Source organism: Streptomyces sp. NPDC003027, assembly GCF_053591435.1.
The window spans coordinates 1-56,571 of the sequence record NZ_JBSFTU010000032.1; the positions used below are offsets into that span (position 1 = coordinate 1).

General features: G+C 72.9%; 47 protein-coding genes and 3 pseudogenes (1 of these 50 only partly in view). 26 read left to right on the plus strand and 24 right to left on the minus strand.

Translation table 11 applies throughout. The features are described 5' to 3' along the window. Positions 1 to 79 precede the first annotated feature (79 nt). Both ACWDX6_RS21810 and ACWDX6_RS21815 read right to left on the minus strand, forming a co-directional pair. Positions 80 to 634 carry a hypothetical protein gene (locus ACWDX6_RS21810; protein WP_451486549.1) on the minus strand — a complete coding sequence of 185 codons (555 nt, stop codon included), beginning with the start codon at positions 632 to 634 and terminating at the stop codon, positions 80 to 82. 94 nt (positions 635 to 728) lie between these two features. After that, on the minus strand, positions 729 to 1,286 hold the full coding sequence (locus ACWDX6_RS21815) for a hypothetical protein (RefSeq protein WP_451486550.1): 558 nt from the start codon (positions 1,284 to 1,286) through the stop codon (positions 729 to 731). Between the two features lie 247 nt (positions 1,287 to 1,533). Here ACWDX6_RS21815 and ACWDX6_RS21820 point away from each other — a divergent pair, with 247 nt between their 5' ends. The 3 genes from ACWDX6_RS21820 (at position 1,534) to ACWDX6_RS21830 (ending at position 3,954) form a co-directional block, all read left to right on the plus strand. After that, the gene (locus ACWDX6_RS21820; RefSeq protein ID WP_451486610.1) at positions 1,534 to 1,989 is read left to right on the plus strand and encodes a DUF6098 family protein; all 456 of its coding nucleotides are present in this window, start codon (positions 1,534 to 1,536) and stop codon (positions 1,987 to 1,989) included. A 116-nt stretch (positions 1,990 to 2,105) separates the two neighbouring features. Next, positions 2,106 to 3,434: a UDP-glucose dehydrogenase family protein gene (locus tag ACWDX6_RS21825; protein ID WP_451486551.1), complete on the plus strand. Its 1,329-nt coding sequence runs from the start codon at positions 2,106 to 2,108 to the stop codon at positions 3,432 to 3,434. A 106-nt stretch (positions 3,435 to 3,540) separates the two neighbouring features. Further along, positions 3,541 to 3,954, plus strand: a complete 414-nt coding sequence (locus tag ACWDX6_RS21830) for an STAS domain-containing protein (RefSeq protein WP_451486552.1) — start codon at positions 3,541 to 3,543, stop codon at positions 3,952 to 3,954. A 36-nt stretch (positions 3,955 to 3,990) separates the two neighbouring features. On the opposite strand, the gene ACWDX6_RS21835 is transcribed toward ACWDX6_RS21830, so the two are convergent. From ACWDX6_RS21835 to ACWDX6_RS21855, 5 genes are all read right to left on the minus strand, one after another. Further along, on the minus strand, positions 3,991 to 4,191 hold the full coding sequence (locus ACWDX6_RS21835) for a DUF5988 family protein (protein ID WP_451486553.1): 201 nt from the start codon (positions 4,189 to 4,191) through the stop codon (positions 3,991 to 3,993). A gap of 65 nt (positions 4,192 to 4,256) precedes the next feature. After that, positions 4,257 to 5,003 carry a VOC family protein gene (locus tag ACWDX6_RS21840; RefSeq protein WP_451486611.1) on the minus strand — a complete coding sequence of 249 codons (747 nt, stop codon included), beginning with the start codon at positions 5,001 to 5,003 and terminating at the stop codon, positions 4,257 to 4,259. Positions 5,004 to 5,157: 154 nt separating this feature from the next. Next, positions 5,158 to 5,442 carry an isoamylase early set domain-containing protein gene (locus tag ACWDX6_RS21845; RefSeq protein ID WP_403294196.1) on the minus strand — a complete coding sequence of 95 codons (285 nt, stop codon included), beginning with the start codon at positions 5,440 to 5,442 and terminating at the stop codon, positions 5,158 to 5,160. A gap of 132 nt (positions 5,443 to 5,574) precedes the next feature. Next, complete coding sequence (locus ACWDX6_RS21850; protein ID WP_403294197.1) at positions 5,575 to 5,814, minus strand: DUF6213 family protein; 240 nt, start codon at positions 5,812 to 5,814, stop codon at positions 5,575 to 5,577. A 94-nt stretch (positions 5,815 to 5,908) separates the two neighbouring features. Beyond that, the gene (locus ACWDX6_RS21855; RefSeq protein ID WP_451486554.1) at positions 5,909 to 6,436 is read right to left on the minus strand and encodes a hypothetical protein; all 528 of its coding nucleotides are present in this window, start codon (positions 6,434 to 6,436) and stop codon (positions 5,909 to 5,911) included. A 243-nt stretch (positions 6,437 to 6,679) separates the two neighbouring features. On the opposite strand from ACWDX6_RS21855, the gene ACWDX6_RS21860 reads away from it, so the two are divergent. After that, entirely contained in the window at positions 6,680 to 7,240 is a 561-nt protein-coding gene (locus ACWDX6_RS21860; protein ID WP_451486555.1) for a hemerythrin domain-containing protein, read from the plus strand. Positions 7,241 to 7,312: 72 nt separating this feature from the next. Here ACWDX6_RS21860 and ACWDX6_RS21865 read toward each other — a convergent pair whose 3' ends face one another. Beyond that, positions 7,313 to 8,944, minus strand: a complete 1,632-nt coding sequence (locus ACWDX6_RS21865) for an amidohydrolase (protein WP_451486556.1) — start codon at positions 8,942 to 8,944, stop codon at positions 7,313 to 7,315. Positions 8,945 to 9,091: 147 nt separating this feature from the next. On the opposite strand from ACWDX6_RS21865, the gene ACWDX6_RS21870 reads away from it, so the two are divergent. Further along, entirely contained in the window at positions 9,092 to 9,856 is a 765-nt protein-coding gene (locus ACWDX6_RS21870) for a TetR/AcrR family transcriptional regulator (protein WP_451486557.1), read from the plus strand. Between the two features lie 675 nt (positions 9,857 to 10,531). Further along, positions 10,532 to 10,735: a cold-shock protein gene (locus ACWDX6_RS21875; protein ID WP_356889295.1), complete on the plus strand. Its 204-nt coding sequence runs from the start codon at positions 10,532 to 10,534 to the stop codon at positions 10,733 to 10,735. Positions 10,736 to 10,818: 83 nt separating this feature from the next. Here ACWDX6_RS21875 and ACWDX6_RS21880 read toward each other — a convergent pair. From ACWDX6_RS21880 to ACWDX6_RS21890, 3 genes and pseudogenes are all read right to left on the minus strand, one after another. Then, positions 10,819 to 11,220, minus strand: a pseudogene (locus ACWDX6_RS21880) (catalase-related domain-containing protein); the annotation flags it as partial. A 57-nt stretch (positions 11,221 to 11,277) separates the two neighbouring features. Further along, positions 11,278 to 11,466 (minus strand): annotated as a pseudogene (locus ACWDX6_RS21885) (hypothetical protein); the annotation flags it as partial. A gap of 182 nt (positions 11,467 to 11,648) precedes the next feature. Beyond that, complete coding sequence (locus ACWDX6_RS21890; RefSeq protein WP_451486558.1) at positions 11,649 to 12,065, minus strand: CBS domain-containing protein; 417 nt, start codon at positions 12,063 to 12,065, stop codon at positions 11,649 to 11,651. A 234-nt stretch (positions 12,066 to 12,299) separates the two neighbouring features. Between ACWDX6_RS21890 and ACWDX6_RS21895 the strand changes: the two genes are divergently transcribed. From ACWDX6_RS21895 to ACWDX6_RS21905, 3 genes are all read left to right on the plus strand, one after another. After that, positions 12,300 to 15,854: a LamG-like jellyroll fold domain-containing protein gene (locus ACWDX6_RS21895; RefSeq protein ID WP_451486559.1), complete on the plus strand. Its 3,555-nt coding sequence runs from the start codon at positions 12,300 to 12,302 to the stop codon at positions 15,852 to 15,854. A gap of 129 nt (positions 15,855 to 15,983) precedes the next feature. Further along, positions 15,984 to 19,634, plus strand: a complete 3,651-nt coding sequence (locus ACWDX6_RS21900; protein ID WP_451486560.1) for a right-handed parallel beta-helix repeat-containing protein — start codon at positions 15,984 to 15,986, stop codon at positions 19,632 to 19,634. A gap of 55 nt (positions 19,635 to 19,689) precedes the next feature. After that, positions 19,690 to 24,648, plus strand: coding sequence for a CHAT domain-containing protein (locus ACWDX6_RS21905; protein WP_451486561.1), 4,959 nt, complete (start codon positions 19,690 to 19,692; stop codon positions 24,646 to 24,648). Between the two features lie 12 nt (positions 24,649 to 24,660). On the opposite strand, the gene ACWDX6_RS21910 is transcribed toward ACWDX6_RS21905, so the two are convergent. The 3 genes from ACWDX6_RS21910 to ACWDX6_RS21920 all read right to left on the minus strand — a co-directional run bounded on the left by ACWDX6_RS21910 (position 24,661) and on the right by ACWDX6_RS21920 (position 25,911). Continuing rightward, positions 24,661 to 24,831: a hypothetical protein gene (locus ACWDX6_RS21910; protein WP_451486562.1), complete on the minus strand. Its 171-nt coding sequence runs from the start codon at positions 24,829 to 24,831 to the stop codon at positions 24,661 to 24,663. Continuing rightward, on the minus strand, positions 24,828 to 25,544 hold the full coding sequence (locus ACWDX6_RS21915; protein ID WP_451486563.1) for a DUF6338 family protein: 717 nt from the start codon (positions 25,542 to 25,544) through the stop codon (positions 24,828 to 24,830). Before ACWDX6_RS21915 ends, ACWDX6_RS21910 begins: the two co-directional genes overlap by 4 nt. Positions 25,545 to 25,635: 91 nt before the next feature. Beyond that, on the minus strand, positions 25,636 to 25,911 hold the full coding sequence (locus ACWDX6_RS21920) for a hypothetical protein (protein WP_451486564.1): 276 nt from the start codon (positions 25,909 to 25,911) through the stop codon (positions 25,636 to 25,638). Positions 25,912 to 26,123: 212 nt separating this feature from the next. Here ACWDX6_RS21920 and ACWDX6_RS21925 point away from each other — a divergent pair, with 212 nt between their 5' ends. Continuing rightward, positions 26,124 to 27,203 carry a YihY/virulence factor BrkB family protein gene (locus tag ACWDX6_RS21925; RefSeq protein ID WP_451486565.1) on the plus strand — a complete coding sequence of 360 codons (1,080 nt, stop codon included), beginning with the start codon at positions 26,124 to 26,126 and terminating at the stop codon, positions 27,201 to 27,203. Between the two features lie 9 nt (positions 27,204 to 27,212). Here ACWDX6_RS21925 and ACWDX6_RS21930 read toward each other — a convergent pair whose 3' ends face one another. Further along, positions 27,213 to 28,274 carry a saccharopine dehydrogenase family protein gene (locus ACWDX6_RS21930; RefSeq protein WP_451486566.1) on the minus strand — a complete coding sequence of 354 codons (1,062 nt, stop codon included), beginning with the start codon at positions 28,272 to 28,274 and terminating at the stop codon, positions 27,213 to 27,215. A gap of 97 nt (positions 28,275 to 28,371) precedes the next feature. Here ACWDX6_RS21930 and ACWDX6_RS21935 point away from each other — a divergent pair, with 97 nt between their 5' ends. After that, on the plus strand, positions 28,372 to 29,469 hold the full coding sequence (locus tag ACWDX6_RS21935; RefSeq protein WP_451486567.1) for a GlxA family transcriptional regulator: 1,098 nt from the start codon (positions 28,372 to 28,374) through the stop codon (positions 29,467 to 29,469). On the opposite strand, the gene ACWDX6_RS21940 is transcribed toward ACWDX6_RS21935, so the two are convergent. The 3 genes from ACWDX6_RS21940 to ACWDX6_RS21950 all read right to left on the minus strand — a co-directional run bounded on the left by ACWDX6_RS21940 (position 29,350) and on the right by ACWDX6_RS21950 (position 32,624). Next, on the minus strand, positions 29,350 to 29,952 hold the full coding sequence (locus ACWDX6_RS21940) for an isochorismatase family protein (RefSeq protein WP_451486568.1): 603 nt from the start codon (positions 29,950 to 29,952) through the stop codon (positions 29,350 to 29,352). The genes ACWDX6_RS21935 and ACWDX6_RS21940 overlap by 120 nt on opposite strands. Before the next feature lie 116 nt (positions 29,953 to 30,068). Further along, positions 30,069 to 31,052: a GlxA family transcriptional regulator gene (locus tag ACWDX6_RS21945; RefSeq protein ID WP_451486569.1), complete on the minus strand. Its 984-nt coding sequence runs from the start codon at positions 31,050 to 31,052 to the stop codon at positions 30,069 to 30,071. 48 nt (positions 31,053 to 31,100) lie between these two features. Continuing rightward, the gene (locus ACWDX6_RS21950) at positions 31,101 to 32,624 is read right to left on the minus strand and encodes an MFS transporter (RefSeq protein ID WP_451486570.1); all 1,524 of its coding nucleotides are present in this window, start codon (positions 32,622 to 32,624) and stop codon (positions 31,101 to 31,103) included. Positions 32,625 to 32,795: 171 nt separating this feature from the next. On the opposite strand from ACWDX6_RS21950, the gene ACWDX6_RS21955 reads away from it, so the two are divergent. Then, a complete protein-coding gene (locus tag ACWDX6_RS21955; RefSeq protein ID WP_403294219.1) occupies positions 32,796 to 33,149 on the plus strand; it encodes a PRC-barrel domain-containing protein in 354 nt (117 codons plus the stop codon). 50 nt (positions 33,150 to 33,199) lie between these two features. Here the strand turns inward: ACWDX6_RS21955 and ACWDX6_RS21960 are convergent, their stop codons facing one another. Continuing rightward, positions 33,200 to 33,904, minus strand: a complete 705-nt coding sequence (locus ACWDX6_RS21960) for a formylglycine-generating enzyme family protein (protein WP_451486571.1) — start codon at positions 33,902 to 33,904, stop codon at positions 33,200 to 33,202. Between the two features lie 121 nt (positions 33,905 to 34,025). On the opposite strand from ACWDX6_RS21960, the gene ACWDX6_RS21965 reads away from it, so the two are divergent. From ACWDX6_RS21965 to ACWDX6_RS21985, 5 genes are all read left to right on the plus strand, one after another. Further along, a complete protein-coding gene (locus ACWDX6_RS21965) occupies positions 34,026 to 35,135 on the plus strand; it encodes an AI-2E family transporter (protein ID WP_451486572.1) in 1,110 nt (369 codons plus the stop codon). Positions 35,136 to 35,300: 165 nt separating this feature from the next. After that, positions 35,301 to 35,720, plus strand: coding sequence for an ATP-binding protein (locus tag ACWDX6_RS21970; protein ID WP_451486573.1), 420 nt, complete (start codon positions 35,301 to 35,303; stop codon positions 35,718 to 35,720). 198 nt (positions 35,721 to 35,918) lie between these two features. Further along, entirely contained in the window at positions 35,919 to 36,365 is a 447-nt protein-coding gene (locus tag ACWDX6_RS21975; RefSeq protein ID WP_451486574.1) for a hypothetical protein, read from the plus strand. Positions 36,366 to 36,662: 297 nt separating this feature from the next. Continuing rightward, positions 36,663 to 37,235 carry a GNAT family N-acetyltransferase gene (locus tag ACWDX6_RS21980; RefSeq protein ID WP_451486575.1) on the plus strand — a complete coding sequence of 191 codons (573 nt, stop codon included), beginning with the start codon at positions 36,663 to 36,665 and terminating at the stop codon, positions 37,233 to 37,235. Positions 37,236 to 37,334: 99 nt separating this feature from the next. Next, positions 37,335 to 37,829, plus strand: coding sequence for a hypothetical protein (locus ACWDX6_RS21985; RefSeq protein WP_451486576.1), 495 nt, complete (start codon positions 37,335 to 37,337; stop codon positions 37,827 to 37,829). 141 nt (positions 37,830 to 37,970) lie between these two features. Here ACWDX6_RS21985 and ACWDX6_RS21990 read toward each other — a convergent pair whose 3' ends face one another. Further along, positions 37,971 to 39,764: a hypothetical protein gene (locus ACWDX6_RS21990; RefSeq protein WP_451486577.1), complete on the minus strand. Its 1,794-nt coding sequence runs from the start codon at positions 39,762 to 39,764 to the stop codon at positions 37,971 to 37,973. Between the two features lie 341 nt (positions 39,765 to 40,105). Here ACWDX6_RS21990 and ACWDX6_RS21995 point away from each other — a divergent pair, with 341 nt between their 5' ends. From ACWDX6_RS21995 to ACWDX6_RS22005, 3 genes are all read left to right on the plus strand, one after another. Further along, positions 40,106 to 40,873, plus strand: coding sequence for a restriction endonuclease (locus tag ACWDX6_RS21995; protein ID WP_451486578.1), 768 nt, complete (start codon positions 40,106 to 40,108; stop codon positions 40,871 to 40,873). 506 nt (positions 40,874 to 41,379) lie between these two features. After that, positions 41,380 to 42,597 carry an FAD-dependent monooxygenase gene (locus ACWDX6_RS22000; protein WP_451486579.1) on the plus strand — a complete coding sequence of 406 codons (1,218 nt, stop codon included), beginning with the start codon at positions 41,380 to 41,382 and terminating at the stop codon, positions 42,595 to 42,597. Further along, positions 42,597 to 44,156, plus strand: coding sequence for a hypothetical protein (locus tag ACWDX6_RS22005; RefSeq protein WP_451486580.1), 1,560 nt, complete (start codon positions 42,597 to 42,599; stop codon positions 44,154 to 44,156). The genes ACWDX6_RS22000 and ACWDX6_RS22005 overlap by 1 nt, the downstream gene beginning before the upstream one ends. Before the next feature lie 21 nt (positions 44,157 to 44,177). Here ACWDX6_RS22005 and ACWDX6_RS22010 read toward each other — a convergent pair. Next, a pseudogene (locus tag ACWDX6_RS22010) lies at positions 44,178 to 44,711 on the minus strand (LLM class F420-dependent oxidoreductase); the annotation flags it as partial. 243 nt (positions 44,712 to 44,954) lie between these two features. Between ACWDX6_RS22010 and ACWDX6_RS22015 the strand changes: the two are divergent. The 6 genes from ACWDX6_RS22015 to ACWDX6_RS22040 all read left to right on the plus strand — a co-directional run bounded on the left by ACWDX6_RS22015 (position 44,955) and on the right by ACWDX6_RS22040 (position 54,168). Beyond that, positions 44,955 to 47,486, plus strand: a complete 2,532-nt coding sequence (locus tag ACWDX6_RS22015; RefSeq protein WP_451486581.1) for a SpoIIE family protein phosphatase — start codon at positions 44,955 to 44,957, stop codon at positions 47,484 to 47,486. Between the two features lie 470 nt (positions 47,487 to 47,956). After that, complete coding sequence (locus ACWDX6_RS22020; protein ID WP_451486582.1) at positions 47,957 to 49,696, plus strand: SpoIIE family protein phosphatase; 1,740 nt, start codon at positions 47,957 to 47,959, stop codon at positions 49,694 to 49,696. Positions 49,697 to 49,789: 93 nt separating this feature from the next. Beyond that, on the plus strand, positions 49,790 to 50,323 hold the full coding sequence (locus ACWDX6_RS22025; protein ID WP_451486583.1) for a cytochrome b: 534 nt from the start codon (positions 49,790 to 49,792) through the stop codon (positions 50,321 to 50,323). Positions 50,324 to 50,398: 75 nt separating this feature from the next. Further along, the gene (gene ligA / locus ACWDX6_RS22030; protein WP_451486584.1) at positions 50,399 to 52,492 is read left to right on the plus strand and encodes an NAD-dependent DNA ligase LigA; all 2,094 of its coding nucleotides are present in this window, start codon (positions 50,399 to 50,401) and stop codon (positions 52,490 to 52,492) included. A 270-nt stretch (positions 52,493 to 52,762) separates the two neighbouring features. Then, the gene (locus ACWDX6_RS22035) at positions 52,763 to 53,389 is read left to right on the plus strand and encodes a hypothetical protein (protein ID WP_451486585.1); all 627 of its coding nucleotides are present in this window, start codon (positions 52,763 to 52,765) and stop codon (positions 53,387 to 53,389) included. Then, positions 53,389 to 54,168 carry a hypothetical protein gene (locus tag ACWDX6_RS22040; RefSeq protein ID WP_451486586.1) on the plus strand — a complete coding sequence of 260 codons (780 nt, stop codon included), beginning with the start codon at positions 53,389 to 53,391 and terminating at the stop codon, positions 54,166 to 54,168. Before ACWDX6_RS22035 ends, ACWDX6_RS22040 begins: the two co-directional genes overlap by 1 nt. A gap of 132 nt (positions 54,169 to 54,300) precedes the next feature. Here ACWDX6_RS22040 and thpR read toward each other — a convergent pair whose 3' ends face one another. The 3 genes from thpR to ctaD form a co-directional block, all read right to left on the minus strand. Next, the gene (gene thpR, locus ACWDX6_RS22045; RefSeq protein WP_451486587.1) at positions 54,301 to 54,945 is read right to left on the minus strand and encodes an RNA 2',3'-cyclic phosphodiesterase; all 645 of its coding nucleotides are present in this window, start codon (positions 54,943 to 54,945) and stop codon (positions 54,301 to 54,303) included. A gap of 124 nt (positions 54,946 to 55,069) precedes the next feature. Further along, entirely contained in the window at positions 55,070 to 55,354 is a 285-nt protein-coding gene (locus ACWDX6_RS22050) for a hypothetical protein (RefSeq protein ID WP_451486588.1), read from the minus strand. 65 nt (positions 55,355 to 55,419) lie between these two features. After that, a protein-coding gene (gene ctaD, locus ACWDX6_RS22055) for an aa3-type cytochrome oxidase subunit I (protein ID WP_451486589.1) crosses the window boundary here: on the minus strand, positions 55,420 to 56,571 show its 3' portion. 588 nt of this gene lie beyond the right edge of the window; only the last 1,152 of its 1,740 coding nucleotides appear in the window; the start codon falls outside the window, past its right edge; the stop codon is at positions 55,420 to 55,422.

Genomic DNA, 56,571 nt, shown 5'->3' on the forward strand with positions numbered 1-56,571 from the left:
CTTCCGTCTCCGTGCCGGTATCCGCGCCGGCAGCCCCCGTACCGATGGCGGTGCCCCGGCCCCTTCTCCTGTCCTTCGCCTATTTCGTCAGGAGCCGGTTGAAGAACGACCGGTACTGCCGCAGGGCCATCCGCAACCTCTCCGTGTCGACCTGCTCGCCCTGGTTCCACTGGCCTTCCAGGCCCTTCTTGTGGTCGGCGAAGGTCTCGGCCAGCGTCCGCATGACGTCCGCGACGAGGCCGTCGGCCGAATGGACGGCCTCGCGCGGGTCGTCCACGAACTCGTTCTGGATCTCCTGCCAGCGGGAGCGGAACGCGTCCACGTCCTGCGCCGGCAGCAGTTCCGGAACGTCTTCGTCGGATGTTCCCCCAGCGGTCTCGGCAGTGGTCACGTCGGCGGTGTCGGTGGTCTCGCCGGAGGGCACGTCCGGGCTCTCGCCCACCGTCTCGCCAGAGGGCCCGCCCAGGGTCTCGTCCGCCGTCGTCTCGTCGGTGGTTCGTGCCGCCTCGCCCGGGTACGCGGGCGCTTCGGGTCCCTGCCCGGCGCCTGCCGCCTCCGGGTCACCGAAGCCGGCGATGTCCTCGGTCGTCAGGCCGCTCTCGTCGGCCCGGTCCGGCATGTCGTTGTGCTGCATGACGTCTCCTCGTCATGACGTCGCTTCGTGATGGCGCCGCCTCGTAGGTCCGTCCTCCGTCGTCCGCCCCCGGCCGTCCGCTTCCGCGGACGGATCAGGCGCCGGCGGAGTCGGACCGGTGGCCCTCGGCGAGCAACTCGTCGAACAGCGCCCGGTAGTGCACCATCGCCCCGCGCAGCTGCTCGGTGGTGGCCTGCTGACGGGTGCTGAGCGCGTTGATCTCGTGGGCCGCCCGGTAGTGCTCCAGCGTGCGGCCGTGTTCGACGGAGAGGTCCCGCACCTGCTGGTCGAAGTCCTCGGTGGGGTACCCGCGCGCCTTCATGAGCGCGGTCACGAGCCGGTCGGCGTCGTGCACCGCTTCCTGCGGGCGGTCGACGAACTCCTCCTGCACGCCGTTCCACTCCCGCGCGTACCTGTCCCGTTCGCTGCCCGACAGGGGCCGCAGCTCGAGCGAGTCGTGGCGCTTCTCGCGCTCGGCGAGATCGCGCTCGGCGTCCCTGCGGCTGCCGGCGTCCTCGACGGTCCGTTCGTACTCCGGCCCGAAGCGGTCCTGGAGGCGGCGGCGTCGCCGTGCGGCCACCAGCGCCACGGCGATCAGAGCGATCACCACCACGGCGGGAATGATGATGGCGAGTAGCGTCCCTGTTGACATCGGGGCCGCCCCCTCGGTCGATTCCGGGTGCGTCTGTCAGCGGCGCTGCTGCCCGTTCGGGACCGGACGAAACGGGATATCGTACGCCAACCTCGGGCGCGGGCCGGAACGGGGACGGGACGCCCGTCAGCTCCCGGGACGGCGGCCGCGACAGCCCCGCGCCGGACCGCCCGACGGCGGACCTCCCGACGCCACGCGTACGCCGGGCGGGCACGGGTAGCCGCCGTCCATGAACGACCCCGACGACCTGACCGCCGCGCCCGACCTGCCCGTCATCGGATCGCTGGACGAGCTCGCCGGTTTCCTCTCCGCCCGCAGCGGGCTGTACATCAGGTGGTCCCGAGGCCCGGCCGTCGACCTCGTGCAGAAGGGCAGCCGCGACGGGCTCACGGGCCTCGAACTCCCCGGGCTCTCCGCCAACCCGCTCGACGCCGAGCCGTGGTGGGAGGACAGACCGCTCCGCCTGTGGGCGGCGCGCCGCCTCCACGACTACTCCCACCTGCCCCGCGAACGCGGCCCCGGCGTCCGCCCCTGGCTGCTGCGGGGCACCGAGGCGGGGCGGGGACCGGACAACGAGCCGCTGGTGCGTGACGTGGCACCGATCGGCTGGGTGGCCGACGCCGTCATCAAGGAGGCCGAGGCCGTCGTGAACGGCCAGAACGGCGCGTGGGGCCCGATGCGCCGCCATCCCGGGGCGCACTGAGACGAGGCCCGCCCGCACCGCTCCCGTACCACGGAGGGCCATCAAAACAGGCCGCTCCGTCACCGTTCGTGCTCTCGTGGGAGGAGAACGATTGGGCGAGCCCCGAGGGAGCGACGATGCGGGCAGCGGTGGTGGGTCAGGGCTACGTAGGGGTGACGGGTGCCGTCGCCTTGGCACAGCAGGGGCACCGGGTCTTCGGAGTGGAACAGGACGCGGAGCGGCTCGCGTGCCTGCGCTCCGGTGAGCCCCCGGTCGTCGAGCCCGGGCTCGTCGAGCAGATGACGGCGGTGCTGCGCACCGGCCGGCTCGACTTCGTCGAGGACCTCCCCGACGCGGTCGTCGCCGACCCGCTCGACGCGGTGCTGATCTGCGTCGGTACCCCGCCCGCCGCCGACGGCACGGCGAACCTCTCCCAGGTCCTGACAGCGGTCGGCGAGGCCGCCGAACTGGCGGGGGCGCCGCTGGTGGTGCTCAAGTCGACCGTGCCGCCCGGCACCAGCGACATGCTGCTCGGCGAGTACCCGGAGCTGCGCCAACGGTTCGTCTGCAACCCCGAGTTCCTCAATCAGGGCAGCGCCCTCGACGACTGGCAGTCCCCGGCGCGGATCGTCGCCGGGGCGCACCACCCGGCCGCTCTCGACCGGCTGCGCGAGCTCTACCGGTCGGTGACCTGCCCCTGGGTGACCTCCACGCCCGCCGGCGCCGAAATGATCAAGTACGCGAGCAACGCCTTCCTCGCCACCAAGATCAGTTTCGCCAACGAGCTGGCCCGGCTGTGCACCGGACCCGACATCAACATCGACCACGTCATCCAGGGCGTCGGCCTCGACCCGCGCATCGGCCACGCCCTGCTCCAGCCCGGAACCGGCTACGGCGACTCCTGCCTGCCCAAGGACACCACCGCGCTCTCCCGCTGGGCAGCGGAGCGCGGCATCCCGACGCCCCTCCTGGACGCCACCGTCCAGACCAACGTCCAGCAGCCGGGTGCCATCCTGCGGCTGCTCAAGGAGAGCGTCGGCGGGGATCTGAGCGGGGTGGAGGTCGCGGTCCTGGGCGTCCGGTACGAGCCCTGGAGCGACGACCTCAGGGCCGCTCCCAGCCGTACCCTCCTGCCCCTGCTCCAGGAGCACGGCGCCGCCGTCCGGCTCTGGGACCCCGGACTCACCCCGGACGAACTGCGGCACCTCTCGCCCCGGGCGGAACCGCACACCGCCCTGCGCGCGGCCGTCGCCGGCGCCCACGCCGCCCTCGTGCTCACCGAGTGGCCCCAGGTCGTCGAAGCCGACTGGGACGACCTCGCCTCGCGGATGGCGGAGCCCCGGGTCGTGGTCGACGCCAAGAACTGCCTGCCGCCCGTCCTGATGCACCGCGTCCCGGTCGTCTACCGGGGGATCGGGAACCGCCGCCCCACGACGGAGCACGCCCCCACGGAGACCGTCGGCTGACGCCGACGACCCGGTGGGGGAGAGGCGACGAGGGGACGACGGCCCCGCGGAGTGGCAGAATCGAGGCGTAGCCGTCGAGTGGCTCCCCTCCTCCGGCGAGGCCGCCATGAGCACACCGCACAAGCCACCTCAGCACGCCGACCGGCGCCTGGTCACCCTGACCGGCCGCCGCACGTACACCGAGCCCAGCGGCAGGGCCCGGGTCATCCGCTCGGCCGGAGTGGTCCCCGGCGTCTGTGTACTGCGGGCGTCGGGTGAGTTCGACATCGACACCGTGAGCTGTCTGCGGCAGGCGCTCGCGGACTGCCGCGCCGCCGGAGACGCCCGCACGGTCCTCGACCTGTCGCGGGTCGACTTCGGGGACTCCACGTTCCTGCATCTGCTGGTCGCCGCCCACTACCAGCAGAAGCGCCTCGTCCTGGCCGGCCCCCTGCCGCACCCCCTGCGCAGGCTCTTCCGGCTCACGGGGGTCGAACAGGTCCTCGACCTCGCGCCCGACCTCGGCACGGCATGCCGGTAGCCGCGGCGTCCCATCGGATCCCGCACCGCTCAGCCGTCACTCCGCGATCTCGGTGCGTTCCCACCACTCGTAGACCGGTAGCTGCCCCTCGGGGCTGTCCTGGCGCCGCGCCGTCGCCCTGAAGTGCTCGTAGCCGCCGCGGTGGGGGATCTTGAGGTCCTCTGCCGGGGCGGTGAGGGTGACGATGCGCTCCGGCAGATCGTCCGGGCCGCCCTCCAGCGCTGCCTTGTTCGCCATGTCCTCAGTCTTCCCACCCACCGCGCGCCCCGCATGTCGGGCGCGGCGTGCGGGGGCCCGTCAGCTCAGGCGGGCACCGGCCCCGCGGCGGTGGCGAGACCGAACAGCGCGCCGTCGGGGTCGCGCAGCGTGACGCCGCGGGTCAGCGGATCGACCGGGCTGTCGGAGAGGGTCCGGCCGCCGAGGCCCTGGGCCGTCTTGACGGCGGTCTCGATGTCGGGAACCCGGAAGTGGACGTGCCAGCGGGGACGGACGCGCGGATCGGGGGCCTCCGCCAGGGCCCCGCTGTGCAGCCGGGCCACCGTCTGCCGTCCGTGGCGCAGCAGGATGTGGTTGTCCTTCTCCACGTACGTGACCTCGCAGCAGCCGGGCTGGTCACAGGCCCATTCAAGGACCTCGCCGTAGAAGATGGCGGCGTCGAAGGCGTCCCTGGTACGGAGTTCGAGCCAGGCCGGAGCGGCTTCGTCACCCATGCCCCAGTCGGGGATGGCGCTGCCCTGCCAGATCCCGAAGGTGGCCCCCTCGCGGTCGGCGGCGAGCGCCGCGCGGCCGGTGCCGAAGGAGAGGGGGCCGACGGCCACGGTCCCGCTGCGTTCGAGGATGCGCGCGGCCGTGGCGTCGGCGTCCTCGACGGCGAAGTAGGGGGTCCAGGCCACGGGGATCGAGAGCGTCGGCGCCAGCGCGCCGATGCCGGCGACCGGGACGCCGTCGCTGAAGCCGATGGAGAACCCGTCCCCGAGGTGGGCGGCGCGGAACTCCCACCCCAGAACGGCGCGGTAGAAGTCCTGGGTGGCTCCGAGGTCGGGGGTCATGAGGCTGACCCAGCACGGTGCCCCGAACGTCTCGTGACTCGAAGTCGACACGACAGCCACCTCATCCGCCTCACAGGACCCGTGAACCCCTCCCACGGTACTCGCGGCAGCGCGCCGACAGGGCGCGCGCGGCTCGGGAGGGGTCCCGAGCGGCTCAGGTACGTACGAGGCTGTTCGGCCCTTCCAGCGCGTCGGCCCCCTCGTCGTTGAACCAGTAGTCGCCCGCGGCCAGGTAACGGAAGGCGTGCGTGCTCTCCCCCGGCAGGGTGACCGTGACGGCCCGGGTGCCGTCCTTGCGCGGTTGGAGCAGGTGCGTGCCGGGCCTCCAGCCGTTGAAGTCACCGACGACGCTGACCGGCCCGGGCGGCGTGTCCGCCGGCAGGACGAAGGTGACCTCGGTGTGCGGCTTGCCGCCCTTGCGGCGCTTGCGTTCGAGCATGGGATGGGCTCCTGCCAGTCGGAAGGCGTGGGGCACATCCTCGTACCGGGGTGGGCCGCCCGCGTGCCGACACGGCGGAGAGGCCACTCGGGCGGGGGAGCGACGGACGGCGCGGCCGCCCGGCGGGGCCGCTCAGGCCCCGTCGTCCTTCTCCGACGCGAACCCGATGCATTCCACGTCGACCTGATCGGCGAGCTCGGTCAGCACGGCCGCCAGGTCGCGGATGGTCTGTTCGTCACCGCGCATCTCTCCGGAGCTGCCCGACCGCACCCAGTCGGCGGCGAGGCCGCGCAACAGGGCGGTGACGTGACCGGCCGGAATGAGCAGACCCCCGTCGGCGGTGGGAACCAGCGGTATGGACATCTGGATCATGAAACCGCCTCCCGTGGTGCGCTGGTGTCTCAGGGGAGCGTTGCCGACAGATCGCGTACCAAACCCGATGCACCGGCAAATCTCGAACACCGGCTCAGGCCGGGAGGGTGCTCCCGGCCGCCTGGAGGCGGTTGAGCAGCTGCCCGCGGTGCAGGTCGGCTATCGGCGCGAGGAAGTCGGGATGGCGCAGCAGACCGGCCGCCCGGCGGTCCCGCTCGCCCGGCTCGGTCAGGCGGCGGAAGGCGATGGGCGCTGCCTCCCCGCGCTCCGTGCGGACGGCTTCCGCCGCCGCACAGGCCAGGGCGGGCGAGCCCAGCAAGCACGCCGCCCAGCTGGCCACCACCTCGTCGACCCACGTGCGCCAGGCGTCCGTCTCCTCCGGCCGGGTGCCGTCCGCCCCGGTGATCCAGTCCAGGCGGGAGGTGCCCCCGGGGCCGGACAGGGCGACCAGCTCCATGTCCAGGTCCGTCGGGTAGCGAAGCCAGGCCGCCACGGTCACCGCCTGCCGGGCCTGCGCCTCGGCCAGCCCGCGCTGCAACGCCCCCGGGCCGGACGGATAGGCGCGGTTGAGCCACTGCGTCGTCGCCGCTATGAGCGGCGACAGAAGGGAATCTGCGGGCACGGGCTGACCATCCGGACGGATCGGGGAGCGGAAACGCCTGCACCATAACCGGCCCGACTCCCGTCCTGAAATGGCGCAGGTCACGCGAGAAACGGCGCGACTGTGCCACCCGTGATCGTCCTGCGGCGGTGACACGCTGAATGAGCGACGGGCGACACGCTGAATGAGGCGTAATACGCGCCCCCACTTGCCGACCGCGTTTCATTGGGAATCCCACGGACAGAACGCGAAAAGGAGAAACGCATGGGACACGGCGGCGACGTCATCGCAGAGCTGACCACCGACCACGAAGAGGTCGAGGAGCTGTTCACCAATATCGAGGAACTTCCCTCGGGCGACCCGCGCAGAAAGCACTACGCCGACCAGGCCACCATGGAATTGGTCCGGCATTCCGTCGCGGAGGAGTCCTACCTCTACCCGGCCGTCCGCGAGCACCTTCCCCAAGGCTCCGACATCGCCGACAAGGAACTCCAGGACCACGCCGCCGCCGAGCGGACGATGAAGGATCTGGAGGGCTGCGACGCCGACGATCCGCGGTTCGACGAGCTGATCATCAAGCTCATGAACGAGATCCGGGCACACGTGGCGGACGAGGAGAACAACCTCTTCCCCCAGCTGCGGCAGGCGTGCTCCCCCGAGATGCTGAACGAACTCGGCGACAAGGTCCGTCAGGCCAAGAAGATGGCGCCGACCCGCCCCCACCCCTCCGCCCCCGACACCCCGCCGGCCAACAAGCTGCTCGCCCCCGGCGTCGGCATGGTCGACCGTCTGCGCGACGCGATCAGCGGCCGCGGCAAGGGCTGAGACAGCGAGAGGAGGGGCCCGGCGGACACCGTCCGCCGGGCCCCTCCTCTCGCTCCCGTCGCCGGGTTCCTCTCACGCGCCGAAGACGAGCTCCCCGCCGACGTACGTCGCCTCCACGCGCAGGGAGGCGAGGGCCGACGGTTCCACCGTGTACGGATCGCGGTCGAGGACGACCAGGTCCGCGAGGTTGCCGGGCCGCAGCACGCCGGTGTCGTCGAGCCGGTTCAGGTACGCGGAGCCCGCCGTGTAGGCGGTGAGGGCGGTGGTCAGGCCGAGCCGCTGCCGGGGCAGGAAGGGCGGCATGTCGGAGTCGGGCAGGATCCGGTTGACCGCGACGTGGATGCCTTCCAGGGGGTCGGCGGAGCTGACGGGCCAGTCGCTCCCGGCCGCCAGCGCGGCGCCCGCGCGGTGCAGGTCGCCGAAGGGGTACTGCCAGCCGGCGAGTTCGCCGCCCAGGAAGGGCGTGGTCAGCTCGTCCAGCTGCGGCTCGTGGGCCGCCCACAGCGGCTGCAGGTTGGCGACCGCCCCGAGCTCCGCGAAGCGCGGCACGTCGGCCGGGTGCACGACCTGGAGATGGGCGAGATGATGCCGGTTTCCGCGAGGCCCGTTGGCACTCCGGGCGGCCTCGACCGCGTCCAGGGCCTCGCGCACGGCCCGGTCGCCCAGTGCGTGGAAGTGGACCTGGAAGTCCAGCGCGTCGAGCTCGGTCACGTAGCCGCGCAGCGCCACGGGGTCGACGAAACTGAGGCCGGCGTTGGAGGTCGCGCAGCCGCAGGAGTCCTTGTAGGGCGCGGACATGGCGGCCGTGTGGTTCTCCGCGATGCCGTCCTGCATGATCTTGACGGTGTCCGCCCTGAACCGGCCGGACCGCAGCGTCTCGCGGCGCTCGACGAGCTGGGGGATCTGCGCGGCGCCCGCGTCCCGGTCCCACCACAGGGAGCCGTTCACCCGGGCGGTGAGCAGTCCGCGCCGGGCCGCCGCGTGATAGGCGGGGGAGACGTCCGGGTGGCCTCCGTACGCGCCGAGCAGGGCGTCCTGCCAGGCCGTGATCCCGTACGAGTGCAGCAACCGCTGGGCGCGCAGCAGCCCGTCCACCAGGTCCTCCTCCGTGGGCCGCGGAGCTGCCCGGCCGACGAGTTCGACGGCGCCCTCCTGGAGCATCCCCGAAGGGGTCCCGTCGGCCTCGCGCTCGATGCGCCCGTCGGCGGGGTCGGGGGTCGAGGCGGTCACCCCGGCCAGTTCCAGCGCGCGGGTGTTCGCCCAGGCGCCGTGGTGGTCCCGGTTGGCCAGCAGGACGGGCCGGTCGGGCACCAGGTCGTCGAGCAGGTGCCGGGTCGGCATGCCGCCGGGGAAGCTCTCCATCGACCAGCCGCCTCCGGTGATCCACGGACGCTCGGGGTGGGCGGCGGCGTAGGCCGCGATCCGGCGCCGGTACTCGGCCACGTCCGTCGTTCCCGTCAGGTCGCAGGCTCCCAGTTCGAGCCCGCCGAACACGGCGTGCACATGCGCGTCCTGGAAGCCGGGCAGCAACGCGCGCCCCGCCAGATCGACCACCCGCGTGTCCGGCCCGATCAGCTCGCGCACCTCCTCGCCGCCGACCGCCGTGATCCGTTCCCCGGTCACGGCCAGGGCCGTCGCGCCGGTGTGCGCGGGGTCCATGGTGATCACGGAGCCTGAGGTGAGGACGAGATCCGCGTGGCTCATCAGGGGGTCCTCCTGGAAAGGACGTGGCGACGGGGCGGCGTGGCGGCAGCGTGGCAGCCGGGCGCCAGTGAAGTCAACAGCGTTGACAACATCGTTCACTCCGGGCGGGCGGCACAATGGAGCCCTCCGGAGCGAGGGGAGCGCGCAGTGGCGTCACGTACGGGGAAGCAGACCGCGACCACCAAGGGCGAAGCCGCCTCCTCGCGCCGTCCGAGGCCCTCTCTCAGCCCCCGTCTGATCGTCGAGGCCTGCCTCCGGCTCCTGGACGCCGAAGGCGCCGACGCCCTGACGTTCCGGCGGATCGGCGCCCGCCTCGGCGCCGACCCGACCGCCCTCTACCGTCACTTCCGCAACAAGGACGATCTGCTGCTCGCGGTGGCGGACCATCTGCTCGAAGAGAGCATCGAGGGCTTCGAGCCCTCCGAAGACTGGCGGCAGACCCTGCGGACGCTGTTCCTCCGCACCCGCGAGGTCTATCTCGCCCACCCCCGCGCCGCCGTACTGGCCACCGTCCGCATCACCCGACGGCCCGCCGAGATGCGGGTGATCGAGACGATCCTCGCCGCGCTCGCCGACGCCGGCTTCCCGCCCGACCAGGCGGTACGCCACTACCGCGCCCTGGTCGACTTCGTGCTCGGCTGGTCGTGCATGGACGCCACCTACGCCACGCTCGACCCCCGCGCGCGGAACGCCGACGAGTCCGCCTGGACCGGCGCGTACGCCGCCGTGCCCGCCGCCACCCACCCCCACATCGCGGCGGCCGCCCCCTACCTGGCCTCGGTCGAGGACGACGCCAACTTCGGCTTCGCCCTCGACCTGATCCTCGACGCCATCGCGGCCCGCGCGCCCGCACCGGACCCGGCCGGCACGGACGGGTCCCCGGCGGGCCGGAGCGGCGACCAACGCCTGTGACGATCACGGCATGACCGGCATACCCGTACGGCGCACGCTCCTCCTGGCGGCGCTCGCCGCCCTCACCTCGGGCTGCGGCCTCGCCGCCGAGATCGACCGCGAGGTGGACCCCGGCTCCCCCGACGTACGGGTACGGGACGTCGAGGGCCGGCCCATGGACGTGACCGTCCTGAAGGGACCGGAACCGATCACGAGCCTCGACGACCCGGGACCGCACCCCGTGACGCTGCCACCCGGGGGAATCGGCGCGCAGCGTCCTCGTCTGGCGGTACTCCGCCGTCGACGATGCCACCCTGCGCGGGAGCGGCGTCCACGTCGACATCGCCCCCGCCGCGGGGGCGCCGCGCCAGACCGTTCAGCCGGACGGCGGACTGGACATCGGTGAGACGGGACCGCTCGGCACAACGGCCTGGAGAAGGTCCTGGACCAGCCTTCGACGTGGGCGAACGGCGCCGCCGACACGCCCAGGGCGAAGGAAACGACGTCCACGACGAAACCGTTGCTCTCTGGCAACAAGCGGTTCCGCGGTGTAGCGTCGTCCTCAGATGTCGTGGTTCGCAAACCCGGCGCCCGTGCTTCGGTGCGGGCGCTTTGCCGTGCAGTGCCTGAGGACCAGGGCGATCACCTCCGGGTCCGCGCGGTGCGGTCCCGACATCGAATGGAGAGGCAACACCCATGGCCAGCGGAACCGTGAAGTGGTTCAACTCGGAGAAGGGCTTCGGCTTCATCGCCCAGGACGGCGGCGGCCCGGACGTCTTCGCACACTACTCCAACATCAACTCCACGGGCTTCCGTGAGCTTCAGGAAGGCCAGGCCGTCACCTTCGACGTGACCCAGGGCCAGAAGGGCCCGCAGGCCGAGAACATCACGGTCGCCTGATTCCTCGTCCGTCCCGCCGCGACGCGGCAGGGTCCCCGAAGCCGACGCTCTGGGGACCCGGACGGACCTCAGATCGACGCGGCCGTGACGATGCCGATGACGCGCCCGCTCAGTGGCCACGTCCGTCCCACCTGGGAGAACGCGGGGCTGGGCTCCGCCGCCGCGAGCGGCACCGTGGCGGGCGGCACGGGAAGCCCGAGCCCGGTCGCGACCCCTTCGCACAGCACCGGGTCGATAGGGGCCAGCACCGTCAGCGCCCGTTCCTTGATGGCCTGTTCGTAGCACTTGTTCAACTCGAAGGTGTACGCCGCGATGATGTGCTCGCGCTCCGTCGGCGTCATGCTCAGCCAGAAGAGCCCGGGCCGGCTGAAATGGTCCGAGAACGACTCCGGCGCCTCGCGCCGCTTGCCCGAGGACGGCACGGGGACCGGCGTCTCGATGTACGCGCCGCTGTCCGCCCCCGCCAGGAACGGGCAGCCTCCGTCGCACCCGCGCCCCGCGCGCACCACCCGTTCCGGGATCGGCTCATCATGGTCGAAGTGGGTGATCTTCTCCCGCGGGTGAGGGTCCTGGAGGAGCACCGGACCGCGCGCGCCTGCTTGAGGGAGTGGTCCGAGTCGTACAGCCTCGCCTCCTGGGCGGTGGTCAGGTACGAGCCGCTCTGCGCGCGGAGCGGGCGGGGTCCTCGCCCCTCGCCTGGCCGGGTTGGGCCGTACGAGGGTGAAAACCACGGGAGAGGCGCGGGAAGACCGCGGAGGCGGCGCGCCCGAAACGGGGGAGACGCGCGCGAAAAGGGCGAGGCGCGCGTGCGCCGGGCCCGGGCTGTTCGCGGCCGAGGGCGGGGGCGACCCCTGGAGGGGGGTCGCCCCCGGGAACGGGCCGGGCCCGGATCGCCCGCCCGTGGCGCCGGCGATCAGTCCGTGGACAGCGCCTGGAGAAGGTCTCCGACCTGCGGGTCGGGAAGGGCGCGGGCGACGTCGGCCTGCGCGACGATGCCGACGAGGTCGTGCCCGTCGATCACCGGAAGCCGGCGTACCTTGTGCTCGGCCATGGTGCGGAAGATCTCGGCGCTGTCGTCGTCCGCGCCGATGGTGACCGCCTCGCCCTGGGCGAGCTCGCCCGCCGTACAGGTGGCGGGGTCCTTGCCCGCACCGAGCACCTTCACCACGATGTCGCGGTCGGTGAGCATCCCCTTGAGCCGCTTGTCCTCGCCGCAGATCGGCAGAGCGCCGACCCCCAGCTCGGTCATCTTGCGGGCGGCGTCGAGGACCGTCTCCCGCTCGTTCACGCACTCGGCGCCCTCGGTCATGATCTCGCGTGCCGTAGTCATACCTGCCTCACTCTGAGTGGGTCGATCAGGTTCTGTTTGCGCGCCTTCCCGGTCGCGCCCGACCTGAACGCGACCGCAGCGCCCAATTTCAGGCGATTCCGGTACGACGGTACGTCCCCTGGCCCCTCACGGCAGGGCGACGCTCGCCCGGACTCCACCACGCGGCCCAAGCACCCAACCGTGCCCCAGGTCCTGTCCGCCTGAGAATCCTGACGGTGGGTTAGCGTCACGATCATGAACCGGACAAGACTTCTGGCGGCGCTGCTCTCCCTCGCCTCCCTTGCCGGCCTGGCCGCCGCGTCCCCCGCGGCGGCCAGCGGCACGGAGCTCTCCAGCAGCGCCGCCCTCGGCACCCAGCAGGTCCTCTTCCGCTCCGGCACCGCCGGCTACGGCTGCTTCCGCATCCCCACCCTGGTCACGACCGGGACCGGTGCGCTCCTGGCCTTCGCCGAGGGACGGACCTCTCCCTCGTGCGCGGACCGCGGACCCATCGACATCGTCATGCGCCGCTCCACGAACGACGGGCGCACCTGGAGCCCGATCCGGGTGGTGTCCTCCGGCAGCGAGACCGACCCCGAGGCCCCTTACGTACGCGGCAACCCCTCACCCGTCGCCGACCGGGACGGCGACGTCTTCCTCTTCTCCAACTCCGAGAAGGCGACGCCCGGAGACGTGCGCAAGTCGTGGTTCCAGCGGAGCACCGACGACGGCATCACGTTCGGGCCGCCACAGCCCGCGCCCCGACTGACGGAGTCGGGCAAGGGCTGGTTCGGCACCGGGCCCTCGCACGGCATCCAGCTCCACGACGGCCCGCACGCCGGACGACTGATCGTCGGCGCGTACGAGACGGTCAGCGGCACGCCGGGCGCGGAGGACCAGCGGGCCGGCGTCCTCTACAGCGACGACCACGGCGACACCTGGACGGCGAGCAGGACGGTCAACTCCTTCCTCAGGGCCAAGGACCTGGCGGACCCGCCGCCGGGCACCCGGCCCGAGGACCCGATGTTCAAACCCGGCGAGCCGGTCGTCGCCGAACTCCCCGGCGGTGACGTCCACCTCAGCGCGCGCAGCCCGTACGACGTCGCGGGTCACCGGATGCACACCGTCAGCACCGACGACGGCGCCACCGTCCCGGTCTTCGCACCGACCGAGAACTGGAAGGGCCCGGACGTCCAGGTGTCCCTCCTGGCCCCGCGCCGGACCTACCGGCAGACGCCCGGTGACCTCCTGCTCATGTCCACTCCGTCGCACGAGACCCTGCGCCAGGGCATGAGGATCCGCTACTCCCTCGACAAGGGCGCGACCTGGATCGACGCTCCTGGCGGCCAGGTGAGCAAGGTCCTCGCCGACCGGGCCGGATACTCCGACATGGCCGAACTGGCCAAGGGCGAGTTCGGCCTCGTCTACGAGGGCGGCACCGTCTTCTCCGCCCAGCACATCTACTTCAACCGCTTCACCGCCGGGGAGCTCGGCCTCCCGGCGAGCGTCACATCGAAGGGCTCCGCCCTTCCGCAGCCGTCACCCGCCCCCGGGCGCACGACACCCGACGTGACGCCCGAGGCCAACGACGCCTACCTCGGTACCGGCGCCACCCTCGGTGCCGGAGCCGTCCTGCCCGCCACCCCCGCGCCGGTGCATTTCGGCCAGGGGCTTCAGCTCGACGGAGTCACCGGCCACGCCGACCTCCCCGCCACCCCGTCCCTGGATCCGGGCACGGGAGACGTCACCTACTCCCTCTTCTTCCGGTACGAGGCGACCTCCGCCACGCCGCAGCAGGCACTGTTCTGGGCGTACGGGGAGGGCTCCGGGGCACCCCAGGTCTGGGTCAGGGCGCAGCCCGGACAGAACCGGATCCTGGCCTGGGTCCAGGGCGCGAACGGGACGGCGCGGGCCGCGCTCACCGGCCCGGACCCCGCCAAGCCCGCGTACGGTGACGGCCGGTGGCACCACCTGACACTGGTGCGCACCGCAGAGACCGTCACCCTCCAGGTGGACGGCGGAGCCGCGGCGCCTCAGGAGGGCAAGGTCGCCGGCGCACTCGCCGGCCCCCGCGAGAACAACGTCACGGGGCTCGGCATCCGGATCGGGGACAAGCCGGTCGAGGACGAACCCGGAAAGCCCTATGACGGCTTCACGGGCACCATCGACGAGTTCCGGCTCCACCGCACCGCCCTCAGCGAGGAACAGCGGGAGCTGCTGCGCGGCCCGCGCGCGAGCGAGGTCGCCGCGGACAGGCTGGCCGCGCACCTTCCCTTCCAGGTCGTCGACACCGCCGACACCGCGCCCCTGACCACCACACGCATCCAGGACGACGTGTCCGGCCACTGCGCCGACGGAACCGTGCTGGGGACAGCCGGCACGGAGGCGGGCACCGTGCTGGTCCCCGGGCGCGTGGGCAAGGGCGCGCTCGGCGTGTCCCCCACCCTGCCGGGCGTGGAAGTGCCCTACGTACCCGCCGTGGACAACGGCGCCGGCGACTTCACCTTCTCCCTCTGGTTCCGCTACGCCGCCACCACGGACACCAAGGACGCCGCACTGATGTGGGCGTACGGATCCACCTCCGGCGCTCCGTCCCTGTGGGTCCGGGCCAGGCCCTCCGGAGACCGGCTGGTGGCACGGGCGGAGACCACCGAGGGCTCGATCGCGGTGGACCTCCCGGACCCCCGGGAGGACCGCGTCGCGTTCGGCGACGACGCCTGGCATCTGCTCACCGTGACCCGCGGCGGCGACCGTTTCACGGTGGGCGTGGACGGCATCGTCCCCGGCGCGCCCGGCGCCCATGTGGTGACGGCGACCGGCTCCACCGGCTCCTTCACGGACGGGATCGCCGCGCCCCAGGGGCTCAGGGTCGGCTCGAAGCCCGACGGGTCGGACGTCCTCACCGGCAGGCTGGACGACGTCCGTTACTACAAGCGGGCGCTGAGCGAGGCCGAGGTGGCCGACATCCTCGACACCGCCCCGCAGGGCTGGAGCCCGCCGAAGAACCCCTCCCTGTGGTGGTCCATGGAGGGCGGCAACACCGAGGAGCACCTCGTCATGAGGCCCGCCGTCGACGCGACCACCCGGGCCACCCCCGACGCCTCGCGCCACTGCGGCCACGCCTACGTACACGGCGGCGCGGCCCTCAGCCCGACCGGCGTGTCCGGCCGCGGCATGGCCTTCGACGGCACCGACGACGCCGTGGAACTCCCGTACGGCGACGCCAAGGCCCTCGGCGGGAGCGACTTCACGCTCGCCACCTGGGTGCGCTACACCGCCGCGGACAACGACACTCCCGTGCTGGCCTGGGCGTACGGAGTGGGTTCCGCGGAACGGCAGCTGTGGATCCGCGCCGTGCCCGCGCAGAACAAGGTCATCGCCCTGCTCCAGACGGACACCGCGACGACCACGGTGGAGGTGAAAGCCCCCCTCGGGACGGTGTTCGCCGACGACACCTGGCGGCACGTCGTCCTGCGCCGCCAGGCCGGCACGCTGACCCTGTCGGTCGACGGCCCGGTGGCCGACGGCGGCACGAGCGCCGGAGCCACCGCCACCGCTCCGGCCGGCTCGGTGACCTACGGCGACAGCTTCTCGGTCCGGGGCTTCCAACTGGGCGCCCGCCCCGGCGGAACCGCCACCGACCGGCTCCAGGGCGCGATGGACGACTTCTTCCTGGCCCGCCGTGCCCTGTCGGACACGGAGCTGACGACGCTGCGATCGGCGGCCGACTCCTTCCCCGCGGACACGGCCGTCGTCGTACGACTGCCCTTCGACACCCTGACACCGAAGGGAGGTTACGCCCGCATGTGAACACGGCTCGCCCGCCCGCGAGACGGCGAGACCGACACCGAGCCGGCGCGTCGGGCGAACCGCTCGCGGGCGGCGGCGACGCCGGGTTACGTTGAGCGGACATGCAGGGGGCATGCCGACGGGGGTGTGATGGCGCAGGCACTTGATTCCGACGTCCGTGACGGAGCGTCACCGGAGGTCGTCCGTGTCCGTACGACGGGGGAGGCGCGCGGAGAACCGCTCCTCCTCGCGGTGCCGGCCGCCGTCGGGCTGGCGCTGTGCGCCTTCGGGGCGGCCGCCTCCGACGCCACACTCGTGCAGAGGACCGTCCTCGGCCTCGGCGCGGCGGTGTGGGCGGTGGCGCTGGTACGGCTCCTGACCCGGGCCGTGGTGACGGTGGGGCTCGCCGTGGCTCCCGACGGCCTCGAACTCCGCAAGGGGCGGCGGCGCGTCCGGCTCGCCTGGGACGAGGTGGACGGAGTCTTCCTGGTGCCCGATCCGCGCACCGGGCCGCCGCCCGAGGGGACGCCCGCCGTGGGCGGCCCCGCCGCGTTCCGGGGGAGGCTCATGGTCCGGCCGCGTGCCGGTTCCCCGGCGGGCCTGGCGCCACGGGGGACACCGAAGTGGTCGGCGCCCTGGCAGGCCGTCGAGTTCGACCCGCGGGCGTTGTCGCTGACCCCCGCGCGCCTCGGTGAGCTGTTCGCGCCGCACGCTGGCGGCCGTTGGCACGGAAACGCCGCGCTGCCCCTCGACCGGTCGGGCGGGGTCACCGTCCCCGGACAGCTGCTGCCCTGGTACGCCTCCCTGGTGCTGCGGACACGGCCGCTCGTGGCCCTCGCCGTGCTGTGCGCCACGGGCGCGGCGGCCGGCGGGCAGGGCATCGCCTTCCCGCAGACGATCGCCGCCGCCACGGCTGGACTGGCCGTCGCGGTGACGGGTCTGGGCCGGCTCACCCGCCGCCTCACCGACCCGTGCCTGCTGCGGGTGGACCGGGAGGGGATACGCATCGGGGTCGGCCCGACCGAACGCGCTCTGACCTGGGGCGAGGTGAGCGAGGTGACCACCGGCCCTGGTCTCGCCCGGCGCGGCTCCACCGCGAGCCCGACCCCCGCCGTCCTCGCGCGGCTCGCTCCGGGCGCTTCCCCACCCTCTCCTCTCCCGCACCGCTCCTTCCCCGTCCAGGCCGACCGGCGGCTCGTCGAGATCATGCCGCTGCGCTCCCAGGCGTACGGGAGCGGACTCGACGTCCACCCCGCCCAGTTGACCGCCGTACTGCGCCGAGTCGGACCCGACGCCGGTTCCGGCGGGCGGACAGCGACCGGGGCGGCCGCCGGCACCGACGGCGCCGCGACCGCGGACTCGGCCGGCGGCCGCGTGCCTCCCCCGCCCGCCACCGGCGAACCCCTCACCCTCCACGTCTCGCCCACCACGCCCGGCGCCCACCGCACCATCGCCTCGGCCCTCCGTGTCGACGCCGGAGCCCGCCCCTTACGGGTGCTGATCGCACCCGGCCGCTATCCCCAGCCCCTCACGCTGCCCGGCACCGTCGAACTCCGCGCGGCGGAGGGGCAGGGCACCGTGGTGATCGAGGCGACCGAGGAGGTGACCGTCGACTGCGCCGGACACGTCACCCTCACCGGCCTGACGATCGTCAACCGCTCCTCCGCCGCCGTGCGCGCCGGCGGCCGGCTCCGTCTGACCGGCTGCCGCGTCGAAGGGCTGGGGGAGTACGCCGTACAGGCGCTGCCCCAGGCCGAGTTGACGATCGAGGAGTGCGAGATCCGGGTCGGCCGCACCGCGCTCCCGGGAGCACGCGCCACGGTACGCCGCACGAAGTTCCTGGCCGCCAAGGGCGACGCGGTCGTCCTCACCCAGGGCGCCCACGCCGACTTCGCCGACTGCGAGGTGGCCGACGCCCGCGGCTGCGGCATCAGCGTCACCGGTTCCACCGCCACCATCGAGGACTGCCGGCTGAACGGCACCGGCAGCCACGCCGTCTTCGCGTCCCAGCACGCCGAGGTCCGCATGGCGCGCTGCGTCGCCCGCGACATCCACTCGACCGCCCTCTCCTTCGTCGACCAGGCGCGCGGCACCATCGAGGACACCACCGTCTCCGGCGCCAAACACGGCATGTACATCGCCCGCGGCGCCGATCCGACCGTACGCGGCAGCCGGTTCGACCACTGCCGTGTCACCGGCGTCAGCGTGGGGGAACAGGGCCTCGGGCGGCTCACGGACTGCACCTGGGAGGCGATCGGCGACACCGGCATCAGCGTCACGGACGGCGGCGCGCCGGTCGTGGACGACTGCCGGCTCCTGGACGGGCGCCTGGGGGTCGTCGTCCACAAGGCGCAAGGCCGGTTCACCGGCCTGCGGATCAGCGACCACACGTCGAGCGCGGTGCTGATCCGTGACGAGTCCGCCGTCGAACTGAGCGACGTACACCTGCGGGGCTGCGCCACCGGGCTGCTCGCCCGTGGCGCGTCGGTCAACGTCACGCTCACCGACGCGACGCTCACCGACGTCACCCACGCGGGCGTCGCCATGGAGGGCACGGCGCGGCTCACGGTCGAGCGGTGCACCATCGAGCGGACGTCGCTGTTCGGCTTCAACTGCCGCGACGACACGTACCTCTCGGCGCGGGAGTGCGTGGTGACGGCCCCCGGCGAGGCCGGTCTGCTCGCCGTGTCGACCGCGCACGTGGACGTCGACCGGCTCACCGTCACCGACTCCGGCGGCTGCGGCGTCATCGTGAGCGACAACAGCCGGGTGTCGGTGGCGCACGCCGTGCTGCGTGGCGGCCAGGGCGACGGCATCCGCCTCGGCGCCTCGGTCCTCGGCCGTTTCGAGGACTGCGAGGTGACCGGGTTCCGGGGCGAGGCGATCGCCGGGACGAGCGACCGCGTCCGCTTCGACGACGTCCGCACCGGCGGCGCGGACACCACCGGCGCCGATGCCACGGGCGCCGACACCGCCGGCCCGGCCCCGCGCCCGCCCGAGGCCGCTCCTCTCACCGCGCTGCACCGCATGGTCGGCCTCGACGCGGCCAAACGCCAGGTCGACGTGCAGGTCGACCTGATCCGGCTCGCGAAGTGGCGGAAGGCGGCCGGACTCCCCGTCCCGCCCGTCGCCCACCACCTGGTCTTCTCCGGCCCACCCGGGACGGGCAAGACGACCGTGGCCCGGCTGTACGGACAGATCCTCGCCGCTCTCGGCACGCTGAAGAAGGGACACCTCGTCGAAGTGGCCCGCGGCGACCTCGTCGGCGAGTACCTCGGACACACCGCCCAGAAGACCCAGCGCGTCTTCGAACGGGCCCGCGGTGGAGTCCTCTTCATCGACGAGGCCTACAGCCTGGCCCGTACCTTCGGCTCCGGAGCCGACTTCGGACAGGAGGCCATCGACGTCCTCACCAAACTGATGGAGGACCACCGCGACGACGTCGTGGTCATCGCGGCGGGATACACCGAGGAGATGCGTACCTTCCTCAACTCCACCCCCGGCCTGCGCTCGCGCTTCTCCCGCACCATCGAATTCGTCGCGTACGAGCCCGAGGAGCTGACACGCATCGCCGAACTCCAGGCGGAGGCCCTGGAATACCGCCTCGCTCCCGAGGTCGGGGCGCTGCTCACGGAACGCTTCGAACGGCGCGCCCGACGCGGCGACACCGCCAACGGGCGGGACGCGCGCACTCTGTTCGAGGCGATGATCGAGAGCCAGGCCGGACGGCTCGCCGGACACGAACAGCCGACACGCGAGGAACTCGTCCTGCTGCTCGCCGACGACATCCCCGGCGCATAGGCCGAGTTCGCGGCAGCACGAGGCAGCGGTGGGGAACGGGAAAGGACTCAGGGACGTGACGGTCGAGGACACGGCGCACATCATTCTGGACCGCGTCAGGCGGGTGGACGACGATCCCGAGGCGCTGCGCTGGTTCCTGACCGGCGAGGCCGCGGCGGCCGCCGACGACGTGCGTCGCGACGCCCAGCTGCCGGACGGGAACGTCCTGCTCGCCGGCGTCCACGCGATCGGGTACTACGACTGGTGCCGGTATCTCGCCGACGAGGGCACGGATATGGTGGCGCTCGGCTCGGCCATGCTCTGCTTCCTCGACGTCTACCAGGCCGATCCCGCGAGCGTACCGCCCGTCCTCGTTCCGCTCCTTGCCGTCCTCGCGGGCGAACCCGCCGGAGCGGACACCGATCCCGCCGACGCCTACCAGGCGGGCGCCGCGATCCTCGCCCTCTACCAGCAGCGCCGCCATCCCGGGGCGCTGCCCTTCGCCGCCGCCCTGCTGCGCCACGCCGCCCAGGGCTTCCCGCCCGGCAGCGCCGAACAGGGCACCTGCCTGTCCGACCTCGGCCTGGCGTACCTCTACGCGTTCCGGGACGGCGCCGGCCATGCCGTACTGGCGGAGGCCGTGGAACACAGCCGCGCCGCGGTGGCCGCCGCACCCGGCGAACGGGCCGAACAGGCGCGCCGCCACGGCAACCTGGGGTTCGTCCTCCGGCACTGGGCGGAGGCGACGGCGGACCCGGTCGCGGCCCGGGAGAGCGTGGCCGAGCTGCGGCACACGATGCGGATCAGCGAACCGGGCGACCTCCACCACGGCCTCCACCTCGCCCAGCTCGGCGCCGCGCTGGTCACGGCGGCGGTGTGGCTCGAGGACACCACGCTCCTGCCCGAGGCCGTACGGGTCCTGCGCCAGGCCCTGGCGGCCGAGCCGAACGGCGGGCCGCCACCCGCAGGTCACCTCGCGGACCTGGGGACCGCGCTCGTCATCCTCTCCCTCGCGCCCGGAACCACCCCGGAAGAACCCTCCGACGGCACCGACCGCGGCGCCCTCTTCGACGAAGGCATCGACCTCTGCCGACGCGCGGCCGACTCGGCACCCAACCCCGTCGAACGCGCCCTGTACCTCACCAACCTCGCCCTCGTCCTCAACGCCCGCATCCTGCGCACCGGAAACCCCGACGTCCTCGACGCCGCCCACGACGCCGCGCGCGACGCCCTGGCGGCCGTACCGCCCGGGCATCCCGCGCACGTCCGGGCGCTGCACATCATGGGCGAGGTACTGCGCTCCCGGTACATCGCCCGGGGCGGTCTCGACGACCTCGAAGCCGCGATCGCCAGCGCCCGCGAGGCGTGGGACGCCACCGGCCCCGACGAACCGCAGCGGGTGGCCCGCGGCGTGGACCTGGCCGACCTGTTGCGGCTGCGCGCCGGTGCCGTCGGCGGGCCCGACGCCCTCTCCGAGTCCGTCGCCCTGCTGCGGCGCCTCGCCGACGACACCCCGGCACACTCCAGGGACCGGGTCGGTGTCCTGGTGAAGCTGGCCAGGGCCCTCGACGCCATGGGGCAGGGCACGGGAGAGGCGGCCGCCGAGGCCGCCGACGAGGCGGTCCGCATCTTCAGGGACTGCCTGGCGCTGCCCGACTCGGGAGGCTCCCACGAAGCCGCAATACGGTTCGCCCTCGGCATGGCGCTCGCCCGCCGCACGGACCGGCCCGCGGCGAAGCCGGAGGCCGCCGGCCCGGACCACGACCCCGACGCCCGGCGCGACCGGGAGCAGGGGCGCGACCGGGAAGACGGGCGCGACCGGGAAGAGGGGCTCTCCCTCGCCCGGCAGGCACTCACCCTGCTGGAACCCGGCGACCCACGGCGCTCGGAGTACCTCTCCGACTACGGCTGCCTCCACCTGGAACACGCCGCCGAAGCCGGCGACCCGGCCGCCTACGCCGAGGCGGTACGCCTGCTGCGCGAGGCCGTGGCGTGCACGCCCCCCGGCAGCCGAGCCGAGGAGGCCACGCACCGCTCCAACCTCGGCGCCGCCCTCATCGGCCTGGCCTCGCTGACCGGCGACGAGGAGCTGCTCGCCGAGGGGGTCCAGGCACACCGGGACGCCGTCGGGGTGACAGCACCGGGCGACCATCACCGTCCCCACCGCCTCGGCAACCTGGGGGACGCGCTCCAGCAGCTCGCCCAGTTCCGCTCCGACCCCCGGCTGGTGGAGGAGGCCGTCGAGGTGCTGCGCGAGGCAGCCCGCACCCCCGGCGCCGGCAGATCCCGCAACTTCGCCCGCCTCGGCAACGCGCTGCGCTCGCTCGCCCGCTTCACCGGAGACGCCGCTCCGGTCGAAGAGGCCGTCCACTGGCACCGGCAGGCCGTCGCCGCGGCAGGGAACGCCACCGAGCACCCCACCGGTGATCAGGGCGGGGGCAGGCTCCCCGCCCTGGTCGGCCTCGCCAACGTCCTCGTGGAACGCTTCCGCCACACCCACGACGAGTCGCTGCGCGACGAGGCGTTCAGGCACTACCGCGAGGCACTCGCGGCCGCCCGCACCCCCGGGGAACGTACCGTCGTCCTCACCGACCACGGATACGCCCTGTGGGGCCGCGCCGTCGACACCGCCGACGACACCCTCATGGACGCCGCGATCGGCATGCTGCGCGAGGCGGCCGCCACCGTGCCCGCCCGGCACACCGCACTCGGCGGTGTGCTCACGAACCTGGGCTCCGCACTGATGACACGCGTCCGGATCACCGGTGACCGCACCTGGCTCGCCGAGGGCGTGACCGTGCTGCGCCGCGCCGTCGACGAGAGCCCACCGACCTCCTTCGAGCGCGCCGTGGTGCTGACCAACCTCGCCGAGGCGCTCCGCGTCCGGTACGAGTACACGGGGGAACAGGCCGACGCCGACGAAGCCGCCGGCCTGCTGCGGGAGGCCATCTCCCTCGAGCACGGCGTCCGGGACGGCCGGGACCTCGCCCGCGTCAACCTCGGCGTCCTCCTGCACAGCCTCGCCACGCCCGCCCAAGCCCTGGCCCAGGACGCGGACCCCGCCGCACTCGCCGAGGCCCGCGACGTCCTGGAGGACGCCGTCGCGGGCCTCGACGACGACCACCCCCGCCGTACCGTCGCCCTGATGAACCTCGCCGCCACCTGCGTGATCACCGCCGAACTGGCCGACGACGAGACCGGCCCCGCCGCCCGCTCCGCCCTCGACCGGGCCGTGAGCGCCGCCCGGGAGGCGCTCGCCCGCGTCCCCGACGGCCACGCCGACCAGGCCCGCACCCAGTGGCTCCTCGCACGAACCCAGCTGCGGCGCACCCTGATCGGCGAACAGGCCGACCTGGCCGAGGCCACCCGGCTGGCCAGGCAGGCCGCGCACAACCCCGTCTCACCGGTCGCCGTCCGGCTGCTCGCCGCGCGGGTCTGGGGCGACACGGCGGCCGCCTCGGGCCGGAACGCCGAGGCGCTCACGGGCCACACCTACGCCGTCGGCCTGCTGCCCCGGCTCGCCCCGCGCAGCCTCGCCCGCACCGACCAGGAGGACCGGCTCGGCGCCGGCGCGGGCCTCGCCTCCGACGCCGCCGCGCTCGCCCTGCGGGTGAACGACCCGGTGGCCGCCCTCACCCTCCTCGAACAGGGCCGCGGAGTGCTGCTCGCCCAGGGCCTGGAGGCCCGCGGCGACCTCTCCCGGCTGCGTGCGGCCGACCCCGCCCTGGCCGACGAGTTCGAGCGGGTCCGCGACGCCCTGAGCGTGCCCCCGCCACGACCCGCGGGCATCCGCACCGACCTCACCGCCCCCGACCGCCGGCACGCCGAGGACGACGCCGCGCTGCCCGCCGAGTCACGGCACGCACTCGCCCGCACCTGGGACGACCTGCTCGACCGGATCCGCCGCATCCCGGGCCTGGAACGCTTCCTGAGCCCGCCGCCGGTGCCCGAACTGCTCACCGCGGCCGCCGCGGGCCCCGTCGTCGTGGTCAACGTCAGCCAGTACCGCTCCGACGCGCTCGTCGTCACCGCGGACGGGGGCATCGAGGTCGTACCCCTGCCCGCCCTCACCCCGGCCGAAGCCGTGAACCGCGCCGCGGACTTCCTCGTCGCCGTCGACGACGCCTACGAGGCCACGGCCGCCCCCCAGGCCCTCGTCGCGATGCGGGCGCTCTCCGACACGCTGGAATGGCTGTGGGACGCCGTCGCCGAGCCGGTCCTCGACCGGCTGGGCCTGCGCACGACGCCGATCGACGACGAGCCCTGGACCCGGTTGTGGTGGTGCCCCACCGGATGGCTGTCCTTCCTGCCGCTGCACGCCGCAGGCCGGATGCGCCCCGGCTCCGCCGAGAACGTCATGGACCGCGTCGTCTCCTCGTACACACCCACCCTGCGTGCCCTGGTCCGCGCCCGCCGCGCACCCGCCACCGCCGCCACGCGGCACCCCGCCCCGCTGGTCGTCACCCTCGCCGAGACCCCGGGCGCGAACCCGCTGCCGGGCGCTTCCCACGAAGCGCGACTGCTGCGCGAGCTGTTTCCCGGGGCGGTGGAACTGGCCGGCGCCGCGGCCACCGTCGACGCCGTGCGCCGTGAACTGCCCGCCCACCCCTGGGTCCACTTCAGCTGCCACGGCGTCAGCGACCCGATCGAGCCGTCCGAGAGCGGCCTGATCCTCCACGACGGACGGCTCACCGCGCTCGACGCCGCCGCGCAACGCCCCGACGAGGCGGTCCTCGCCGTCCTCTCGGCGTGCTCCACGGCCCAGGGCGGGCTGCTGCTGCCCGACGAGTCGGTGCATCTGGCGTCCTCGTTCCAGCTGGCCGGCTACCCGCATGTGATCAGCACCCTCTGGCCCGTCGCCGACAAGGTGGCCACCCGCGTGACCGAGCGGTTCTACACCGCTCTCGCCGACGACCTCGCGCGGGACCGCCCCCTCGACCCGGCCATGGCCCTGCACGCTCCGGTCCGCGCCCTGCGGGCCCGCTTCGCCCACGCACCGCACCTCTGGGCCGCGCACATCCACACCGGCCCCTGACGCCTGGGCGGCTCAGCCGGCCGCCGGATCCGCGGTGTCGCCCATCGCTGTGCCCGAGGGCGCCTGCGGCACGTCCTCGGGCTCGGGGACCTCATCGGTGGGCCGATAGGTGCGGCGCTCGGAGAACTCCTCCAGCAGCGCCTCCAACTCCTCGTCACTGGGCCCGTGTTCGTACGGCGTCACCCTGTTCTCCTTCCTCCCGTGTCCGCGGAACCACCCTGCGGAACCGGTGGCGGTACGTGAGCCGGAGGGGCCTGGGCCGGTGCGGGCACCGTTGCCGGCGGGTCCAGCAACTCCAGTACGTCGACGTCGGCGGCCCGCAGATACACGCCACCGGTCCCCGGCACCCGCCCGAGGAACCTGCCGTCGGGCCCCATGCGGTACTGGGCCTGCAGATAGACGTCCCCCTGCTGGGGAAAGGCCGACACGGCCGACCGGGTTCCCAGCCAACCGCCCACCCACAGGCCGTTCTTCATCCGGGCCCGTACGAAACAGGACCCCCGGTCACGGAAGAGCGCGTCCCAGGCCGTGGGCGTCGGCTCGTACCGTGCCCGGCCGCGGCGCCTGCCCCACGCGGCCTCCGCCCACGCGATGCCGGCCGGCACCAGGACCACCAGGAGCAGCGCGGCGAGCCCCGCCTCCCGAGGCCGCGCCGACGCCCCCGCGAGCGGACCGGCTCCGTCGCCCACGAGCAGGTCGACCAGCCACGGCCCCGCGGCCACCGCGTACACGGCGTCGAGCAGCGCACCCGCCGCGATCGCGCGCACCAGCCGGTTCTGCGGCTCCTGCTCAGCGGCGACGGCCCCGCGCAGATGCTCGCGCACGGCCTGGTAGAAGACGCCGGGCAGCACCAGGATCAGCAGAATGGCCAGCTGCTGCACCGTCCCCGGAACCATGGCTCCCCTTCCCCGGCCCGCCCGTCGCCAACGCCCCGGACCACACGGTACGTTGCGGTCCTCCCAGCCGGCCACTCACCCCCGTACGGGGTCAGTGGTCGCGGCGGGCGCCGAACTCGAGCCGCTGGGGTGCCTGCCCCGCGTCGCGATCGGCCAGGGGAGCGCCGGGGCCGCTCAGACCGAAGGGCACGCCGATGCTCTGGCACATGCGGCGGGCGCGGGCGACGGCGCTCAGCGTCGCCGGGGACGGGTCGCTCGCGGGCAGTTCCACGCTCACCTCGGCGGGGCGATGGGCGTGGACGAGGGCTTCGATCTGCAGCGCGGCGGCCGCACGGTTCGTGACGTCGAGGTTCTGGTGGATCCTCACACGCAGGATGCCGTTGTCGAGGGTGTGGCTGATGAACAGGGTCTGCCTCCCGTCACGTATGCGCGGCTCGGCTCGGGGGCCGGCGCGCCCTGACAGTGTGCGGGACGGAAGGCGGCCGGAGCGAGATGACGCGCGCGGCGGCGGGGGTCTCTCCGCCGCCGTGCCGGTCGGCAGGCGGCGGGGCGGGCCGCCCCGCCGCTCCGGCCTCCCCGATGTTTTCCCTCGGCCGCGCGGGTCATACGGTGGATATGAACCGTTTTGAGCCACGACGTGAGGGTGACGACGGACCCCGGCCGGCCACCGGTGGGAGCGAGGAACCCGGACCCGGTCGGGACGTGGAGCGCGAGGCCCCCGACAGGCCGACCGAGCTGTCGGGGAAATCCTTCGGTCAGGTCCTGCGCCGGACGCTCAAGGAGTTCAAGGACGACGAGCTCACCGACCGGGCCGCCGCCCTGACCTACTACGGGGTCCTGGCCCTCTTCCCGGCCCTGCTGGTGCTGGTGTCCCTCCTGGGCATCGCCGGCCGGGACACCACGCGGAAGGTGCTCGACAACCTCCAGCAGCTCGCGCCGGGCGCCGCACGGGACGTCATCACCAACGCGGTGAACCAGCTCCAGGGCAGCGCCGGCATCGGCTCCGTCCTGGCGGTCGTCGGCCTGCTGGTGGCGCTGTGGTCGGCCTCCGGGTACGTGGCCGCGTTCATCCGCTCCTCCAACGCCGTCTACGACCTCCCCGAGGGCCGGCCGGCGTGGAAGGTGCTGCCGGTACGGATCGGCGTGACCGTGGCCCTGATGGTCATGGCCTGCGCGAGCGCGCTGATCGTCGTCCTCTCCGGTGGCATCGCCCGGCAGATCGGGACGGCCCTCGGCGTCGGCGACACGGCGATGACCGTCTGGTCCATCGCGAAGTGGCCCGTGCTCGTCGTCCTGGTCGTGCTGATGGTCGCGCTGCTCTACTGGGCCGCGCCCAACGCAAAGGGCCGCGGCTTCACCTGGGTCACTCCCGGCAGCGCCCTCGCCGTGGTGATCTGGCTGCTCGCCTCGGCCGGTTTCGCGTTCTATGTGGCGAACTTCGGCTCCTACAACAAGACCTACGGCACCCTCGCCGGAGTGATCATCTTCCTGGTGTGGCTCTGGATCACCAACCTCGCCATCCTCCTGGGCCTCGAGTTCGACGCCGAACTCTCCCGCGAGCGCGCCATCCTCGGCGGCCACCCGGAGCACGAGGAGCCCTACGTCGAACCGCGCGACACCACCAAATGGACCGACGAGGACCGCCGGCGCCTCACCTGACGCGGCGGGCTACCCCTTGCCCAGCGACAGTCGGTCCAGGGGCAGGGCGCGCAGGAAGTCCTCGGCATCGAAGACCTCCCCGGCGGTGACGACACCGGTGGCCCGGCCGCGGCCGGTCAGGATCCGCTCGGCGGCCTCGACCACGATCGGCGCGGTGAAGGCGTAGATGTCGCGGCCGCGGGCCGATGCCCGACGCTCCTGCGAACCCTGCCGGACCACGACCTCGACCAGGAAGACCTGCGACGACCGGCCGTCGGCGTCGACCGCCCGAGGGCCCTCGGCCTCCGGGTCGCCGAGGTCCTTCAGCGGGGTGGTGTTCAGGAACGCGTCGATCCTCGCGGTGTCCAGGTGCTGGGAGATGGTGACCACATCGGTGGTGGAGAACTGCCCCACGACGTCCTGGGGCCCGAACGGCTCGGCGAAGGTCCACGTGCCCCGCGGCGGCGGCTCGTCGCCGGCGAGGACACGCAGCCGGTGGTCCGAGAAGACCACCCGCCGCCCGGCCCGGCGCCGGCCGGCCAGCAGCGTCCCCCGGGTCGGGTGCCAGCTGTCCAGGGCCACCGCGACCGAGACCTCGTCGGCGGCGGCCCACTCGCCCATCGCCGCCGTGGCGAGAAGGTCGCCCAACGCGCCGTAGAACGCCATCGCCGGCGCCACCACGATGCCCGCCTCCTTCACCCGGGGGTCGTTCCGGTAGGTGTCGAAGGTGTCGGCCGCGACCAATGTCTCGCCCGTGACGTCGAGGTAGTGGATCCCGGCGCGCAGTGCGGCCTCGATCAGCGGTGGCGCGGTGTCGCCGAACGGCCCGGCGCAGTTGATCACCGCTGCCGCGCCGGCGATCGCGTCGTCGAGCGAGGTCGGCACGTCGACCGAGGCGACCCTCGTCTCCACCCCGGGAATCCCGGCGGCGGCCGCCCCCAGCTTCGTCGCGTCCCGCCCGGACAGCACGGGCGTCCACCCGCGCTTCAGCAGCTCCGCCGTCACGAACCGGGCTGTGTGCCCGTACGCACCGAACACCGAGATCACCGGCTTCGTACGCGCGGGGTGGGGACGGTCGTTCGTCCACGTCATCAGGAATTCTCCAGTCGTCGGGGGCTCGCCCCGATCCTGCTGGGCGCCGGCCCGGGGGGCCACCCTCCGCGGCGACAGGCTGCGCTAGGTTCGCGTCATGCGCGCCCATCGCGTCGTCATGGCCGTCACCGACGACATGCCGATCTTCGAAGCAGCCGTCCCGTGTCAGGTCTTCGGCGTGGACCGGCCGCACCTGGCCGACCCGTGGTACGAGTTCTCGGTGGTCGCGGTCGGGAGCGCGCCGGTGCGGCTGAGCCCGGGATTCACCCTCGCCTCGGACGGCCCGGGCTGGGACCCGGAGGCGACGGACACACTCATCGTCCCGGCCTGTACGAACGTCCACGAGGAGCCGCCCGCGGAGTTGGTGGACGTCGTCCGGGAGGCGTACCGGCGCGGGACGCGGATCCTGTCCATCTGTTCCGGCGCTTTCGTCCTGGCCGCCGCCGGGGTGCTGGACGGCCGCCGGGCCACCACCCACTGGCTGCACGCGGAGGAACTGAGCCGCCGCCACCCCGCCGTCCGGGTCGACCCGTCGGTGCTCTACGTCGAGGACGCCGGCGTGATCACCTCCGCGGGCACGGTGGCCGGAATCGACGCCTGTCTGCACCTGGTACGGGTCGACCACGGGGCCGCGGTGGCGGCCGAGTTGGCCCGCCGTCTGGTCACCCCGCCGCACCGGGACGGTGGACAGGCCCAGTACCACCGCCCGGTCTCACCGGGGGTTCGCGACGACTGGCTGGCCGGCCTGCTGGAATGGGCCGGGGAACACCTGCACCTGCCCCTGTCCGGTGCCGACCTGGCCGCCCGGGCCCACGTCAGCGTGCGCACCGTCGAGCGCCGGTTCGCCGAAGCCCTCGGGATGTCGCCCCTGCGCTGGGTGCTCCAGCAGCGGGTGCGACGGGCCCAGCAGTTCCTGGAGACGAGCGACCGGCCGATCGGATGGATAGCGGCGACCTGCGGTTTCGGTGGGCCGGCCAGCCTGCGAGCGCATTTCGCCCGGATCGTCGGCATGTCGCCCACCGCCTACCGGCTGACGTTCCACCAGCGGGCCGAGGGCGTCACTTTGCCGGCCGGGTCAGGCGGTGAGGTGCTCGACGGTCGGGGCCACCGTGCCGAAGAGGTCCGTGATGGTGGTCAGGCTTCCCTTCTGGAGGAGGGCGGCGGGCACGGCGCTGCCGTCGGGCGCGGTCAGTGAGCGGGTGGCGGTGGCTTCGGCCACGACGGTGGGCCGGTAGCCGAGGTTGAAGGCGCCCTGCGCGGTGAAGGTGACGCACATGTGGGTCATGAAGCCGGCCAGAACCAGCTCGGGTCCGGCGCCGAGCTCGCGCAGCGTCTTCTCCAGGTCGGTGCGGTGGAAGGAGTCGGGGAACCGCTTGACCACGACCGTTTCGCCGTCGGCGGGCGCCACTTCGGGGCTGATGGCACCGATCTCGGCGCGGATGTCGTAGGGGGTGCCCTCGCCCCCGTCGTTGACGACGTGGACGACCGGGGTGCCGGCCGCGCGGGCGGCGGCGAGCAGCCGGGCCCCGGCGGCCAGGGCGGGCTCGACGCCGTCGAGGGCCATGACACCGGTGCGGTAGGTGTTCTGGAAATCGATCATGATCAGGGTGGTCTCGCCGAGGCGGGGGAGCGTGGTGTCGAGACCGATGACATCACGCAGGGACGCGGAGGCATTCATGGATGAAAGGGACCTTTCGGATCGTCAGTAGGCACGGGAGTACCGCGGTTGCGGCGGACTCGGCGCGCCGGGGGTCAGGAAGTGGTGCCGAAACGGCGCCGGTAGGACGCCGGGAGTCAGGAAGTGGTGCGGAAACGGCGCCGGTAGGACGCCGGGGTGGTGTTGATCTGCTTGCGGAACGCCCGGTGCAGCGTCTCCACCGAGCCCAGCCCGCTGGTCGCCGCGATCCGCTCCAGCGGCTGATCGGTGGTCTCAAGCAGACGGCGGGCGGCTTCGACCCGGGCGGCCTCCACATACGCGCCGGGGCTGGTGCCGGTCTCCTGGCGGAAGACCCGGGCGAAGTGACGCTCGCTCAGGCACATGCGCTCCGCCAGCGCGGGCGCCGACAGATCGCCGTCGAGGTGCTCGGTGATGAACACCCGTAGCTCGTCGATGTCCCGGCGGGCCGCCGCGGGCCGGCTCAGCGGCACGCTGAACTGACTCTGCCCGCCCTGCCGCCTCAGGTACATCACCAGCTGCCGGGCCACGGCCAGGGCCAGGTCCTCGCCGTGGTCCTCGGCCACCAGCGCGAGCGCCAGGTCCATACAGGTGCTGATGCCGGCCCCGGTCCACACCCGGCCGGAGCGGACGAAGATCGGGTCGGCGTCGACCCGGACCCGCGGATGGTCGGCCGCGAGCTGGGCCGCGGTCGACCAGTGGGTGGTCGCCCGCCGCCCGTCGAGCAGCCCGGCCGCCGCGAGCAGATGCGCGCCCACGCATACGGACGCGATCCGCCGCGCGTACGGCGCCGTGGCCCTCACCCACTCCACCACGGTGTCGTCGACCCGGGCGACCGGACCTTCCGGGCGCAGGTCCACCGCGCCGGGAACCAGCAGTGTGTCCACCGCGGCCCCCACCTCGGCGAAGGTCGTGTCCGCGAGCAGGCGTACTCCGGCCGACGTCACCACCGGGCCGGTGTCGGGGCCCGCCAGCCGGACCGTGTACGCGGCCCGGCCACCGGTCTCCCGGTTGGCCAGGGCGAACACCTCGGCCGGACCGGTGACATCGAGGAGATCGACATCGGGGAAGACCGCGATGACGACGCGGTGGGGAGTGGACATGCGTCCATCGTCACGGTGGCGTGGCGTGGCCGCAATGACGGCTGTCTGTCAGATCCGGCCATGGCCCGTCGCCGCTGTCGTCGCGGCCGTCGGAGCCGCGCTCTCCCGTGCCACCGACAGCGGCTCGGCGATGTCCTCCAGCGAGCGCTGTTCCGCGTTCACCGCCAGGAAGGCGGCCACGACTCCCGCCGCGCACATCAGTGCCGCGCCGATCTGGAAGGCGAGGACCGTCTCGCCGACCACGCCGGACGCGGTGAGGTCGGCGAAGATGAGCGGGCCGCTGATACCGCCGGCGGCCGTGCCGAGCGCGTAGAAGAAGGCGATGGCCATGGCGCGGGTCTCCATGGGGAAGACCTCGGAGACCGTCAGATACGCGCTCGACGCGCCCGCCGACGCGAAGAACAGCACCACGCACCAGCAGGCCGTCAGCGTCGTGGCCGTCAGCGAGCCCCGGTCGAAGAGCCACGCGGTGCCAAACAACAGCAGACCCGAGAGCAGGTACGTGCCCGAGATCATGATCCGGCGGCCGACGGTGTCGAAGAGCGCGCCGAGCAGCAGCGGGCCGATGAAGTTGCCCGCGGCGATGACCGCGAAGTAGTAGCCGGTGTGACCGGTCGGCACGTCGAAGAACGTGGTCAGAATGGCGCCGAAGCCGAAGGTGATGGCGTTGTAGAGGAACGCCTGGCCGATGAAGAGCGACAGACCGAGGACCGCGCGACGCGGGTAGCGGCCGAAGACAGTCTTGGCGATGAGGCCGAAACCGATGCTCTTGCGCTGGTGGATGGTGATCTCACGGGCCGGCGGCGGCAGCGGCTCACCCTTCTCCCGCTCGATCTCCCGTTCGACGGACGACACGAGCTTCTCGGCGTCCTCGCCGTATCCGTGGATGAACTGCCACCGGGGGCTCTCCGGAACGTGCCGGCGGACCAGCAGGATCACCAGGCCGAGCACCACGCCGAGAGCGAAGCTGAGCCGCCAGCCGACGTCCTTGGCGAAGATGTCGGTGTCCAGCATGACGATGGACAGCAGGGCCCCGCCGATCGCGCCCAGCCAGTAACTGCCGTTGATGATGAGGTCGACCCGCCCGCGGTACCGGGACGGGATCAGTTCGTCGATCGCGGAGTTGATGGCGGCGTACTCGCCCCCGATACCGAAGCCGGTCAGGAACCGGAAGAGGAAGAACCACCAGGACTCGAACGACAGCGCGGTCAGCGCCGTGGCGGCCAGATAGACCGCCAGCGTGACCATGAACAGGCGTTTGCGCCCGTACCGGTCGGTCAGCCTGCCGAAGAAGAGGGCGCCGCAGCAGGCGCCCGCCACGTACAGGGCGGCGGCGACTCCGGTGACCTGCGCCGAGCTGATGGCCAGGCCGCTGCCTTCCTCGGCGAGACGTCCGGCGACGTTGCCGACGATCGTGACTTCCAGTCCGTCCAGGATCCAGACCGTGCCGAGACCGATCACGATCATCCAGTGCCACCGTGACCACGGCAGCCGGTCCAGACGGGCCGGAACGGCGGTGGTGACGGTGCCGGTGGAGGCGGGCACGGAGGCCGCCGACGATTCCGCTGCCATGGGTTACCTCTCCGTTGAGCGAGCGCACCCCGTATGCCCTGGAACGGGCAGCCCATGCCCACTCGGATGACGGGTGTGCGGCGGAGTTTCCCGGGCACGGGATTGCGGACGCCGACAGCGTGCCGCCGCAACGCGGTGCGCTCTCACTTTCGGACGAGGAGTGATGTGCGCATGACCGAGCACGTGTGGAGCTACGGGCCGTCTTCGGGCCACCTTCCGGGGACGGATCTGACCGGGTGGAAGGTGGAGGCGACGGACGGCCGGATCGGCAAGGTCGACAAGCACTCCGACGAAGTCGGCAACGCCTTCCTGGTGGTGGACACCGGAACGTGGATCTTCGGCAAGGAGGTACTGCTCCCCGCGAGCACGGTGACCCGCGTCGACCTCGAGGAGAAGGCGGTCCACGTGGGTCTCACCAAGGAGCAGATCAAGGGCGCGCCGGAGTTCCAGTCGGACAAGCACCTCGCCGAGGTGCAGCGCCGGGAGGAGATCGGCGCGTACTACCGCACCGGCGGGTTCTTCTGACGGGCTGTCCGCTCACCTGGCGGGGCTCCTCCGCCGCCTTCCGGAGGCCGTCACTCCGGGGGCGGCGCGGGGCGCCCCGAGGAACGCGCGAGACGGAACCCGACGTCGTCGACCTGGAACGTCGGATGACTGCGGCGTCGCGCGGAGGCCCGGCAGCTCCAGTGCTCGTCGAACCAGCCTCCTCCGCGCAGCACCCGGTAGGTGCCGTAGACCTCGGGATCGTAGAGGTCCCAGCACCAGTCCCAGACATTGCCGAGCATGTCGTGGAAACCCCATGAGTTGGGGCGCTTCCCGCCCACCTCGCGCACGCGTTCCCCCGCGTTGTCGCGGTACCAGGCGATCTCGTCGAGCGGCCCGTAGCGCGGGCCGTCGGTACCGGCGCGGCAGGCGTGCTCCCACTCGGCCTCGGTCGGCAGCCGGTACCCGTCCGCGGACGTGTCCCACTCGACGGACTCTCCATCGGCGCCGGGGCCGCCGCCGAGGCGATAGGCCGGGGTGAGCCCTTCGCGTTCCGACAGGGCGTTGCAGAACCGGACCGCGTCCCACCAGGAGACGTTTTCGACGGGCAGCCGGTCCCCTCGGGCGGCGGCCGGCCACAGGCCGGTGACCTCTCCGTACAGATGCTGCGTGACCGGGAAAGCGCCGAGTCGGCAGGGCGCGACCTCGACCGTCCACGTACGTCGCGTCCGACGGTCCGTCAGGGCGACCTGCCCCGGCGGTACGGCGATCATCTCTCTACCGGTGCGCGTGCCCATGGTCGGCGACCCTACCCGCGCCCCACCGCCGGTCGCCCGCCGGGCGGGTCCCGGGCGCGCACCGACAGGTGGGACAGCGGCGATTCCGCCATGGGACGGGAGTGTCCATAGGGTGACCTCCATGTCTGCCATGTTGAGTTCGACGAAAGCCGCCCGTGCGCTCCGGACAGCGGCGCGAGTGTCCATCGAGTTGATGGTCGTCCTGGTGATGGCCGCGGTGGCCGTGTGGCTCCTGGGCCGGATGTGGTCGGTCGTCTGGCCGCTCATAGTCGGCCTGTTCCTCACGACGCTGACCTGGCCCGTGGCGCGCTTCCTGCGCGCCCGCGGGTGGCCCCCCGCCCTGGCCGCGTCGGTGGTGACGGTGCTGTTCCTGCTCGTCGCCACGGGCATCGTGGCCCTGATCGCGGTGCCGACGGCCGCCCAGTCGGGGGAGCTGGCCGACGGTGTGGTGGAGGGGATCCAGAAGCTACGCGAGTGGGCCGCCGGGCCGCCGCTGAACATCGGCGACGACCAGATCAGCGGCGCGTTCGACGCCGCGATCGCCCGCGTCCAGGACAGCGTCGGCAGCGTGGTCACCGCTGTCGTCTCCGGCGTGGGCACCGTGTTCAACGGCGTGATCACCGCCGTCCTGGCGCTCTTCCTGATGTTCTTCTTCCTCAAGGACGGCCCGCGGTTCCTGCCCTGGCTCACCCGTCAGCTTCCCGGCCGGCTCGCCACCGACGTCCCGGTCGTCGCCGCGCGCGGTTGGGACACCCTGGGCGCGTTCGTACGCTCGCAGGCCGTCGTCGGCCTGCTCGACGCCGTCTTCATCGGCCTCGGACTCTGGATCCTCGGCGTACCACTGGTCCTTCCGCTGGCCGTACTCACCTTCGTGTCGGCGTTCGTACCGATCGTCGGCGCCCTGTTCGCCGGCCTGGTCGCGGTACTCATCGCGCTGGTGTCGAACGGCCTGACGGACGCGCTGATCGTGCTCGCGATCATCGTCGTGGTGCAGCAGTTGGAGGGCAACGTCTTCCAGCCCATGATCCAGAGCCGCGGTCTCGGCCTCCACGCGGCGGTCGTCCTGCTGGCCGTGACGCTGGGCGGCAGCCTGGCCGGCATCGTCGGCAGCCTCCTCGCGGTGCCGGTGGCCGCGCTGGTCGCCGTGGTCTGGAACCATCTGCGCGAACAGCTCAGCGAGCCGCCCAGGGAGCCGGAGCCGGACGAGTCGCCCGCCGGCGTCACCGCGTAGCCGACGCCCCTGCCGGCCGGGAGGGGCCTGCGCCGGGTCGCAGCACCGGCCCTTCTCGGGACACCGCCCGTACCCGGGACGCCTGTCCGGAGGAATGCCGGGTATCCGACACTCCCGGTGATACCGACATGGAGAGCGGCGACAAGCCGCAAGGGAGTGTGGACAGTGGCGGTCAAGGCGATGGGTTGGGCGCACTCGTTCCCCGTGTCCGGGGGCGTGCGGGCAGGACGGCACTGGACACGGGGGCACCTGGCGGCGCTGCCGTGGGCCGCCGAGGAGCCCGAGACCGTGGACGCCGTCGTCCTGACGGTGTCCGAGCTGCTCACCAACGCCCATGTGCACGCGAACAGTGACGCGCACCTGGTGCTCACCTGGGACGGCGACTGCCTCCACGTGAGCGTCCACGACGACGATTCGACCCTGCCCCGCCCCCGCGACCCGGATGCCGACGAGGTCTCCGGCCGGGGCGTGGGCATCGTGCAGGCCCTCGCCGACGACTGGGGGATGAGGTGCCAGCGGCACGGCAAGATGGTGTCCGCCTGCTTCCGCCCGGCCACGGCGCAGCGGGACGATTCCTCCGACTGACCCCGGCCGGCCGGGTGTTCCCGACGGGGCAGTGCCCCGGCGTGCGTCCGGTCGTTCGTCAGGTCATGCGAAAGAACGAGCACACCCGCCCCGGCCCCTATCCGAAGAGGATCGCGGCGCATCCGGATCCGGGAGCTTGCCGCTCCCCGGCCAAGTCGTCCGACAGCGCTCTCGCCCGTCCTCGGCCGGAGGCCTGACGTGCGCCTCCGCCGACTCCTGGCCCCCCTCCTCCTGGCAGGCACCCTCACGGCGTGTACGTCGGTCGACGGCACCGCTCCCCGGCCGCCGGACCGCCAGTCTCCGGGACTCCGCCCCGCGGGCGTGCCCGCCCCCCAGCCGGTCGTCGAGACCCCGTCGTCGCCGACACCGGGACCCTTCCGCGAGGAACTCGCCTCCGCCGAACCCGCGCCGCCCAACAACGGGCGTTCCACTCCACGGACGTCACCGAAGACGCCGAAGCGCACCGCCGGGCCGGACCGGCGGAAACAGGCGGGGAGCGAGCAGGCCGAGAAGCGGAAACGGCGGCCCGCGCGCATCCCCGCCGCGCCACGCTCGACGTACGACATGAGGGATCTCTGCCGACAGTCCGACGGGGTCGTCCATCCCGGCGTCACCGGTCTGTGCCGCGACACCTACGGTCGCTGACGCCGTGCCCCCGAAATTGTCCGCCGAGCCCTCAGCCGGTGCCGCCCACTTGAACGGACGCGCCGGGCGAACGATCCCGACCGTCCTCCCGTGTCGTCGCCTCGATCCGTCGGATTACTTCGGAAGACCCGGGGCACACGAGGAGAGCCCCAGCTCCGCACGTCGGCCGAGCTGGGGCGCCTGCGGACGCGCCCACCGATCACCGCGGCGGCCGGAAGACCACCGACGGCTCGCTCACCGGCGTGGGACGCGCTCGACGCGGTGCGCGTCGTCCGTATGTCGTGACATCGTGGTGCCATGACCGTCGAGGTTCGCCCGGCTTCGGTCTTCGAGGACGTCCGTACCCTGCTCGGCCCTAAGTCCCCCGGGGCCAATGTCTGCTGGTGCCTGAGCTACCGGATCCCCTCCAAGCTCAACAATGAGCTGCGCGGGCCGGCCCGCGGCGCGTACGTCGCCGAGCTGTGCCGTACGGGCCCGCCTCCCGGAGTGATCGCCTACGACGGCGACGAGCCGGTCGGCTGGGCCGCTGTGGCACCGCGCGCGGACACCTCGTTCGCGCGCAACCGCAAGATCCCGCACATCGACGATCTACCGGTCTGGTCGCTGTGGTGCATCCGCGTACGCCCCGGCCACCGCAAGAAGGGGATTTCCCACGCCCTGATCGCCGGCGCGGTCGACTTCGCCCGCACCCAAGGCGCACCGGCCGTCGAGGCGTACCCCCTCGACAACGGTGACGCCCGGGTCGACCTGACGATGGCGTACGCCGGGATCCGCAAGAACTTCGAACGCGCCGGGTTCACCTACGCCGCCGACACCACGTCCGTGCTGGCCGGTCACCCCCGGGTCCTGATGCGACTCGACCTGCGCTGACAGCTCACACTCAGCCCAGTGGGATCGGCGCCCTCGGCGTGCTCGAATCCGAACGCGGCGGCACGCTGGAAGCAGACCGCCCGGACAGAGGTGAGTGCCATGGGTGAGGCGTCAGGACGACAGCCTCCGCGGTGGGGAGACCGGCCGCCGCCTCCAGGCGGCTGGGGCGGCTGGGCTCCGCCGCCCCAGCCGCCGAGGAGGTCCAGGACGTGCCTGATCGTCACGCTGGTTCTCGTCGGCCTTGCCGTCCTCGTCGGCCTCGCGGCCGTCGCCCTGCTGGCCACGGTGGACGATCCTGACCGCGACGGTCCGGGAGGCCCGGCAGGCGACGTGCGGATCAGAGCCTGTGAAGTCGACGCCACCACCAAGTGGCCGCACGCCGACCTCGTCATCACCAACCGCAGCGGCAAGGCCAGCGACTACCTGATCAGCGTCGAGTTCGTCGCGCCGTCCGGGGAGCGTGTCGCCGAGGCCAACGCCTCCGCCGACCATCTCGCCCCCGGTCAGGTCTTCAACGAGAGGGCGCGGAGCCTGACGCAGGTCGAGAGGCCGATCACCTGCAACGTGACCGACGTGTTCCGCACGGCGTCCTGACGCTCACAGCCCGTACGCGCGGCCCGGACCGGCGGCCCGACCGCACCAGGCTGGTCGCCGAGGACAGCTCCCGGCGGGTACGGAGGGACCGACCGCCCCTCCGCCCCCGGCCGGCGGGCCGAGCGTGCCGGCGGCTCCGGTTCAGAACCTGCGGATCACGCGCAGCGAGTCCGTGTACAGATCGCCCTTCTGCTCCGCGGTCGACTTCCTGCCGTTGAGGATCGACTTGCCTCCGAGGTCCGCCAGGGTCGGCCCGTTCGGCGTCTTGCGGCTGGAGACGAAACGCAGGCCGCCGTGCTGGTCCCGCCCGACATAGATGCCGGTGTGGTCGATGACGCCCGCCTCGGTCTCGGGGTCCGCCGGGTCGGAGGCGGTCGCGTCGAAGTAGACGACGTCGCCGATCCGCAGCCCGGTAAGCGAGGGCGCCGCGGTCGTGCCCTTGGCCACCACCACGCCGGGGCCGCTGGCGGACTGGTGCCGCGAGGTGCGGGGCAGGTTGCGGCCGTCGAAGTTCTCGTAGGCGACCATCGGGATGCCCAGATGGTGCCCGTAGACCATCCGGACGAAGCCGGAGCAGTCCAGACACCCCTTGAAGGCGGGCTCCGCGCTCTTGCGCTCGCCGCTCGCGGTGAAGGTCCAGTCGAGCCCCATGTACTCGTGGAAGTCGGCGCCGATGTACCGCAGACCGGCCGCGTCCGGCTTGCTGTACTCGGACTCGCCGACCACGGTCGCGCCCTGGAGCGCGGGGTCGGTCACCGCCGGGGCGAAGGGCCGGTACATGGAGGCGTACGCGAGCGCGTCGGGGGAGGTGTCGCCCGCCCAGGCGCGGATCCGCTGCTCCAGCGCGGGCGTCCAGGTGCCGTCGAAGGGCGTCGGCAGCACCCGTACCCAGGTGTCGTGGCAGATGACCGGCGGATCGGCCCACACCGCCGACTCCACGTCGAAGTCGTAGACCCGGGCCTCCAGCGTCGTGGTGCTGCCGGGGGAGGCGTACGCGCGGACTCCGAAGGTGCCCGTGGTGAAGACCTTGGCCGGGTCCTTCTCGGGATCGCTCAGGCTGTGGTGCCACGTATCCGTGGGCTCGGTCGTGCCGTGCCGCCAGGCGCGGGCGCGCAGGAGGGTTCCGGTCTTCTCGACCTTCACCCACCAGTGGTCGAACGCCGCGAAGCCGGTGCCGACCGTGACGGCAGCACCGAGGACGGTCACGCTGTTGTCCAGCGCCTTCTCGACGAGAAGCTGTACGTCTCCGGCGGGGGTGACGATCAGCCGCGCCCGGTAGTGGTTGCTCGTGTCCTTGACCGCGAAGGTCAGGGCGAGCGAGGCGGCCGCACCGGTCGGAACCTTGTCGAAGGAGAAGCGGGCGGCGGCGCCGACGTCCCCGACGTTCTTGTCGGGGAGCAGGGCGTGGCGGCTGGTACCCGCCTCGCTGACGTCGAGCCGGATGACCGCGCGGCCGCTCTCCAGGAAGTAGTTCGTGTCCGGGCCGTTGTACGTGGACCACTTGCCGCCGCCGGGGGAGGAGCCCCAGCCGTTCTGGCCGGCGGGCAAGGTCCGGGTGAAGGCGTCGGCGAATGGTTTCTTCTGCTCGGTGAACCAGCGCTTCGGTCCGCGCAGCCCGACCGTCGTGGCGCCGGTGGTGAGGGTGGCGAGCACCCCCTGGGTGTCGGACACCTCCAGCAGCGGGGGAGTGCCGGGGATCGTACGGGTGGTCAGCGCCCCGGCCGGGTGGGCGGCGAAGTGCCACGGGTCGCACGGGTCGGCCGCCATGGGAAGCCGGCCACCGGGCGCCGTGGGCCCGGCGACCGCCGCCGTGGTCTCTGCCGCCGTGGTCTCCGCGGCGACGGCAGGCGTGGCGGCGAAGGCGGACGGCGCGAGCGGCAGCGAACCGCCGACCGCCGCGCCGGTCAGCGCGGCGAGCGCCGATCTGCGGCTCAAGGAAGACTTCGGCGTGGACATGCGGGTACCCCCCAGGGTGGTGACTGCGGTCACTGGTGTGACGTCAGGGGGACCTTACCGGCGCACGTCACCCATCCGGTGACCGGCCCGCACGACCGTCCCACCGCCGCTGCGAGGACATCGGCCCGCCCCGGCCGCCGCGCGCGAGCGGCGGTCCCTCCCCCGGGTCCTCGCCCCGCGCACTCGGCTCCGGCCGGCGCCGTCCCGTACGTGAACTGCCGTACGCGCGCGACGAGTAGAGCTGTTGAACTCAGGATGCCCGGGCAGAGGAGTCCTATGAACGATCTTGACATCCTCGCCGTCGTCGGAGGGCTCCGCCCATGACCGCCCCCCGCAAGCGCGCTGGCCGCGCACACCAGAGGCAGGCGTTCAGCATCCGGCAGCTTCTCCTCTTCTTCGGCCTGATGGCGATAGCCCTGTGTGCCGTGGGACTTCTGCTGAAGGTGATGGTCAGGACGGCCGAACGCCATCCCGGTCAGGCGGCGGTCACGGTGGCGGCGGTCGCCCTTCTGGCGGTGTCCCTGAGAAGCGTCCGCAAGCGCCGCAGGGCACGCCGCACTCCGGGGACATGGGCCGACATCCCCCCTCAACGAGAGGGGACGACAGCCCATGCGGGCCTGCTCGGGGGCGACTTGGCCACCGAGGCCGAAGCGGCGCCTTCCCGCTTCGGGGCGGACGACTACCTGGCCATGGACCCTGACGGTTTCGAGCAGGCTGTCGCCGCGCTGTGCGCCCGCGACGGCTGTCTCGACGTCCAGGTCGTCGGGGGCGCGGGCGACCTCGGGGCCGACGTCACAGCCACCACGCCCGACGGGCGACACCTGGTCATACAGTGCAAACGCTACGGCCCGGTCAACAAGGTCGGCTCCCAGGACGTGCAGAGATTCGGCGGCACCTGCTTCGCCGTGCACGACGCGGCCGTCGCCGCCGTCGTCACCACGGGGGAGTTCACTCAGCCGGCGACGGAGTACGCGGAACAGTGCGGAATCCGGTGCTTCGACCACGGGGCCCTCGTCGCCTGGACGGAGGGGACCGGCCCGGCACCCTGGGAGGCCGCACCCGCCTTGGACCCCGGAGGACCGGCATAGAACGGTGCCCACCCACGACGTCCGGGAGCGCACGCTCAACCGGCGCCTCGCCGCGCGTCCTTCACCCCCGAGCGGCAGCGGCGCCTGCGCCATCCGCCCTCGGAACGGCCCGTGGAGTGGGCTCGCCCCAGCGGACTCCAGGAGGCCGGAGAGGCGGTGACACGGGCCGTGGACGCCGCGATCCGCGGTCGGTGACCGGAGCCGTCCCCCACCGTCCGGGCCGGCGCGCCCGCCCCCGGCCATCGCCACGCACCCGGGCCGGTGCTCGGCCCGCCCGCCCCCGGCCATCGCCACGCACCCGAGACGCCCGTCTGATCCCGCCGCTGCCGCGGGCCGCCCGTGCACCGTCGGCACGTTGACAGGTGTCTGTCGAGATGTTGCTATAAGGCGCTGCTCAGCCTGGCCTGCGCCGCGACACATGCCGCTCGGGCACCGGACCGGCCGCCACTTCACCGGCCGGCCGCCACTTCACCGGGGCGGCGCCCCCGAGACCAGAGCGAGGACCCATGCCGCAGCGCGCCGCGACCATCGTCGGCGGCGGGATCGGCGGTCTCGCGACGGCCATCGCCCTGCACCGCCGCGGCTGGCGCGTCGAGGTGCTGGAACGGGCCCCGGAGTTCACCGAGGTCGGCGCCGGCATCTCCCTCTGGCCGAACGCGCTGCACGCGCTCGACGTGCTCGGTCTCGCCGACGCCGTGCGCGCGCTCGGCGCCGTCGAGCCCGGCGGCGGCGTACGCGACCGGCGGGGCCGCCGGCTCTCCCGCGCGGACAACACGGAGCTGACCCGCCGCTTCGGCCACCCCCTGCTGGTCCTGCACCGCGCGGACCTGCTGCGGGCGCTCACCGAGGCGCTGCCCGCCGACAGCCTGCGGTCGGGCAGCGAAGTGACCGAGGTCCGCGACGACGGGCGCGACCTGGTCGTCGAGCACCGCGGCGGCGAGTCCCGGCCCGACCTCGTGGTCGGCGCCGACGGTCTGCGCAGTGCGGTCCGCCGCTCCCTGTGGCCCGACGCCGCCGGCCCCCGGTACGCCGGCTACACCGCCTGGCGCATGGTCACCGAGCCCCTCGCCGAGCCGCCCTCCGAGGGCGCGGCGATCTGGGGCCGAGGGGAGAGATTCGGCTACACGGCGCTGCCCGGCGGGCGGATGTACTGCTTCGCGACCGCGTCGCTGCCGCCTACCGGAGCGGCGTCCGGCCCCCGCGAGCACGCCGGACTGCTACGCCGGTTCGGCGCCTGGCCGGACCCCGTCCCCGCCCTGCTGGCGGCCGTCCCCCCGGACGCGGTCCTCCGGCACGACCTGTACGACCTGCCGCCGCTGCCCTCCTTCGCCCGCGGCCGGGCCGCCCTGCTGGGCGACGCCGCCCACGCCATGACACCCAACCTGGGCCAGGGCGCCTGCCAGGCCCTGGAGGACGCGGTCACCCTCGCCCACTGCCTCGACGCCGCCCCCGACGTGGCCGCCGCGCTCCGCTCGTACGACCTGCTGCGCCGCCCGCGAACCCAGGCCGTCACCCGCCGCTCCGCACGGCTCGGCGCGGTCGGCCAGCTGGCGTGGCCGCCCGCGGTGCTGCTGCGCGACACGGCGGCCCGGCTGACACCCACGTGGGTGACCCTGCGCGCCATGACGCCGGTGCTCGGCTGGACCCCGCCCCGTGACGTGGGACCGGCCGGGCCGGGTGACGGAGTGACCGCGACGCAGAAGACGGAGAACGAGAGCCACTGATGCCGGACTGGACCTACCACCCGCTGCGAGGCCCGGCCGCCGCCGTCCTCGGCCCGCGCTGTTCGCAGCGCACCGCACTGCGCCTGCTGGCCTCGATCGGGTCCCGCCCGGCCGGCGCACGGCTGATCTCCCGGGGCTTCGGCCACCGCCATCCGCCGAAGCCGCTCGCCGGCGAGGTCGCCGGCGCACCCGTCTCCGTCCGCCTCGGCATATCCGTCCCGCCCTCGCTCGCCCGCGAGGCGATACGCGCCATGCCCCCGCTCGGCGCCGGTGTCGTCGAGGTGTCACCCGTCTCGGCGGCCGACGTGGAGACCGTCCGCGAAGCAGCCGCCGGCCGCTCGATCCCGATGGTCGTCCACGCCCGCGACCCGCAGACCGAGGCCGCCCTCGCCCCCCACGTCGACGGCTTCACCAGGGGCGACGATCCGCGCATCCGCCGGGTGTCCGACCCGTCGGTCACCGCCGCGGCCGCCGCCCTCGACGAGCCGGGCGCCGTCGTGCTCGCCCGGCCAGAGGTCCTCGTGGCGGCCGGCCCCGGCTGGTTCGCACGGGTCACCGAGGCGGCCACGCCCACCGCGCCCGCTCCGGCGCTACGGGACGTCGGCCCGGTGCTGCGCGACGTCGGCCGCGATCCGCGCCGCTGGCCCCCCTGGTGGTGGGCGCTGATCGTCGGGCTCGGGATGACGGGCGCCGGACTCGGCGCCGCGGCCATCACGCTCGGGCCGGTGCTGCTCTGGTACGACCGCGACTACCTCGGCATGACGCTGGACGAACTGCATGCCGCCAACCACCACCTCGTGCACTTCCTCCAGCACGACCGGATCACCATGGCCGGCACGATGGTGGCGATCGGCGCCCTCTACACCGGCCTCGCCGTGGGCGGGATCAGACGCGGCTGGCCCTGGGCCCGCGAGGTGTACCTGCTCTCGGGGGCGATCGGCTTCCCCACCCTGTTCTACTTCCTGGCCACCGGGTTCGTGGAACCCCTGCACACGGCCACCGCCCTCGTGCTGTTCCCGATGTTCCTGGCCGGGGTCCGCCGGACCCCGCACGCGCCGCGGTGGCGCCTGGCCGCGGAGGGTCCCGAACCGGAGCGCCGACGGGCGCTGGTCGGCCAGCTGCTGCTGATCGTCACCGGTGCGGGGCTCTTCGTCGGCGGAGCGGTGATCTCGGTGGTCGGTCTGACCGGTGTCTTCGTACCGGCCGACCTGGTCTTCCTGGGCACCAGTACGCAGCTGCTGGAAGCCGTCAATCCCCGGCTCGTGCCGTTCGTCGCCCACGACCGGGCGGGATTCGGCGGTGCCCTGATGGCCGCCGCGGTGGCCATCACGCTGCTCAGCGCGTGGGGATGGCGGCGGGGCGAGACGTGGGTGTTCTGGAGCCTCGCCGCGGCGGCGGCCGCCGGCTTCCTGCCGGCCGTCGTCGTGCACGGCGCGATCCATTACACCGACTTCCTCCACCTCGCGCCGGTCTACTTCGGCATCGCCACGACCGGCACGGGCCTGCTGCTCGCGCGTCCGTACCTGTGCGCCAAGGCGTCGACGCCCCCGAGGAGCTGACGCCCGCCCGCGATGAGACGTTCAGGCGGCGTCGCCGGCCGGCCTCAGTCGTCTCATGGGCTCGTTCAGCTCACGCTGGAAGAAGTCGATGAAGCCGTCCGGGTCCGGGCCGGCGTTCTGCATGACCAGCCGGTCGAAGCCCGCGTCGACGAAGCGCTGCGCCACCTCGGTGTACCGCGCCAGGTCGTTGCCGCAGGCGAACTTCTCGAGGATGTCCTCCTCGCGCACGGTCGTGGTCGCCGCCTCGAAATCGACCGGGTTGGGCAGCTCCCTCATGACCTTCCACCCCGTGACCGCCCAGCGGGACGTCTCCCGTACGGCCTTCGCCGCCGTACGCTCGTCGGGCGCCCACGCCATGGGGACCTCGACATAGCCCGGCCCCTCACCGCCGGCCTCACGGTAGTGGCGGACGATCTCCGCCTTGTCCTCGGTGGCGAACAGGCCGTCGCCCAGCTCGGCGGCGATACGCGATGACGGCCCGCCGCTCGCGGCCACCGCGATCAGGGGCAGCTCCTCCGGGAGGTCGAAGACCCGGGCGTCCTCCAACCGCAGATACCCCGCCGGGCGGAACGCCTCGGCGGCGAGCTTGTATCCGATCTGCACGTGTCGTTCCTCTCCTCGACACGGAGACACCGCTTTCGTCCGCGCAGAGGTACCCCCGGCCCCCGCGGCCCGTCACGGGCGCCCGAGGGCGGGCCGAGGCCGGGCCAGGGGCAGGGGACAACCCATCCGGGCCGAGCGCGCTTGTGCTGCGGGTAGCGCCGACCGACCATGAGGTTACGTAAGAAGGCAGGTGCCATGAGCGCGGTGTACGCGGCCGAGGACGCCGACTTCCGCGGTCCTCTCGACGTGACGAATGCGGCGACTGCCGTCCTGGACGCCGACGGTACGGTCGTCGGATGGGGCCCGGCGGCCTACGCGCTGCTCGGGTACCCCGCGCACGAGGCGGTGGGCCGCCCCATCGCCACGTTCGTCGTGGACCGCGCCGACCCCCACCGGGCCGCCACGCCCATGCCCGGCGCGGCCGAGGCCTGGCATCACGTGCTCCACATGGGGCACCGGGACGGCCACGTCATCCGCGTCGCGACCGCGTCCCTTCCGCTGTCCCACACGGGGACCGGCCCCGCCCGGCTGCTGTTCCTGGCGGACGCCGACGAGACGGAGCGGTGGGAGGCCCTCCAGTCCATGCTCCGGGGCCTGGCCACCCAGTCGCCGGTCGGCCTCGCCATCTACGACACCGAGCTGCGGGTCGTCTGGACCAACCGCGCGCTCTACGACGAGATGGGGGCCACGCAGTACGCGGGCCTCGGCCCCGACGAGATGGTCTCCGACGGTGAGATCCTCTCCGACGGCTACCCGGCCACCCTGGAAGAGGCCATGCGCCAGGTGCTCACCACCGGCGAACCCGTGATCGAGCTGCACTACAGCGGCCGACCGCCCGCCGACCCCGAGCACGACCACGTCTGGTCCTGCTCCTACTACCGGCTCCAGGACGCGAACGGCAGTGTCCTGGGCGTGTGCGAGGAGACGGTCGACATCACCGACCGCTACCTCGCCCAACAGCGCCTCGACCTCCTCGTACAGGCCGGCGGCCGGGTCGGCACGTCCCTGGACATGACACGGACGGCGCAGGAACTCGCCGCTGTGGCGGTCCCCCGGTTCGCCGACAGCATCACGGTCGACCTCATCGACGTCGTCCTGGAGGGCGAGCAGCCGACCCCCGGGACGGCCACCGCCAGGCGTTTCGTACGGGTCTGGGAACGACCGCCCGACCGGGCGGCGGCGGACACCGACCCGAACCGGCCCACCCGCGCGGACCCGGCCGGCGCTCCGGACGCGGCCGGTCGTGCGGACCCGGGCGTGCCCACGGACCCGGGCGCCGCTCCCGACGCGGCCGGCCTCGCGGTCTCGGGCGGGCCCACCGTACGGAGCACCTACACCCGGATGGTCGACCACGCGCCGGATTCGATCGAGGCCCGCTGCCTGGCCGGTGGCCGCTCCGTACGGGAACGCGGGACACGCGACGCGGGCGGCGCGCACGCGCGGGTCGCCGTGCCGCTGCGCGCCGGTGCCGCCCCGCTCGGGGTCGTCACCTTCTGCCGCGACAACCACCCCGACCCGTTCGACTCCGATGACCTGCTCGTGGCCGAGGAGCTGGCGGCCCGGGCCGCCGTCAGCATCGACAACGCGCGCCGTTTCACCCGCGAGCACGCCGCCGCACTCACCCTCCAGCGCAGCCTGCTGCCCCGGAACCTGCCACGGCTCACCGGTGTCGACGTCGCGCACCGCTACCTGCCGGCGGACAGCAGCGCCGGAGTCGGCGGTGACTGGTACGACGTGATCGCCCTGTCCGGTACGCGCGTCGGCCTGGTCGTCGGCGACGTCGTCGGCCACGGTGTGCGCGCCGCCGCCACCATGGGCCGGCTGCGGACGAGCGTCCGCGCGCTCGCCCGGCTCGACCTCCCGCCCGACGAACTTCTCTCCCGCCTCGATGAGCTCATCACCCAGGACGCCCACGAGCAGGCCACGGTCCAGGCCGGGACCGACGACGCGGCACTCGGCGTCACCTGCCTCTACGCCGTGTACGACCCGGTGACGGGGCGATGCAGCATGGCCCGCGCCGGCCATCCGCTGCCCTCCGTCGTCGACCCCGCCACGGGGGCGGTCACCCACCCGGACCTGCCCGCCGGACCGCCGCTGGGCCTCGGCGGTCTGCCGTTCGAGAGCAGTGAGTTCACCCTCCCCGAAGGGAGCGTCATCGCCCTGTTCACCGATGGTCTGGTCCAGGGCCGCGGCCGGGACCGCGACGCCGAACTCGACGCGCTGCACGGCATCCTCGCCGACCACCGCCACCCTCTGGACGACCTGTGCGACCGTGTCGTCGCCAAGCTGCTGCCCGGCCCGGTGGACGACGACGCCGCACTCCTCCTCGTACGCACCCGGACTCTCGACAGCCACGAGGTGGCCGCCTGGGAGTTGTCCGACGACCTCGAAGTGGTGGGCCGGGCCCGCGCGCTCGCCACCCGGCAGGTCGATGCGTGGGGACTGGACGGCGACCTCTCCTTCACCACCGAACTGGTCGTCAGCGAGCTCGTCACCAACGCCATCCGCTACGCCTCCGGCCCCATCCAGCTCCGGCTCATCCGCGACCGCGCCCTGATCTGCGAGGTCTCCGACACCGGCCACACCTCCCCCCATCTACGGCGCGCCGGCAACGAGGACGAGGGCGGCCGGGGCCTGTTCCTCGTCGCCCAGATGACGCAGCAGTGGGGCACCCGGTACACCTCGACGGGCAAGACGATCTGGGCCGAGCAGCCGCTCACCCCCTGAGCCCCGGCGCAAGGAGGGTGCCTGAGTCTCCGGCCGCGTCGGACCCCGGCGGCTCCTCACGGGCCCGGTCGGGACCTCGGCCGGTCAGACGTTGTCGAGCACAGCCTCGACCGTCCTGGCCACCCGGTACCTCACCCGGCACCAACTGTTGCAGAAGCGCCTCCCGCGCCACCGCGAACGCTGCTGGAGCTGCCGCTTGCACCACGTGCACGGCTTCGTGCCGATCCCCACGCCAAGTCCCCCCACACCCGTGATCCTAACGGCCCGCCCGGGTGGTCGTCGGTGGCTCCGCGGTGTCCACGTACGAGTGACACCAGCCCGGCCGCGACCTGACCGGTCAGCCGGTTCCCCGCGGCGGGGACGGGACTCCCGCACGACACGGCCGTAGTGTTTGCAAGTGATGTCCCTGGGCGATCTGCAACCCTGACGACGATGACGGCCAAGGTCAGGCCAGGGAGGCACGGGCGATCATGGAGGACCAGGATGTCGAGAGCGAATCCGTGCGTGGCGCGGCCTCGCCTTCGGAGCTGCCCGGACGGCTTGCGGCGGCCGCGTGCGTCGTGGACGACTGCGGTGTCCTCACCGCGGTGAACGCCCGCGCCGAGCGGCTGCTGAGGATCAAGGCCGCCGACGTCGTAGGGCGCGACGCTCACGACCTCCTGCACCGCGACGGCCACGGCCAGCCGCTGGCCAGGGCCCGCTGCCGGGTCGAGGAAGCCATCCTGTCCCGGCGTACGCGGACCGGCCGCGGCTGGTTCGAGCAGGGGGACGGGAGCCTGACCGAGCTGTCCTGGTCGATCGTCCCCTGCGCCGGAGCCACGGACTCCGGCGCGGACACGCTGATGGTCTTCCACGACCCGGGCACCGGCCTGGCCCCCTCCGAGGAACCCGCGGAGACCGGCGCGACGCTGTCGGAGCTCGAGCGCCTGGCGCTGCTGGCCGAGACGACGACGCAGTTGACGTCGACCCTCGACAGCGACGAGGCGCTGCGCCGCCTCGTGCGACTGGTGGTGCCCCGGCTCGCGGACTGGGTGGTGGTGGACCTGATCACCGAGGCCGACGAAGTGGAGCGCGTCATCGTCGTCCACTACGAGGACGAGGCCCTGACCTACCGCGAGGACCTGCAGGGGCCGATGCCACCGGTCCCCGCCGAGTCGCCGATGCCCCTGTCGCGGGCCCTGCGGGGCGCCGCCTCCACGCTGGTGACACCGGCGACGTACCAAGGCCCCCCGGACTCCGGCATCGCCATCGAACAGCGGCGGCTGTTCGAGGCGACGGGCATGCATTCGGCGGCGATCGCACCGATACGGGGTGTACGGGACGTGCTGGGCGCGCTCACTCTGGGCCGGTCCAAGCGCCCGGACGCGATGACCCCGGCGGACCTGTCCCTGGTGGAGGACATCACCCGCCGTACAGGGCTGGCTCTGGACAACGCACGCCTGTACCAGCGGCAGCGCAAGGTCGCGGAGACGATGCAGCGCCACCTCCTGCCGCAGCTGCCGTCGATCCCCGGGCTGCAGATGACCGCGCGCTACGTCCCCTCACCGGACGCCTCGCAGGTCGGCGGCGACTGGTACGACGTCTTCACGCTGGCCGACGGCACGACGGCGCTGGCGATCGGTGACGTGGTCGGGCACGACCTGGACGCCGCGGCGGGCATGGCCCAGGTCCGCAGCATCCTCCGCGCGTACGCGTGGACCCATCGCGACCCGCCCAGCGCGATCGTGAACCGGCTGGACGAGTCGGCCATGCACATCGCGGGGGTCTCGATGGCGACCCTGGTCTTCGGCACGCTGGAACAGACCGGTGACGGGGCCTGGCACCTGGCCTGGACGAATGCCGGCCACCCACCGCCGCTCCTGATCACGTACGACGGGCGGGCCCGCTACCTCACGGAAGGGCACGGGTTGCTGCTGAGTACCGGCCTGACGGCGAAGCGGACGGACACGCGCATCATCCTTCCTCCGCAGTCGACGCTGGTGCTCTACACCGACGGGCTCGTGGAGAGCCGTGACCACTCGATCGACGACGGACTGGAGCGGCTGCGCAAGCACGCCGCCTCGCTGGTGCACCGCCCGCTCGCCGCCTTCACCGACCTGCTGCTGGAACGCGCCCGCCCGGTCCGGAACAACGACGACGACATCGCCATCCTGGCCCTGCGCACCCCGGCCGCGCACACGACCAGCCCACCCCAGCCGGGCGCTGCCTGACCGCCGTGCGGACACGGCCGGCCCATGCCCGCCGGGAGGCCCCCGGCGGGCATGGGGGCGACGGACCGAGGAGAGCTGACCCACACTGGGATCATGGGCAGCGGCGGCGCCGGGTACCGGCCCCTCACCAAGGTCTTGCACTGGAGCGTCGTGGCCGCGTTCGCCGCGCAGTTCGTGGTCGGATACCTCCTGGACGCCGACGAGCCGGGCCGTGGCCGTGGCAGAGGGCGGGGCGGTGGACCGGGGCGCGGGCGCGGCAGGGGAGAGGGCGAGTACGCCGCCTTCGGGGACGACGCGCTCCTCACCGCGCACGTCCTCCTCGGTGTCACGATCATCGTGCTCGGCATCGTCCGGCTCGCCTGGCGGCGGCTGACCCCCTTGCCGCCCTGGGCGCCGACGCTGACCGCACGGGAGCGACGCCTCGCCCACGGCACCGAGAGCGCGCTGTACTGGCTGACCTTCCTCGTGCCCGCCACCGGACTGGTGCTGCTCGCCGCCGGCGACGACATCCTTCCGCTCCACATCGCCGCGCATGCCGCCTTCTTCACCGCTCTCGCCCTGCACGTCGGCCTGGTGCTCAAGCACCAGTTCATCAACCGCGACCGGCTGCTGCATCGCATGCTGTGACCCTGGGGGCACGGGCCCCGTCCCGGGCACGGTGCGGCTGTCCCCGTTGTCAGTGGTGGGCGACAGGATGGGGGCATGACGACGAACTCAGCTGTTGTGCTCGCCGACGCGCCCGCGTACGCCGCCGCTGTCGACCAGGCCGCGCAGGCCGCGGCCGCGTACTACACCACGGGCGAGAGCCTGCTCGACGACGACGCGTACGACCGCCTGGTACGAGGGATCGCCGCCTACGAGGCCGAGCACCCCCAAGGGGTGCTGGACGCCTCACCGACGGGCAAGGTCGCCGGCGGCGCGGCCGTCGGCGACATACCCCACACCGTCCCCATGCTCTCCCTGGACAACGTGTTCTCCGCCGAACAGTTCGTCACCTGGACGGCGTCGCTCGAGCGGCGCATCGGCAGACCCGTCGCTGCCTGGAGCGTGGAGCCGAAACTCGACGGGCTGGCCGTCGCCGCGCGCTATCACGAGGGCCGGCTGGACCGGCTGATCACCCGAGGCGACGGCACCGCGGGCGAGGACGTGTCGCACGCGATCGGCACCATCGTCGGCCTGCCCGAGCAGCTCGGCTCACCGGTGACGATCGAGGTGCGCGGCGAGGTCCTCATGACCGACGAGCAGTTCGAACAGGCCAACACGGTGCGTACGGAGCATGGCGGCGCCCCCTTCGCCAACCCGCGCAACGGAGCGGCCGGCACGCTCCGCGCCAAGGACAGGCCGTACCGCGTCGAGATGACGTTCTTCGCGTACGGCGCGATCCCGCTGCCCGACTCCGGCGAACTCACCGCCGCCTTGGCCGACCTCCCGCACAGCGAGGTCGTCGCGTACGTCGCCGGACTCGGCGTACACACGGCGGCGGCCACGGACGTGGCGCCCCGCACCGTCACCACGGCCGAGGAGGTGCAGGCCAGGGTCGAGGAAGTCGCCGCGCTGCGCGCCTCGTTGCCGTTCGGGATCGACGGCATCGTGATCAAGGCGGACCTGGCCTCGGACCAGCGGGAGGCGGGCTCAGGCACACGGGCACCGCGCTGGGCCATCGCGTACAAGCTGCCGGCCGTCGAGAAGGTCACCCGTCTCCTGGGCGTCGAGTGGAACGTCGGCCGTACCGGCATCATCGCGCCGCGCGCCGTTCTCGAGCCAGTCGAGATCGACGGATCGACCGTCAGCTTCGCGACCCTGCACAACCCGGCCGACATCACGCGGCGGGACCTGCGCCTGGGCGACCGGGTGATGGTCTACAAGGCGGGCGACATCATCCCCCGCATCGAGGCGCCCGTCGCCCATCTGCGCACCGGCGACGAGCAGCCGATCGAGTTCCCCCGGACGTGCCCGCAGTGCGGCTCCGAGATCGACACCAGCGAGCAGCGCTGGCGGTGCACGCGCGGGCGCGACTGCCGCCTGGTCGCCTCCATCTCGTACGCGGCGGGCCGCGACCAGCTCGACATCGAGGGCCTCGGCTCCACCCGGGTGGTGCAGCTCGTCGACGCGGGGCTGGTCGCCGACTTCGCCGACCTCTTCACCCTGGAACGCGAGCAGCTGCTCGCCCTCGACCGGATGGGTGAGACCTCCACGGACAATCTGCTGGCCGCCATCGACACCGCCCGCGGCCGTCCGCTGTCACGGGTGTTCTGCGCCCTCGGGGTACGCGGCACGGGACGCTCCATGTCCCGGCGTATCGCCCGGTACTTCGCCACCATGGACCGGATCGTCGCCGCCGACGCGGAGACGCTTCAGCTGGTCGACGGGATAGGCAGGGAGAAGGCGGCGGGTGTGGTCTCGGAGCTGGCGGAGCTCGCTCCGCTGATCGGGAAGCTGGTGCACGCGGGCGTCAACATGACGGAGCCCGGCGCGACACCGCCGCCGGAACAGGGCACGGAAGCGGTCGCCGAGAGCGGTGAAGGGGCGTCACAGCAGCCTCTCGCCGGGATGACGGTGGTGGTCACCGGGGCCATGACCGGCCGGCTGGAGAAGCTGTCACGCAATCAGATGAACGAGCTGATCGAGCGGGCGGGCGGGAAGTCCTCGTCCGGCGTCTCCCCGCGCACGAGCCTCCTGGTCGCGGGCGAGAAGGCGGGCTCCAAGCGCACGAAGGCGGAGGACCTCGGTGTCCGGATCGCGGCACCCGACGAGTTCGCCGAGCTGGTCGGAGCGTTCCTTGCCCTGGAGGTCTGACGGAATGCTGCGGTGATTCCCTGAGGAAGCGCCGAGGACGGACTGCGGCAGGTGCTTCCTGTCGACCTGCGCGAGGTGCGGGGGCCCGGCCTGTCCCACGCCCCCATGACCCGCACCGCGTCGCCGAGTTGGCCGACGCCCCGTGGCCTCTGCCGGAGAGCGGGGCCGTCCCTTTGGTTTGACCGCCGGAGAAGCGGCAAGCCGAACTGACGAGCGCTCTGCAAGCAGTGACGAACAGCCAGCCAGGAGACACAATCCAGGAAGGCAGCCATGTCGACCCTGACCACAGTCCTCATCATCGCGGCGGTGGTCGCGGTGGTGCTGGCGGCCGGTGTCGTGTTCCGGGCCCGCACGGGCACCGGTAGCGGCACGCGCTCTCTCAAGCGGCGCTTCGGCCCCGAGTACGACCGCACCATCGAACGCCACGGCGGAAACACCGAGGCCGCCCACCGTGACCTGCGCGAGCGGGTCGAGCGGCACGGACACATCCGGCCGCTGCCGCTGGAACCCGCCGTCCGCGAGCAGTACGACGCTCAGTGGACCACCCTTCAGGAGCGCTTCGTCGACGCCCCTCGGCAGGCCGTCGCCGATGCCGAACAGCTCCTCGCGCGGATCGCCGCGACCCGGGGCTTCCCGGCGGCCGACCGGCACGACGAGCAGCTCGCCGCCCTCTCGGTGCACCATCCCCGCCACGTGGAGGGCCTGCGTACGGTACGCCGGACCGTCCACTCGGGGACCGCGTCCACCGAGGAGCTGCGTGAGGCCTTGCTCCACGCACGCGCCCTGTTCGAGAGCCTGACGGCCGCCGAACCGGCGTGGGGTGGCAAGGCGCGTCCGCACACCGCCTCCGCGCGAGGCCGAGGCCACCTGCTCAAGCCGAAGGGAAGTGGTGCCTGATGGCGCGCGAGAACCGGGACCAGCGGGCAGAGGGCCGTACCGGAGACGACCTGCGGCACGAGCCCCAGGCCCCCGCGTACCGGGGCTCGTCGGGCGCCGGTGAGAACGGGCCGGATCGCACGGCGGGTGCCCCCATCCAGGCGGCGCCGGCCCGGAGCACCGGCCGCCCCGCACCGTCGGCGCCCGCGCCCTCGTCGCCACCCGCGCCGGTCACCGGCAGCCAGGCGACACCGCTGTCCGCGTCACCTCTGTCCGCTGAACCGTCCGGCGACCCCGGCGCCACGGGCCGGAACGACAGGAGCCTTACGCACGCTCCCGCCGCGACCCCCGCCGCGCCGCGCGGACGGCAGACGACGGACCCGCTCACGTACGACGGCCACACCTCCGGGTCGGGCCGCGAGCCGGGTGGCGACGGCAGTGGTGACCTTGACGCCGGCGGTGACCCCGGCGCGAGCGGCGCGCGCCGCGCATCCGGTCCGGCCGGAAACCGTCCGCTCGGGCTGTTGCTCGGCGACGCCGACCGCGACCGTCTGGGACAGCGCCTGCACCACGCGCTGGCCGGGTTCGTCGACTCGCCGCGCAGCTCGGTCGCCGAAGCGGCCGAGGTGCTCGACGAGGTGGAGGAACAGCTCATCGCCTCCCTCCGGGACCGTCGCGCCGCCTTGCGGGCGGGCTGGCAGGGAATCGGCGACTCGAGCGATCGGGGCGTCGAGACCGAACAGCTCCGGCTCACCCTGCGAACCTATCGCGAGGTGACGGAACACCTGCTCGGCGCATGACCCCGGCGCCCCTTCCGCCGGCATGGCCGTGGCCCCCGTGGTGATCCACGGGGGCCACGGCCATGCCGGGCGAGCGGCGGCGCGCCACGTGACCGGACGGACCGGCCCACGTCCGTGGGCCGGTCCGTCCGGTCAGACCTCGGAGCGGAACGACCGTCCGCTGCCTTCGACCCCGTTGCCCTCGCCGTCCCCGGCCCCGCGTTCGCCGAAGCTCCATGCGTCGATGTCGCGGTAGCGGATCGGCCCCGGACCCCGGCCGAAGTTGCTGCCGACCAGGTGCAGGCGTTCCGCGTGCCAGGGCCGACCGGTGAATCCGGTGAGTCCGGCAGCGGCCTTCGCCACGCTGTCGGTGTCGTCCCTGCGGGAGCGGGCCAGCGTCAGATGGGGACGCAGGGGGCGGTCCGCGACATCGACCCCGCACGCCTTGACGACGGTGCGGACCTCGGCGGCGAGCAGATGCAGCCCTTCGAGGTCTCCGTCGATCCCGCTCCACAGCACCCGCTCGTCGAAACACCCCGCACCGCGAAGTGCCAGCCGCAAGGGCGGACGCGTTGCCGCGAGGCGGGCGAGCGGTGCCCGCAGGAGCGGAACGGTGGTGACGGGCAGCTCGCCGAGAAACGCGAGCGTGATGTGCCAGTCCTCGATGCGGTTCCACCGCATGTTCGGGTACGCGTCGTAGGCGGGCCGCAGCTCCCGTGCCAGTTCTTCCTTCGCTTCGTCGGGCGGCGCGAGAGCTATGAAGACGCGGACGGTCGAGGTCTGAATCTGTTCGTTCACAGAGACTTCGTACACCACGGGCCCCCGGCTCCGGCCGGAGGGCGCTTCGCCGGACCTCTCGTACGCGAAGACCTTCCGGTACCGGACCCGGAGAACCGCTCTTGTGGGCCGGCCGTCCTCGGACTCAGCCGCGCACCGCGATCCATGTGGTGGCCGCGATGGTCAGGGCCACGCTGCCCAGCGCGAACGCGAACGTGCGGCGTCGGAGCATCTCGTACCGGTGGCTGTACTCCGCGCGGAGCTCCGCGGCGCGCTCGACGGTCGATCGGAGCATCTGGAGGCGGAGGGCGAGGTGCTGGTCGGCGAAGCGGCGGGCGACTTCGTCCTGCTCCAGGGGCCCGAGCCAGGACAGGCTCCGGGCCAGGTCCTCACTCATCTGCTTCACCTCCTGCCGGATGGCCTGGCTCATGAGGTAGCCCTCGAGGCGCGCGAGGCCCTCGGCGTTGCCGTCGGGCCCTTTCGCGGAGCGCGGCCTCATCGAGGCGCCGAGCCGTGTGGGCCGGTGTCGCGTCCAGGCTGCGTCGCGGCGCCGGAGTCATCCAGGATGTCGCGCTTGTGCTCCTTGCCTTCGTCCAGGGCGGCGACCTCCGGATAGTGGAGGTCGAAGGCCGGGGACTCGGAGCGGATCCTGGGCAGGGTGACGAAGTTGTGCCGCGGAGGCGGGCAGGAGGTGGCCCACTCCAGCGAGCGGCCGTATCCCCAGGGGTCCTCGACCTTGACCCGGGGCGCGAATTTCGCGGTCTTCCAGACGTTGTAGAAGAACGGCAGGGTCGACATACCGAGCAGGAACGCGCCGATGCTGGACAGGGTGTTCAGTGCGGTGAAACCGTCGGCCTCCAGATAGTCGGCGTAGCGGCGGGGCATTCCCTCCGCACCGAGCCAGTGCTGGACGAGGAAGGTGCCGTGGAAGCCGATGAAAAGGGTCCAGAAGTGGATCTTCCCGAGGCGTTCGTCGAGCATCGTGCCCGTCATCTTCGGCCACCAGAAGTAGAAGCCGGCGAACATCGCGAAGACGACGGTACCGAAGACGACGTAGTGGAAATGGGCCACGACGAAATAGGTGTCGGTGACATGGAAGTCCATCGGCGGTGAGGCCAGGATGATGCCCGTCAGGCCGCCGAAGAGGAACGTCACCAGGAAGCCGATCGACCACAGCATCGGCGTCTCGAAAGACAGCGAACCCTTCCACATGGTGCCGATCCAGTTGAAGAACTTCACGCCGGTCGGCACCGCGATGAGGAAGGTCATGAAGGAGAAGAACGGCAGCAGAACGGCCCCGGTGGCGAACATGTGGTGCGCCCACACCGTTGCCGACAATCCCGCGATGGCGATCGTCGCGGCGATCAGCCCGATATAGCCGAAGATCGGCTTACGGGAGAACACCGGAAGAATCTCGGAAATGATGCCGAAGAACGGCAGCGCGATGATGTATACCTCGGGGTGCCCGAAGAACCAGAACAGGTGCTGCCACAGCAGTGCTCCGCCGTTGGCCGGGGCGAAGACGTGCGAGCCGAACTGCCGATCCGACTCCAGCACCAGCAGCGCCGCGGCCAGGACCGGGAACGCCAGCAGGACCAGAACGGAGGTCAGCAGGACGTTCCAGGTGAAGATCGGCATCCGGAACAT

What these genes read in the sequence shown, in the direction of transcription:
- ACWDX6_RS21810 (WP_451486549.1), bottom strand. Translation starts at nt 634, where the DNA reads ATGCAGCACAACGACATGCCGGACCGGGCCGACGAGAGCGGCCTGACG.
- ACWDX6_RS21815 (WP_451486550.1), bottom strand. Translation starts at nt 1,286, where the DNA reads ATGTCAACAGGGACGCTACTCGCCATCATCATTCCCGCCGTGGTGGTG.
- ACWDX6_RS21825 (WP_451486551.1), top strand. Translation starts at nt 2,106, where the DNA reads ATGCGGGCAGCGGTGGTGGGTCAGGGCTACGTAGGGGTGACGGGTGCC.
- ACWDX6_RS21830 (WP_451486552.1), top strand. Translation starts at nt 3,541, where the DNA reads ATGAGCACACCGCACAAGCCACCTCAGCACGCCGACCGGCGCCTGGTC.
- ACWDX6_RS21835 (WP_451486553.1), bottom strand. Translation starts at nt 4,191, where the DNA reads ATGGCGAACAAGGCAGCGCTGGAGGGCGGCCCGGACGATCTGCCGGAG.
- ACWDX6_RS21840 (WP_451486611.1), bottom strand. Translation starts at nt 5,003, where the DNA reads ATGACCCCCGACCTCGGAGCCACCCAGGACTTCTACCGCGCCGTTCTG.
- ACWDX6_RS21845 (WP_403294196.1), bottom strand. Translation starts at nt 5,442, where the DNA reads ATGCTCGAACGCAAGCGCCGCAAGGGCGGCAAGCCGCACACCGAGGTC.
- ACWDX6_RS21850 (WP_403294197.1), bottom strand. Translation starts at nt 5,814, where the DNA reads ATGATCCAGATGTCCATACCGCTGGTTCCCACCGCCGACGGGGGTCTG.
- ACWDX6_RS21860 (WP_451486555.1), top strand. Translation starts at nt 6,680, where the DNA reads ATGGGACACGGCGGCGACGTCATCGCAGAGCTGACCACCGACCACGAA.
- ACWDX6_RS21865 (WP_451486556.1), bottom strand. Translation starts at nt 8,944, where the DNA reads ATGAGCCACGCGGATCTCGTCCTCACCTCAGGCTCCGTGATCACCATG.
- ACWDX6_RS21875 (WP_356889295.1), top strand. Translation starts at nt 10,532, where the DNA reads ATGGCCAGCGGAACCGTGAAGTGGTTCAACTCGGAGAAGGGCTTCGGC.
- ACWDX6_RS21890 (WP_451486558.1), bottom strand. Translation starts at nt 12,065, where the DNA reads ATGACTACGGCACGCGAGATCATGACCGAGGGCGCCGAGTGCGTGAAC.
- ACWDX6_RS21895 (WP_451486559.1), top strand. Translation starts at nt 12,300, where the DNA reads ATGAACCGGACAAGACTTCTGGCGGCGCTGCTCTCCCTCGCCTCCCTT.
- ACWDX6_RS21900 (WP_451486560.1), top strand. Translation starts at nt 15,984, where the DNA reads ATGGCGCAGGCACTTGATTCCGACGTCCGTGACGGAGCGTCACCGGAG.
- ACWDX6_RS21915 (WP_451486563.1), bottom strand. Translation starts at nt 25,544, where the DNA reads ATGGTTCCGGGGACGGTGCAGCAGCTGGCCATTCTGCTGATCCTGGTG.
- ACWDX6_RS21925 (WP_451486565.1), top strand. Translation starts at nt 26,124, where the DNA reads ATGTTTTCCCTCGGCCGCGCGGGTCATACGGTGGATATGAACCGTTTT.
- ACWDX6_RS21930 (WP_451486566.1), bottom strand. Translation starts at nt 28,274, where the DNA reads ATGACGTGGACGAACGACCGTCCCCACCCCGCGCGTACGAAGCCGGTG.
- ACWDX6_RS21935 (WP_451486567.1), top strand. Translation starts at nt 28,372, where the DNA reads ATGCGCGCCCATCGCGTCGTCATGGCCGTCACCGACGACATGCCGATC.
- ACWDX6_RS21940 (WP_451486568.1), bottom strand. Translation starts at nt 29,952, where the DNA reads ATGAATGCCTCCGCGTCCCTGCGTGATGTCATCGGTCTCGACACCACG.
- ACWDX6_RS21945 (WP_451486569.1), bottom strand. Translation starts at nt 31,052, where the DNA reads ATGTCCACTCCCCACCGCGTCGTCATCGCGGTCTTCCCCGATGTCGAT.
- ACWDX6_RS21950 (WP_451486570.1), bottom strand. Translation starts at nt 32,624, where the DNA reads ATGGCAGCGGAATCGTCGGCGGCCTCCGTGCCCGCCTCCACCGGCACC.
- ACWDX6_RS21955 (WP_403294219.1), top strand. Translation starts at nt 32,796, where the DNA reads ATGACCGAGCACGTGTGGAGCTACGGGCCGTCTTCGGGCCACCTTCCG.
- ACWDX6_RS21960 (WP_451486571.1), bottom strand. Translation starts at nt 33,904, where the DNA reads ATGGGCACGCGCACCGGTAGAGAGATGATCGCCGTACCGCCGGGGCAG.
- ACWDX6_RS21965 (WP_451486572.1), top strand. Translation starts at nt 34,026, where the DNA reads ATGTCTGCCATGTTGAGTTCGACGAAAGCCGCCCGTGCGCTCCGGACA.
- ACWDX6_RS21980 (WP_451486575.1), top strand. Translation starts at nt 36,663, where the DNA reads ATGACCGTCGAGGTTCGCCCGGCTTCGGTCTTCGAGGACGTCCGTACC.
- ACWDX6_RS21985 (WP_451486576.1), top strand. Translation starts at nt 37,335, where the DNA reads ATGGGTGAGGCGTCAGGACGACAGCCTCCGCGGTGGGGAGACCGGCCG.
- ACWDX6_RS21995 (WP_451486578.1), top strand. Translation starts at nt 40,106, where the DNA reads ATGACCGCCCCCCGCAAGCGCGCTGGCCGCGCACACCAGAGGCAGGCG.
- ACWDX6_RS22000 (WP_451486579.1), top strand. Translation starts at nt 41,380, where the DNA reads ATGCCGCAGCGCGCCGCGACCATCGTCGGCGGCGGGATCGGCGGTCTC.
- ACWDX6_RS22005 (WP_451486580.1), top strand. Translation starts at nt 42,597, where the DNA reads ATGCCGGACTGGACCTACCACCCGCTGCGAGGCCCGGCCGCCGCCGTC.
- ACWDX6_RS22015 (WP_451486581.1), top strand. Translation starts at nt 44,955, where the DNA reads ATGAGCGCGGTGTACGCGGCCGAGGACGCCGACTTCCGCGGTCCTCTC.
- ACWDX6_RS22020 (WP_451486582.1), top strand. Translation starts at nt 47,957, where the DNA reads ATGGAGGACCAGGATGTCGAGAGCGAATCCGTGCGTGGCGCGGCCTCG.
- ACWDX6_RS22025 (WP_451486583.1), top strand. Translation starts at nt 49,790, where the DNA reads ATGGGCAGCGGCGGCGCCGGGTACCGGCCCCTCACCAAGGTCTTGCAC.
- ligA (WP_451486584.1), top strand. Translation starts at nt 50,399, where the DNA reads ATGACGACGAACTCAGCTGTTGTGCTCGCCGACGCGCCCGCGTACGCC.
- ACWDX6_RS22035 (WP_451486585.1), top strand. Translation starts at nt 52,763, where the DNA reads ATGTCGACCCTGACCACAGTCCTCATCATCGCGGCGGTGGTCGCGGTG.
- ACWDX6_RS22040 (WP_451486586.1), top strand. Translation starts at nt 53,389, where the DNA reads ATGGCGCGCGAGAACCGGGACCAGCGGGCAGAGGGCCGTACCGGAGAC.
- ACWDX6_RS22050 (WP_451486588.1), bottom strand. Translation starts at nt 55,354, where the DNA reads ATGAGCCAGGCCATCCGGCAGGAGGTGAAGCAGATGAGTGAGGACCTG.